This is a genomic window from Streptomyces sp. NPDC001920 (assembly GCF_053594495.1).
In genome coordinates this window covers 113,460-167,997 of record NZ_JBSFEP010000004.1, presented here as the reverse complement: position 1 = coordinate 167,997, position 54,538 = coordinate 113,460, and the positions used below count along the sequence as shown (strand labels likewise).

The following is a 54,538-nucleotide window of genomic DNA, read 5'->3' as shown; positions in this document are numbered from 1 at the left end:
ACGCGCGGGTTGAGCCGCAGGCTGTCCTCCGCCTGCCTGAGCGCCGCGTCCACCTCCACGATGTCGTGGTCGAGCCGGCGCGCCTCGTGCAGCCGGGCCGCGGCCTGCTCGAACGGCTGTCGCCCGGCGGCCTCCTCACCGATGCGCAGCATCAACTGCCGCAGCCGGCGGGCCAGGTCCCCCAGCGACTCGCCGGCCTCGTCCACCCACACCGGCGGTGCGAGGAGCAGGTTGAAGCCGAGCCCGACCACGGCGCCGATCAGCGTCTCCAGGATCCGCGCCCACGCCGTGTCCCCGACGGTGGTGACCCCGAGGACCAGCATCGCGCTGATCGCCACCTCGGGTACGTACTCGTTGACCCGCACGAGGTGCCCGACCCCCAGCGCGGCCACGATCAGCAGGGCCAGACTCCACCAGGTCAGGCCGACCAGAAGGCTGAAGGCGATGGCCACCAGCACGCCGGCCACCACGGAGTTCACCCGGCGGATGCCGTTGGTGAGCGTGGCGTAGAAGGTGACCTGGACGACCAGCAGCGCTGTCAGGGGCGCGGTCAGCGGTGCCGCCTCCGGACTGAGCCGCAGCGCGATGACGTAGGCGATCGTCGCCGCGGCCGCCGACCGCAGCGTCTGGACGACCACGGGATCCCGGCGCAGCTTCCCGAGCCACTCCCGGAACTCCGTCGCCTCACTCACGTCTTGCATCCTCGGGTCGTTCCCTTTCCTCTTCCACAGATCCCTCCGGCGCACCGGTTGCGGAACGCAACGGTCCGCAAGGCTCCCCAGGGTGATCACGGCGGCGGGAGTACGGCAAGGGGCCGGGCTGGTGATCATCGACACCCGCGCGGGGCAGACCGGCTCGGCGGATCCGGAACTGAGGAGAACCCCCCGCCTTCTCCGGTGGCTGCCCGCACTCGGGGACGGCGGGTCGCCCCATGGTCCCCGCGAGTCCGGCACGCAAGCCTTGGATCATGCATCGCCATCGGACCGGACTGTTACTGACCCTGTTCATCATCCTCGCCGCCCTGACGACCGGCATCCCGGCCGCGGCGACCCCGTCCTCCACCACCACGGTCGTCGCAGCGCTCGACCGCGCCGCCCATCCCCTGCGGACCGTCGAACCGGGCGGCGACAGCGCTGATCTGCGAGCTCTGGAACGGATGATCGGCGGTGCCCGGGTGGTCGGTCTGGGCGAGGCCACCCACGGCTCGCACGACTTCTTCGCCCTCAAGGACCGCGTCTTCCGCCACCTCGTCGAGGAGAGGGGTCTGCGCACCTTCGCGCTGGAGGCCCCCTGGAGCACCGGCCTGCGCCTCGACGACTACGTGCGGTACGGCAAGGGCGACCCGCGGCGCATCATGCGCGAGGAGTTCCAGCGCGACTACCTGTGGTGGAACAACTCCGACTATCTGCGGCTCGTCGAATGGATGCGCGCCTACAACCGGCACCACCCGCACGACCCCGTCCGCTTCATGGGCGACGACTTCGCCTGGGCCGGTCCCGAGCTGTACGACCAGGTGACGGACTACGTGGCACGCGCGCATCCCCGCCTCCTGGCCCGTTTCGCGGAGCTGTACCGGGGGCTGCGGCCCACCGTCGGGACAGGCGCCTACATCGAGCGGTACCTGAACACGCCGTTCGCCGAGCGCAAGCGGATGGCGGCCCGCACCGGTGAGGCACTGGACCTGCTGCGACGACAGGCTCCGGGCGCCGACCGGGAGGCGTACGACTGGGCGGTCCAGCACGCCACCGCCATCGACCAGACCGCCAGGGGCTACGCCTTCGACTTCGAGGACGCCCGGCAGCTCAGGGCCGCCATGCGGTACCGCGACTCGGTCATGGCCGACAACGTGGCCTGGTGGGAGCGGCACACGGGCACCAAGGTCCTGCTGTCGGCGCACAACGCGCATGTCGCCTATGTGCCGGACGACCCCGCCCACTACCCGAAGATGCAGGGCGCTTTCCTGCGTGACCGGCTCGGTGACGCGTACGTCAGCGTCGGTTTCACCTTCCACCGCGGCTCGTTCAACGCCACCGCACCCGACGGGAACGTACGGAGGTTCACCCTGGGGCCGGCGGGCGTCGGCAGCAACGAGGCGACGCTCGACCGCGTGTCCCCTCGGGACTACGTCGTCGATCTGCGGACCGTGCCGTCACCGGCCCGTGCCTGGCTGAGGGAGGCGAGGCCGACCCGCAGCATCGGCACGGCGTACCCGGAGCCGGAGCACGACACCGCCATCGCGCGCAGCCACGACGTCCTGATCCACCTGCACGGCGTGGCGGCGGCCAGGCTGCGGGATCGCTGACCGGTCAGGTGTACAGCTGGTCCAGGAAGGCCGCCAGATTGCCCGTGGCCCGGGCGATCTGCTCCTGCGGCGTCAGGCTCTCCTCGATCCGTGGGCCCGCTTCCGGGATCTTCTTGCCGCGCAGATAGAGCGAGCAGGCCAGGTCGGTGCACATGTACAGGCCGACCGAGTTGCCCTCACGGCCCGCGGGTCCCGCCTTGCGGGCCGTCATCAAGGAGACCCCGCCTCGCGGATGGGACGTCAGGCACAGCGAGCACATGCTGTGCCGAAGGAGGCTGCGCTGCGCGGTCGTGAAGCGCAGGGTGATTCCGACCGGCCGCCCGTCCCGTTCGGTGACCAGGTAGCTTCGATCGGGCGCCCCTGGATCACGCCAGCCCAGGAAGTCGAGATCGTCCCAAGGGCGTTCGGCGAGATCGCGGGGGAGGGACAGGCGCTTGGCCTCGCCTTTCGAGCAGTTGATGAAGGAGTTGCGGATGTCCTGCTCGGTGAGTGGCCTCATACGGAGCCTCCAGGTAGGTGATCCCACATGAACCTAGGGGCTCTAGGTTCTTGCCTAGGCTAGGCAGGCCGGATGAGGGGGAGCCACCGATTTTCGGTGGTGCTGCTCCGGCTTTCCCCGGCTCCTCTTTCGGAGATCGCGGGCGCCGGTGGCCACACGCCAGGGGCGAGCACATCCAGCGCGTAGGCCCGGGCGACCGGTTCCGTGCGGTGGGCCGCGCCCCACCGGGCCGACAGCCGCCGCGGGTGGTGGTTCACCCCGTCCACCGTAAGGCCGGCATCCCGGGCGACCTGGGTGGTCGTGGCGCCCTCGGTGACACGGCGTTCGCCTGCGTCCAGCCGTGCCGGGAGGCGTTCCGGATCGACGCCGGCACACCCGTCGTCATGGTCGCGGCGGGCACCGGCCTCGCCCCGTTCCGCGGCACCATCGCCGACCGCACCGCCGCCCTCGCGACCGGCACCGAACTCGCCCACGCCCTCTGCCACTTCGGCTGCGACGCCCCGGACGCCGACTTCCTGCACACCGACGAGCTGCACGCCGCGCAGGCCGCGGTGTACATGTGCGGCGACGGTTCCCGGATGGCGCAGGGCGTACGGGAGGCGTTCCGTACGCTGTACCGGGACCGCACGCCCGGCGCCCACGGCACGGCGGCCGAGCGATGGCTCGAACACACTGATCGCGGACGGCCGTTACGTCGAGGACGTCCACGCGGCCGGCTGACCGAGGGGGAGGGCGAGCGCACGATGGTGGACTCCTGGGAACGAGCCCGGCAGGTCCTGGCGCGGGCGGGCCTGCCGCCGGGAGACCTGGCTCGTCTGCGCCCGCTGTCGGGCGGCACGTACAACACGGTCGAGGAACTGCTCCTCACCGACGGCAGCCGGTACGTGCTGAAGGTGCCGCCCGCACCGACCGTCCCGGGGCTGAGCCATGAGAGGGAACTCCTCGTGTCGGAGGCGGAGTTCTACCGCCACGCGGCCAAGGCGGACGTCCCGGCGCCGCGCGTCGTCACCCTGGGCGCCCACCTGCTGATGACCGCCTGCCCGGGCGAGCTTTGGAACGGCTCCCTCACACCGGCCGAACAAGACTCGCTGCGCACCGAACTGGGCCGCCAGGTCGCCCGGCTCCACACCGTGCAGGGCCCCGCCTTCGGCTACCCCTCAGGTGCCCTCGGCCCGCTCGCCCCCGACTGGCGCACCGCGTTCACCGGCATGCTCGACGCCGTCCTGGACGACGCCCGCCGGTACGGGGCCCGGCTGCCGCTCCCCGCCGACGCCGTCGCCCGGACGCTGCGGGCCGCCCACGACGCCCTGGACGAGGTCACCGTCCCCCGTCTGGTCCACTTCGACCTGTGGCGGGGCAACATCCTGGTGGACCGGGCGTCGGGAGAGGCCCGGATCGGCGGGCTCATCGACGGGGAGCGCATGTTCTGGGGCGATCCGCTGGCCGACTTCGTCTCCCTGGCGCTGCTTGCGGACATCAGGGAGGACGAGGCGTTCCTGGCGGGCTACCGGGAGGCCGGCGGACGGGCCCACTTCGACGTTCCGGCCCGCCTTCGGCTCGCCCTCTACCGCGCCTACCTCTACCTGATCATGCTCACGGAGACGGTGCCCCGGGCAGCCGACGCCGAACAGCACCGGTGGGTCCAGGAGACGGTCGCCCCCGAGCTGGTGGCGGCGCTGGCCGAGATCGAGGACCTGGCCTCGTAGCGGAGGGTCGTGGCGGCGCGCGACGCGGACACGCCGCTCGCGAACGCCTCCGCGCCCGGCGCCGGGCCACCCCGAGAGCCCTCGCCGGACTGGCGCAGGTCACCGGCGGAGCAGGTACCGCACCGAGGTTTCGCCGTCGGCCGGGGCGGTACTCGCGGGGCCTTCGAACGACCTTGGACGAGGCGAGGGAGGAGCGCCATGGCCGACGACGGTCACGGGACACCGGAGCAGACCACCGAGCCGATACCGCGCGACATGCCGGACCAGCAGGCGGCACCGGGCGAGGACCCCTTGGACATACCCGTGGACATTCCTGTCGAGCGCACGGACGACAAGGAAGCGGACGACGTCCCCGACACGGACGAGGCGGGCACCGGCCGCCAGGGATCACAGCAGGCGGGCACCGCCCCTACCGAACATCCGCAGCCCGAGGAGCCGACCGGCTGAGGACGGACCGGGTCGGACGGCCCGGTCGAGTCGAGGAGCCCGCGGCGGCCGTCAGCCCACCTTGCGGCCCCGCAGCGGCTCCGTCGCCGCGCCCTCCCCGCGCTGCATCCCCTGCAGGAACTCCTCCAGCACCTCCGGCGCGGTCCGCTCCGGCCGCCAGCCCAGCTCCGTACGCGCGCGGGTGCAGTCCATCAGGGGCAGCCTGAGCACCGCGTCGAAAAGGTGCGGGGAAGCGGGCAGCAGGTGCAGCCCCCACGCGGCGGCGATCGCCGAGCGGGCCGCCGTACGCGGCAGCCGGATCCTGCGGGTGCCGAGCATCTCGCCCAGCAGGTCCGCGTCGACCGGCGGCTCGGCCGCGAGGTTGAACGCGCCCCGCACGTCGGACTTCACGGCGAGCTGGTACGCCCGGGCCGCGTCGTCGGTGTGCAGGGCCTGCACCCGCAGCCCCGGGACGTCGGGCAGGAACGGCAGCAGATCCGGGCGCGCGAGCGGCCCCGGCAGGAAGCGGCCGCCGAAGATGCGACGCTGCTCGCTCGCCGACTCCCGCTTGAACAGGAAGGCCGGCCGCATCCGCACCACACGCACCCGGGGGTGGGACCGGTCGAAGGCGTCCAGCGCCCGCTCCAGGTAGGCCTTCTCCCGGCAGTACGCGGCGTCCGGCCATCCGTGCGTGGGCCACGACTCGTCCACCGCGTGGTCCTTCGGGCCCGGCGAGTACGCGCCGACCGACGAGGCGTGCACCAGTGTCGGGACCTTCGCCGCGGCCGCCGCCTCGAACACGCGAATGCTGCCGAGCACGTTCGTCCGCCAGGTCGCCGCCGGATCGTGGGTCGGCTGGAAGGCCCAGGCCAGATGCACGACGGCCGAGGCGCCCTCGAAGAGGCCGGCCGGATCGGCCTGTTCGGACGCCAGGTCCACGGCGGCCCAGTCCGTCTTCGGCGGCGACCAGTCGGGGATCCGGCGGGCCAGCCCCAGGACGGAGCCGACCTCCGGATCCTCCGAGAGGAGCCGCACCACGCTCGTACCTACGTTGCCCGTGGCACCGGTGACCACGATCCTGCGGGCCGGTTCGCTGCTCACCTGCGGCTCCTTCCGAACGCGGTGGGGACGCGAGCCCGAGTACCCCCGCGGCCCGCTCACACGCTCCGGGCACACGTCAGGCGGCGAACGCGTCCACGCCCGTCAGCTCGGCCGACAGCGCCCACAGGCGGGCCGCCTGCGCCGGGTCGAGGGCCCAGTCCTTGACGCCGCGCATCGTGCCGTCCGCGGGCGCGGGCCCGGCGACCTCGCAGTCCTCCAGGTACAGGCCCCCCAGACCGGCCAGCAGGGGCGAGGTCGCCGCCCACACCTGGGTGGCCGCGCCCTGCTGCGGGGTCTTGAAACCGGCGGGGTTCAGCGGCGTGCCCTGCTCGTCGATCCAGCCACGCTCCACCATCTCCTCCCGGGCCAGGTGCCGCTGCAACGGCGTGAGGATGGCGCCGGGGTGCAGGGCGAAGGCACGCACGCCGAAGTCCCGGGCGAGCCGGTCCAGGTGCACGGCGAACAGGACGTTCGCGGTCTTGGCCTGCCCGTACGCAGCCCACTTGTCGTAGCCCCGGGTCCAGTGGACGTCGTCCCAGCGCATGCCGGTCAGGTGGTGGCCGCCGGAGGAGACGGACACCACGCGCGCACCGCCGGGTTCGAGAGCCGGCCACAGGCGGTTGACGAGGGCGAAGTGGCCGAGGTGGTTGATGGCGAAATGGGCCTCCCAGCCGGGCCCGACGCGGGTCTCGGGGCATGCCATCACCCCGGCGCTGTCGATGACGTGGTCCAGGGAGCGCCCGGAGGCGAGGAGGCGCTCCGCGAAACCGCGGACGCTCTCCAGGTCGGCGAGGTCCAGCTCGTCCACCTCGACGCCCGGCAGACCGTCCAGGGCCTTTCGCGCCTCGGCCGGACGACGTGCGGGGACGATGACACGGGCGCCGGCCCTGGTCAGTGCCCGGGTGGTCTCCAGGCCGATGCCCGAGTAGCCGCCGGTGACGAGGGAGAGCTTCCCGGTCAGGTCGATGCCCTGGAGGACGTCGTCCGCGGTGCTCGTCCCGTCGAAGCCGGAACCGATCCTGTGCTGCTGTTCGATGATCATGCCGGGAACGCTACGAATTGAAGTGCTCTCGAAGTCAAGGGGCGCCCGTCGCAAGGCCGCGGCAGAGGAAAGCCCCGACCGGACGGGGGATTCCGGTCGGGGCGGTCGAGGGTGGGCGCGGATGGCGGTCGCCTCTCGGCGAAAGGCTCCACAGGGCTTCAGCCGAACGATCGTCCCTGTGGGCGAAAGGTGAGGCCCGGGGACACTGTCCCATCCGCACCCACGTGTCGTTCAACGGGCAACGACCTTTGGGTGTTCCGGACTCCGGAGCGATTCGGGGTGATCCGCGTCACCCTCACCGGTCGGCCGGAACCTCGGCCAAAGGGCTGTCCGCCAGGGACGCGAGAAGGTCGGCCGGATCGTCGTAGACCGCCTGCGCGCCCGCGTCCACGAGGTCGGCCCGCGGGATGCCGCCGCACAGCAGGCCCACGCAGCGCACGCCGGCCAGGGTCCCGGCCCGCATGTCCCACACGGTGTCGCCGACGAAGACCGCGCGCTCGGCCGGCACCCCCGCCAGCTCCAGGGCGTGCTCGACGGGCTCCGGCGCGGGCTTGCCCTCCTGCACGTCGTCGGCGCTCGCGGTGGCGACGATCGCGTCGTCCGCGGAGATCGCCCGGCGCAGCGCGGTCAGCTCCGCCCCTCCGGCCGAGGTCGCCAGGACGACCCGCCAGCCCTCCTGGTCGAGGCGCCGCAGCAGGCGTCCGGCGTCCCGCAGCGGCGGCAGCCGGTCGAAGTACTGGCCGTACAGCGCCTTGTGGGCGTCGCTCAGCCCGGCGTCCTGGTCCTTGTCGCGGTCGTCGCCGAGGAGGTGGGCGATCAGATCGGTGGAGCCGAGGCCGACGGCCCGGTGGACGGCGTGCATGGGCACCTGGTGGCCCGCCTGCCGGAACGCCTCCCACCAGGTCGTCACGTGCAGGTGGTTGGTGTCGACGAGGGTGCCGTCGACGTCGAACACGGCCGCCCGTTCCATGTACCTGTCCTTTCCACGCCCGAGCATCCCCGCCCGAGCAGCCCTTCTCGCGTCGCATCCCGTGCCGCTGGACGTGCGGAACGAGTACCACGTCAGGCGCCCGCCACTCGGGACGGCGTCCGGCCCTCGCGCGTCCAGGCCAGCACCTCCTCCAGGGCCCAGGTGGTCACCACCCGCTCGGCCGGCACACCGCACTCCTGCGCGCGGGCGCAGCCGAGGATCTGCCAGTCCAACTGGCCGGGCGCGTGCGCGTCGGTGTCGACCGAGAACAGCACGCCCGCCTCCACGGCCCGGCGCAGCAGCCGGCGCGGCGGGTCGAGACGCTCCGGGCGGCTGTTGATCTCCACCGCCGTGCCCGACTCGGCACACGCGGCGAACACCTCGTCCGCATCGAACTCCGACTCGGGCCGCCCCCGCCCGGTCACCAGCCTGCCCGTGCAGTGCCCCAGGACGTCCGCGTGCGGATCCCGTACGGCCCGCACCATGCGCCGGGTCATGGAGCGGGCGTCCATGCGCAGCTTGGAGTGCACGGACACCACCACGACGTCCAGCCGCTCCAGCAGCTCCGGTTCCTGGTCCAGCGAGCCGTCCTCAAGGATGTCGCACTCGATGCCGGTGAGCAGCCGAAACGGCGCCCAGGTCTCGTTCAGCGCGGCCACCACGTCCAACTGCCGCCGAAGCCGCTCGGGGGACAGGCCGCGAGCCACGGTCAGCCGCGGCGAGTGGTCGGTGAGCGCCGCCCACTCGTGGCCGAGCTCCGCGGCGGTCCTGCCCATCTCCTCGATCGGGCTGCCGCCGTCCGACCAGTCGGAGTGCAGATGGCAGTCACCGCGCAGCAGCGCCCGCAACTCGGCGCCGTCCCGATGCTCGGGCGCCCCGGACTCCGCCTCCAGCTTCTCCAGGTACCCGGGCGTCCCCCCGGCCAGTGCCTCCCGGGCCACCTGGGCGGTCTTCGGGCCGACCCCCTTGAGTGACTCCAGCGACCCGGCCTCCGCCCGCTCACGCACCTCGTCCTCGGGCAGCTCGGCCAGCACCCGGGCCGCCGTGCGGAAGGCGCGGACGCGGTAGGTCGGCGCCAGGGACCGCTCCAGCAGGAAGGCGATCCGCTCCAGAGCCTGCACGGGGTCCATCGTCACCTCCTCCTCCAGAGTTCCCCAGGCGCACGGGGCCCGCACGACGGGCGACGCGCCCGGGCCGGGCTCGGGGCCGCTCGTGCTCCCGGGCCCGGCCCACCCTCCGGAACCGGGTCCACCGTGGCGGCGACGACCCGGACGTGGCGGTAGGCCGCCGTGTCAGGGGGGCCTGCGGCCGGGCCGACGCGATGGCGGCCCGCCCTCCGGCGCGGCGGTCGGCTCGGCGGCGGGCGGGCGGGCCGTTCGCCGGGTGCGGCCGGCCGTTTGCCCGGTACGGGCCCGGGTACTGCGATGGCTCATCGCCACCGGACCGTCCCCGAGGAGGCCCCGCCATGTCCGCACCCACCGCACCGCGCAGCAAGGTGGCCGTGATCACCGGCGCCGACTCCGGGATCGGCAAGGCCACCGCCGTCCGGCTGGCCCGGGCGGGCATGGACGTCGGCATCACCTGGCACAGTGACCTCAAGGGCGCCGAGGAGACCGCCGGGGAAGTCCGTGCCTGCGGGCAGCGCGCGGCCGTGGCCCGGATGGACCTCACTCAGCTGCCGGGCGCCGCCGACACCGTCGACGAGCTGTGCGACCGGCTCGGCCGGCTCGACGTCCTGGTCAACAACGCGGGGACGGGCACCATGACCCCCTTCATGGACCTGGAGCTGGACACCTTCCGCGAAGTCATCGACGTCGACCTGACCGGCCCCTTCCTGTGCGGGCAGCGGGCGGCGCGGCACATGGTCCGCCAGGGCGACGGCGGCCGGATAGTCAACGTCACGTCCGTCCACGAACACCAGCCGCGCGTCGGCGCCGGCCCCTACTGCGCGGCCAAGGGCGGCCTGGGGCTGCTCACCCAGGTCATGGCCCTGGAGCTGGCCGAACACGGCATCACCGTCAACGCGGTCGCCCCGGGCGAGATCGCCACGCCCATGACCGGGCAGGAGGACACCGACGTGCACACCGAGGTCCGCCCCGGCGTCCCGCTCGGCCGTCCCGGTGACGCCCGCGAGGTCGCCGCCGTGATCGCCTTCCTCGCCGGTCCCGACGCCTCCTACGTCACCGGTGCCTCCTGGAGCGTGGACGGCGGCATGCTGCGCATGGGGCCCCAGGCCGGCTCCCACCTCGGGGACGACGCGTGGCGCCGCCCCTGAGGCGGGCGGGACCGGGGCGCGCGGCCACGTCCTGGAGGAACCGTTGACGCGGGTTGCGCTCTACGCTCTATGCATGACCGAAATCGCGAGCCCGCACATGTCACAACCGCGGATCATGGTGCTCGGGGTTCAGCCGGGTACGCCTCCGTTCCGCATCATGGAGATCGACGGTGTGGTCGTCGGTATGGCGAAGACCGTCACCGACGTCCTGCAGACCGCCGCCGCCTTCGGCATCACGGTGCACGACCTGGACGATCCGGACGTGGTCCGCTGGGTCGGCGGAGACAAGTTCACCTGGCACCACCACTGACGACGGCCCGGGCCGGCCGACGGTCCACTTCGCTCGCCGCCGCCGGTGCTGGTCCGGATCCGCAGCCGGGTGCCGTCGGGCCGGGACGTCGCCGGTCACGAGAAGGCACGTGTCGGCCCGCGGGTCGACGCCGTCGAGGCGGCCCGAGACGTCCCTCTCCGGTCGGAACCGGCGGTGCACTCGTCCTCGCCGGGGCCCCTTCCGAGCGGCCTACAGTTCGGACGCCCCCCAAGCGGTGACGGTCACGTCGTCGCCCACGGCGACACGGCCGCCGCGCAGGACGGCGAACTTGGCGCCGAACGCCACACCCCCCTCGGCCGCCCGCCGGTAGCCGGCAAGGGTGCGCAAAGGCTCCGGACCCGCTCTGCTCCCGGAGTCCTGGTCGACCAGGGTGACCGCGCAGCGGATGGCGAGCTTCGCATAGCCCAGTTCCGCCTCGCCGACCTCGACGCGGTGGACGCGATCCTCCGTGTGCGGCTCGTCCCAGCCCTCGATCACGATGTTGGGGCGGAACCGGTCCAGGGGCAGGGGCCGCACCCCGCGTTCGGCGAGCCTGCGGTCGAGCAGGTCGAGGGTGGAGCGGGAAAGGACGTGCAGGGCGCAACTGTCGGCGTAGCCGGAGGTGCCCGGAGTCCTGCCGTCGGTCACCCGGTCGTGCTCCGGTGGCACCCGCACCAGACGGCTCGGCGTGCCCAGCACCTCAGTGAGCCATGCGGCCACCGCGTCACCCTGGTCGATCCCCGTATGGGCGGCGCCGAACAGGTCCACCGGCCGCCGGGGACCGGTGGTGTCCACCTCCAGGCGCAGTGACCCGCACCGTGGCGCGTGGAGGGTGAGCCGGGCCCCGTCGGCGCTGATGGTGGGGCGGATCAGCGCCAGCCGTGGATCGCGGCGCTGGGTGCGGAACCGGCCGTCCGGGTCGGTGACCATGAAGGTGCGGTCATGGGCGAGGCCGGCGGGGGTCAGCAGCGCCTCGGTGGCCGCCGTCCCGGCGCACCCTTTGACCGGGTAGTACGTCAACTCCGTGACACGTGGCATGAGTCGGGCCCCGGGTCAGCCGGTGCCCACGGCCGGGGTGCGGCCGTAGCGACCCGCGCGCGCAGGCGGTGCCGGCTGGCACCGTGGCGGACCGGCCCCGTCACCGCCCGCGGCGGCCGCGCGCCGGACCCCGTGGTCCTCATCGACGAGCGGACCGTCGAAGCGGTCGGCGACGGCGATCCAGGTCCGCTGATGCACAGTCAGTTCTCCTCGATGATGCGGTGAGTCACGTTCCGATGGTTGCCGGGCTCCGAGAAGAACCTACTGCGGGCGCGCGACGGGCCGAGCCGAGCACCTCCCCTTCGACCGCACCGCGGGCGCATCCGGCTCCCGGTCCCCGCACCCTCGGTCACCACGGAAGTGTTCGGTTCCTACGCTCCCACTCATGAACGCCGCACACCTGGGTGACATGCTCGCCGTCCTCGGCGCCGGCATCGCCGCGGGCGCCGTCAACGTCGTCGTCGGCTCGGGGACGCTGATCACGTTCCCCGTCCTGCTGGCGACCGGCCTGCCGCCCGTCACCGCCACCGTCTCCAACGCTCTCGGCCTGATCCCCGGCTCCATCAGCGGAGCCGTCGGATACCGGCACGAACTACGGGGCCTGCGCCGGCGCCTTCTGAAGTGGAGCGCCGGCGCCGTGCTCGGCGGCGTCACCGGTGCCGCGCTGCTGCTGGTGCTGCCCGCCTCGGCGTTCGAGAGGATCGTGCCGCTGCTGGTGGGGCTCGCCCTCGTCCTGGTCGTCCTCCAGCCGCTGATCAGCAGGAGGCTGCGTGCCCGCCGGGCGCGCGAGGGTAGACCCGCACGCCCCGACGGCGGCCTCATGCTGCTCGTCGGCCTGAGCCTGGCCAGCGTCTACGGCGGCTACTTCTCCGCCGCCCAGGGCATCATCTACGTCGCCCTGATGGGCATGCTCCTCGACGACGATCTGCAGAGCCTCACCGCCGTCAAGAACGTGCTCGTCGCCGTGGTCAACTCCGTGGCCGCGCTCTTCTTCCTCGTCGCCGCTGACTTCGACTGGACGGCCGTGGCCCTCCTCGCCGTCGGATCAGCGGTCGGCGGCCACCTCGGGGCCGGCATGGGCCGCCGTCTGCGCCCCGCGGCCCTGCGCGCCTTCATCGTGGTCGTCGGCACGGTGGCCGTCGTCCAGCTCACGCTGCGCTGAGGCCGTCCGGTGGACAGGGCCCTATGCGCGTCGCTCGCGGGAGTGCACGGCCCTGCTCAGCCGCCGGCCCAGCACCAGGTAGCCGATCAGGGCACCGGTGGTGTTGAGGATGACGTCGTCGATGTCGAAGGCGCGCCCCGTCACCAGGGCGCCCTGGGCGAACTCGACGAGAAGCATCACGGTCGCCGTCAGCAGAAGGACCCGCAGGACCCCTCGGGTCCGGGGGGCGACGACCGGCACCAGGATGCCGAACGGAACGCCCAGCAGCAGGTTCCCGCCGATCTGCCGGACCGCGTCGCGCAGTTCGGGCTGGTCCAGATAGGCCCGCAGGGAACGGCCGGGCCGCAGGTTGGTGTGGGTCAGTGCCTCGGAGGCGGGCGAGGGTTGCAGGGTGAGCTTCGCCAGGACGACGGCGAAGGCGACCATGAACGCGAAGGCGCAGACCATCGCCACGAGGCGGGCGAGGACACGCAGGGGACTGCGCGCCGGGCGAGGGGCGCCCTTCGGTTCGGGGGAGAGTTCGGACCGGGCGCGCCGTCCGAACCGGGTGAAGCCCCTCGATGCCGCCCGACCGGCCGTCGGCTTCGCGCCGCCGCCGGCCTCGGCGGCGCCCCGGGGCCTGGGAGTGCTGGGGTGCAACGCGGCACGCGAACGTGAGGTTCCCCGAGCCATGCGGTCCTCCAGTCTTCAACTGCCCTTGGTGGTAAGGCGATTACCCCGGCATCGCGTGGCGATGCGCCGGGCCCGCGGCCGGTCGCCGACTCGGCCGGTTCCCGACGCTGCCGGGGTACTGCGGGCGGTGCCCCGAGTGCCGCCGCCCTTGTCACCAGGGGCGGTGTTCGCCATCCACGCGGGGCCCGGCGCGCGCTGCGGCCGCACCGGGCGGAGCCGCGAGCACATCCAGTACCTGGAAGGGGTCAGTCCCCGTACCTCACCTTCACCTCCTTGAAGCCGAGGGAGTGCAGCAGGCCCTTGAGCATGGCGGTCGTGTTGGTCTCGGCGCGCGCGGTCAGCTCGCTCTGCTCGGCGGCCTCGCCGATGTGCTGGACCGCCAGCTTCTGCACGGCCTGTTCGCTGTTCGGGTTGTCCGAGAAGAGATCGCCGAGACGGTCGAGGAGACCGCGCTCCTTGGACACGGCGTAGGAGCGATCGGGGTCGAGGGACGGCTTGCCGAGGGCGGCGTGCGGCAGGCGGAGCGTGGCGGACGTACGGTCCTCGTCGACCGTGACGTCGTCCTCGCCGACCTTGCCCAGGTCGACGTAGGCGTCCACGGTGCCCGCGCCGACGTACAGGGTGCGGGTGCCGCGGATCGCGTCGGGCAGGAACTTGGCGTCCTTCTCCAGATCCACGACGATCTGGAAGTTGCCGGAGGCGGCGTCGTAGCGGCTCATGTCCTGGATGGACTGGAGCAGTGCGGGTCCGGAGCGGTCTTTGGTCTCGGTGCCGAACAGGTCCTTGAGGCCGGGGAGCACGCTGAACCGGATCCCGGCGAAGAGGACGACGAGCACCACCACGAGGGCGGTCACCGCCTTCGCCCAGCCGGGCATGCGCTGGTTGATGCGCTTCATGGGAGTCGTCATGTCGACGTTCCTCCTTCCCTGCTCTTCGGATACCCCCAAAGTCCTTGCGGGACCGGTCCGTTGGCAGATCGGTGTCCCGACCGGTTGCCGGGACGCCCCTGCCCCGAGGTCGGCCGCAACGTTTCTGCTGAGGTCAGTAGCATGAGTGCGCCACCCGAATGATCATGCGAGGAGCGGATCGTGCGAGAGATCGCCGTGTTCAGCGGTAGTGCCCACCCCGAACTGGCGGCGGAGGTCTGCACGCACCTGGGGGTGCCGCTCAGTCCCAGCCGGGTCAGCCGGTTCGCCAACGACTGCCTAGAGGTGCAGCTTCAGGCGAACTGCCGGGAACGGGACGTCTTCCTGATCCAGCCGCTGGTCCGGCCCGTCCAGGAGCACCTCGTCGAGCTGCTGATGATGTGCGACGCCGCGCGCGGGGCGTCGGCGCGCCGGATCACCGTCGTCATGCCGCACTACTCCTACGCCCGCTCCGACAAGAAGGACGCGCCCCGCATCTCCCTCGGCGGCCGGCTCGTGGCCGACCTGATGGTGGCGGCCGGTGCGAGCCGCGTCCTCGCGATGACGCTGCACTCGCCGCAGGTGCACGGCTTCTTCACGGTGCCGGTCGACCACCTGCACGCGCTGCGCGAACTCGCCGCGCACTTCCGGCAGTACGACCTCTCGCGTACGACCGTCGTCTCCCCGGACCTCGGCAACGCCAAGGAGGCGGCGGCGTTCGCGCGGATGATCGGCGCCCAGGTGGCCGCCGGTGCCAAGCAGCGGTTCGCGGACGACCGGGTCAGCATCAGTTCCGTCATCGGCGACGTGGCCGACCGGGACGTCATCGTGCTGGACGACGAGATCGCCAAGGGCAGCACCGTCCTGGAACTCCTGGACCGGCTGCGGGAGTTGGGGCCGAGGTCGATCCGGGTCGCCTGTACGCACGGCCTGTTCGCGTCCGGCGCCCTGAAGCGGATCGGCGAGCAGCCGGACGTACTGGAGATCGTGTGCACCAACACCGTGCCGGTCCCCGCGCAGGAGCGCACCGACAAGCTGCGGATCCTGTCCATCGCCCCGGCGCTCGCCGAGGCCGTGCGCCGTATCCACAACGGGGAGTCCGTCAGCGCCCTTTTCGACGCGCAGGAAGGGGTGTGAACGACCGGCTCGGGCGCCTCATGACGTGCCGGACGTCGCCTCCGACTGGTCCAGGGCCGCGTCCGGCGTCGGATGCGGGGGCAGCAGGCGGGCGAGGCCGGTGATCCTGAGGACGCGCAGGGTGAGCGGGTGGGTGCAGACCAGGAGCAGCCGCCCGCCGTGGTCCAGGACCCGGCTGCGGGCCCGGAACAGCAGGCGCAGCCCGGAGCAGTCGAAGAACTCCACGTTCCTGAGGTCGATCACGATCCGGGCGTCGGGGTCGGTGGTCACCCGGTCCAGGTAGGGGGTGATCTCCACCGCCGACGCGATGTCGATCTCGCCGTGCAACTCCAGCACCGTATGGCCCCGGTGCCGGTGGACGCGCAGATGCCGACTGAACGGCGCAGGACCTTGCTGCACGACGACATCGCCTCCAACCAGCTCACTTGGGCAGCTGCTCAAATCCAGTCCCCGCACTGCAAGTTACCCTCGATTGAGCGAATCTGAGCATGTTCGATTGACATATGTCTTCGAATTGCGGCAGAGGCTTCGCCGGATGTCCGGAACGTGGCTACGACAGTGCGTGCCATGCCCTGGAGAGCGCCTGGCGGAACTGCTCCGTCTGATGGACCGTGAGGTCCCGCACCATCCGCTCCTCCAGCTCCCGTACCGGCCCCTCGTGCCGGGCGAGTACGTCGCGGCCGGCGTCGGTCAGCAGGATCAGCAGCTCGCGGCGGTTGCGCGGATTGCGCTCCCGGCGGACGAGTCCGCGGTTGTCCAGGCTGCGCACCAGATCGGCGATCGACTGGGCCGTGACGAACGAGTCGCGGGCCAGTTGCGCGGCCGACAGTCCGTCGTGCCGCTGCAGGACGGTGAGCGCGGTGTACTGCAACGCCGTGATCCCGGACGGCTTGACCAGTTCGTCCAGGTGGGAGCGCACGACGAGCTCCACCTGTTTCACCATGTAGAGGAGCGACGGAGCTGCCTTGGTCACCTGTGCGTCCCGCATGGGTTCAGCGTAGAGCATTGACAGGAAACCTGTCCGTAATGAGACTGCCGAACAACAGGAATCCTGTTTGTTGAAATCTTGGCGACGGAGCTGAGGAGTGGCGATGACCACCTTCGAGATCGAACCCGGCCGGTTGTTCGTCGGGGGCCGGTGGCGCGAGGCCGCCGACGGGGCGCGCACCGAGGTGGTCGATCCGTCCCGGGGCGCTGTCCTCACCACCGTCGCCGACGCGGGCGCCGCCGACGTGGACGCGGCCGTGCGCGCGGCCCGGGACGCCTTCGACGACGGCGCCTGGTCCGGGCTCAGCGGCCGGGAGCGGGGCAGGGTGCTGCACCGGGTCGCGGCGCTGATCCGGGAGAACGCCGACACCGTCGCCGAACTGGAGAGCCGCGACGTCGGCAAGCCCATCACACTCGCCCACGCCGTCGACGTCACCAACGCCGCCAACGACTACGAGCACTTCGCCGCCCTCGCCCACGCCCTGGACGGCTCCGTCCGGGACACACCGATGAACGCCCTCGCCTACGTCCGGCGCCGGCCGCTCGGCGTGGTCGCGGCCATCACCCCGTACAACTTCCCGCTGATCCTGGCCGGTTCCAAGATCGCCCCGGCGCTCGCGGCCGGCAACACGGTGGTGCACAAGCCCGCCGAGGAGACCCCGCTCAGCGCTCTGTACATGGCCGAGCTCTTCAAACGGGCCGGTGTCCCCGACGGCGTCGTCAACGTCGTCACCGGCGGACCCGCGGCCGGTGAGGCGCTGCTGCGGCACTCCGGTGTCGACAAGGTCGCCTTCACCGGCTCGACCGCGGTCGGCCGCAGGGTCGCGGCCGTCGCCGGTGAGTTGCTCAAGCCCGTCACCATGGAACTCGGCGGCAACGCGGCCCACCTGGTCTTCGAGGACGCCGACCTGGAGAAGGCCGTCGGCGCGATCATCAAGGGGTTCGTCTTCAACACCGGACAGTTCTGCATGGGCGGACCGCGGCTGCTGGTGGCGCGGCAGGTCTACGGCACCCTGCTCGGCATCCTCGCCGACGCCGTGCCCGGCGTGCCGCTCGGCGACCCCCGCAAGCCCGAGACCGTCATCGGCCCGATGGCGGGGGAGCGGCATCTGCGCAAGGTCGAGGAGTACGTCGACATCGCCCGCAAGGAGGGCGGCCGCATCGTCTGCGGCGGTGAGCGGCTCGACCTGGACGGCGGCTACTACTACAAGCCCACCGTGATCGCCGACCTGCCCAACGACTCCCGCGTGGTCCAGGAGGAGATCTTCGGCCCGGTCCTCACCGTGCAGCCCTTCGACTCCGAGGACGAGGCCGTCGAGCTCGCCAACTCCACGCCGTACGGACTTGCTTCGGGCGTGCAGACCGGCAACCTGGCCCGCGCCCACCGCATCGCCGACCGGCTCGACGCCGGCATCGTCTGGGTCAACGACTGGGCGATGCTCGACCCCGCCGTCCCCTTCGGCGGTGTGAGGGACTCCGGCTTCGGGCGCGAGTACGGGCCCGAGGCGCTCGACGCCTACACCACCACCAAGTCCGTCGTCGTCTCGCTCGACTGAGCGCACCGCGAAGGAGATCCGCCCGATGTCCATCCCCACCCGTGCCGCCGTCGTCGAGTCCGGCGGAGCGAGCTTCACCCTGTCCGGCGTCGAACTCGACGAACCCGGACCCCACGAGGCCGTCGTCCGCATGGTCGCGGCCGGCCTGTGCCACACCGACCTCGGCGTGGCGAGCGGCGGACTGCCCTTCCCGCTGCCCGGCGTCCTCGGCCACGAGGGCGCGGGTGTCGTCGAGGCCGTAGGGACGGCCGTGACCGGCGTCGCGCCGGGCGACCACGTCGTGCTGTCCTTCACCTCCTGCGGCGACTGCCGCAACTGCCGGGCCGGTCACCCCGCATACTGCGCGACCTGGCTGCCGCTGAACCTCATCGGCGGCCGCCGGGCCGACGGCACCGCCACCATCAGCCGGGACGGCCAGGCCCTGGGCGGCCACTTCTTCGGGCAGTCCTCCTTCGCGGAGCGTGCGCTGGTGGACGAGCGCAGCCTGGTCAAGGTCGACCCGGAGGTGCCCCTCGCCTCCATCGCCCCGCTGGGCTGCGGGGTGCAGACCGGAGTGGGCGCCGTCTGGAACGTACTGAAGCCGGACACCGGAGCCACCATCGTCGTCCTCGGCGCCGGAGCCGTCGGCCTGTCCGCCGTCATGGCGGCCACGATGACACCCGCCACGACCGTCGTCGCCGTCGACCGGGTCGCTGAACGCCTCGCGCTGGCCAGGGAGTTGGGCGCCACCCACACCGTCGACGCCGGGGCGTTCGACCTCGGCGAGGCGCTCGCCGGGATCACCGGCGGACACGGAGCCGACGGCGTGGTGGAGACCACCGGCAACGTCGGCGTCCTGCGCCGGGGCGTCGACGCGCTCGCGGCTCGCGGCACCCTGGTCGTCGTCGGCGCCCCGCCCTTCGGTACCGAGGTCGGCCTCGACGTCAACGGGCTGCTCGGCGGCAAGCGGGTCGTCGGCCTCACCCTCGGTGACGCCGAGACACAGACCTTCGTCCCGGCCCTGGTCGCCCTGGTGAAGGAGGGGCGGCTCCCGCTGCACCGCCTGATCAGCACCTATCCGTTCGCGGACATCGACCAGGCGGTGCGGGACATGGGCGCGGGCAAGGCGATCAAGCCCGTGCTGACGTTCTGACCGAGGTCAGTCCATCACGAGGACCAGCTTCCCCGTCGTCCGGCCGGTGTCGCCGAGCGCATGCGCCTCGGCGGCATCGGGCAGCGGGAACGTCCCGGCGATCGTGGCGCGCAGCCTGCCCGCCTCGACCAGTTCCGCGATCGCGGTCATGCCGCTGTGCGAGGAGTCGACGAGCATCCGCAGCGACCGGACGCCGAGCCGCGCGGCTTCCTCGTGGAAGTCGTCCGAACCGACCGGCAGGATCGACACCACGAGCCCGCCCGGCCGCAGTACGCGCAGTGACCGCGTCGCGTTGTCGCCGCCGATCGTGTCCAGGACGACGTCGACGTCCTTCACGGCCTCGGTGAAGTCGGTCTCCCGGTAGTCGATCGCCTCGTCCGCACCGAGCCCGCGCAGGAACTCGTGCTTGCCCGCGCTGGCCGTACCGATCACATACGCGCCCTTCGCCTTGGCGATCTGCACGGCCACGTGCCCGACCCCGCCCGCGGACGCGTGGATCAGTACGCGCTGCCCCGGCCGTACGTCGGCGTACTCGACGAGGGCCTGCCACGCGGTCAGGGAGACCAGCGGCAGCGCGCCCGCCTGGATGTGGTCCACGGAGGCCGGCTTGTGCGCGAAGACGCGGGCCGGGGCGGTGACGTACTCGGCGTGCGAGCCGTGGCCGAACGGGTACGACAGCATGCCGAAGACCTCGTCTCCGGGCTTGAACCGGGCGACTCCGACGCCGACCGCCTCGACCACGCCGGAAACGTCCCAGCCGAGGACGAAGGGCGGCTCGCCCAGGAAACCGCCGGTCGCGCGGTGCTTCCAGTCCGTCGGGTTGACGCCCGCGGCGCGTACGCGGACCAGTACCTCGTTGGGGCGCGGCTCGGGCCGCTGGAGTTCCACTTCCTTCAGGACCTCGGGACCGCCCAGAGTGTCCTGGCTGATGGCTCGCATCGTCTTCACAGTGCTCATGGTGAAACAGCCTGCCCGGGTCCGCCGCCCCGGGAAATGGCACGATTGCCAACCTTCGATAGGATCGTGCCATGCGGATGAAGCGAAGCGGAGACCGGCGGGTGGAGCGGGTCGTCGTCCTGGCCCTGGACGGCGTCTACCCCTTCGAGCTGGGCATCCCCAGCCGGATCTTCGGCGCGGCCGACGGCCGGTACGAGGTGCTGACCTGCAGCGTCGACGGCCGGCCGGTGCGCAGCAACGCGGACTTCACCATCGGGGTCCAGCACGGCCCGGAGATACTCGCCACGGCCGACACCGTGGTGGTCGCCTCCATGGCCGTCCCCTGCATCCCGGCGGAGCTCCCCGTCGAGGTCGCCGACGCCCTCGCCCTGATCCGCCCGGACGCACGCATCGTGTCCATCTGCACCGCCGCCTTCGTGCTGGCCGCCGCCGGCCTCCTCGACGGCCGCAGGGCGACCACGCACTGGCAGGTGACCGAGCCCTTCCGCCGCCGCTTCCCCCACGTCGACCTGGATCCGGACGTCCTCTTCGTGCACGACGGCCGGATCCTCACCTCGGCCGGCGCCGCGTCCGGCGTCGACGTCTGCCTGCACATCGTCCGCACCGACCACGGCAGCGAACTCGCCAACGCGGTGGCCCGGCGCTGCGTCGTGCCGCCCTTCCGGGACGGCGGCCAGGCCCAGTACATCGAGCAGCCGGTCCCGGCCGACGGAGCCGCGAGCACCGCCGCCACCCGCAGCTGGGCGCTGGAGCGCCTGGCCGAACCGCTCACCCTGGCCGACCTCGCCGCCCACGCCCGGATGAGCATGCGCACCTTCGCGCGCCGCTTCAACGAGGAGGTCGGCCTCAGCCCCGGCCGCTGGCTGATCCAGCAGCGCGTGGCCCGCGCCCGCCATCTGCTGGAGTCCAGCGATCTGTCGGTCGACCGGATCGCAGGCCAGGTCGGCTTCGCCACCGGCGCCTCCCTGCGCCAGCACCTGCACGCCGCGATCGGGGTGTCACCGCAGACGTACCGCCGTACGTTCCGTACGACCGCGGCCCGATAGGGCCGCCGCGTACCGGCCACCGGGATCAGCAGCTCCGTCGGATCGGCGCACTGCGACCGGCAGCGGGCGCACCTCCTCGGACTCGGTGCCCACCGCGACCGCGGGCTGTACGCCCGCGACCCCGGCGGCGTCCTCGCCCCCGGCATGCTGCGCGTCGAGGCCTGCCCCCGGGTGAAGGACGGCGTGGGCTGCCAGTGAGAACGACGCCGTTTTCTCCAACTGTGCAGATCCGTAAAGGCATTTGTCGATGTATGCGCTCTTGGCTGAGAGTGACGGAACCCTCACTTCCGTCAAGGTGCGCGGTTGATCCTTTTGCGTTCAAACCCGATAAGCTCCCGTTCGGCGCTGCGAGTTGACTCGGTCGTGATCGGTCATCCCGCGGTGCGTACTCATGAGTGCGATCGCCTTGCACACCCCCCCTTGATCGATCGTTGCCTCGAAGGATGCAGATGGAACTCGCCACTCCGCCCCCGGCGGCGCGGCCCCCTGTCGCCTGGTACAGCTGGTGGCTGATGCCATTGGCTTTAGGAGGTGGGACGGTTGCCGCCACGTTCATGAGCTCGGAGCGAATAACCGCCGCCGTCGCCGGCGCAGCGGCGACCGCGGCAAGCACCGTGTGTGTACGTCTCCTGCTGCGCACCCGGATGCAGCTGCGCAAGGCCGAAGGCGACTTCCGCGCCTCGCAGGCCGAGCACTCGCAGCAGTGGCAGCACCACGTGGCGGGCCTGGAGCGGAAGTTCAGCGCCGACCGCGCCGCCCTGGAGGGCCGCCTGGCCGAGCAGTCCGGAGCCTATGAGGCCCAGTTCGCCGAGCAGGCCCGCGCGTACGAGGAGCGGCTGGCCGAGGAGAGCGCCTCCTACGAGGAGCGGATCACCGCCCAGGCCAAGTCCTACGAAGCGCAGCTCGCCGACCAGGCCGAGGTCTGGCAGGAGCAGCTGGCCCACCAGCTGGCCGCGGTCACCCGGCTCGCCGACGAGCAACTTCCCGACGCACTGCGCCAGTTGCGTGAGGGCGAGGCCATCGACGACATCCTGCCGACGGTCAACCAGTGCGCGAAGGTCGGCGTCGAACTCCAGACGAACCTGCGCAAGCTGCTGCGCACCTCGCTGATCGCCGTCGAGGAGGAGTTCGACCGCTCGACCGCCGCCGAGCAGGCCGTGATCAGCATCGGCAACCGCATCCACGTCCTGACCAGCAAGCTCCGTGGCCGACTGCACGAGATGCAGGGCGAGCACGGCCGGCTGCCGGCCGTCGCCCGGGGCCTGATGGAGCTCGACCAGGCGATCGGCCCCGCCGACTGTCTCGCCGCCAGCATCGGCGTGCTCGGCGGCTCGGACCGGCCCGGCCGGCAGTGGCAGGAGCCGCAGCGTCTGCTCAGCGTGGTCCGCGGCGGCATCGGCCGGATCAAGGACTTCCACCGGATCGACGTACGCCATCTGCCCGAACTCGGCGTCGACGGCGGCCTGGTGGACCACCTCACGCTGATCTTCGCGCACCTCCTGGACAACGCGGCCCGCTACTCGCCGCCCACCGAGCCGGTCACCGTCTCCGGCAAGGAGGTCCCGAACGGCGTCGGCATCGAGATCCAGGACTCGGGCAAGGGCCTGAGCGAGGAGAAGAAGCGCGAGGCCGAACACGCCCTCGCCGGCACCGCGCCCGGTGCGGGCCTGGGCGGTATCTCGGAGGACGCCAACATCGGCCTCCGCGTCGTCGGCGCCCTCGCCCGCCGCTACGGCATCCGCGTCACCTTCGCGGACTCGCCGTGGCTCGGCACCTCGGTCGTGGTCGTGGTCCCGCACAAGTACTTCAGCCCGCTGCCCGCGGCCGCCTCCGTCACCCCGGCGGCGACCGCCCCGACGGCACAGGCCGCCGCGGCCGCACCGGTCCGCGAGCAGGGAACCGCCGCGGCGGCCCCGGCCGACACCGCCGAAGCCGTGGACACCACGCCCGGCGGCCTGCCCCGGCGCCGCAGCAAGCGCCACGAGGCGGCCCGTCACGAGCCGGCCCAGCGTCCGGAGCGGACCGAGGAGACGACGTCCGTCGCCGCCGTCCCGCCCGACGCGTCCTTCGCGGGCCTGGCCGCCTTCGCCACCGCGGGCCGCGAGCCCGGTGCGGAAGGCGCGACGGCCGACGGCCGCGAGTCCACCGAGCAGCACCGCACCGAAGAGAGCGACTAGTCCCATGACGCAACAGGGAACCGATGTGAGCTGGGCGCTCCGCGATCTGGTGGAGAGCATCCAGGAGATCAACTTCGCCCTCGTGGCCTCCAGCGACGGCAAGGCCATCACCTCCTACGGCGCCGAAGACCCCGACGACGTGGACCGCTTCGCGGCGGTGGTGGCCGGACTGCAGGCGCTGGCGCAGCCGGTCGCCGAGCAGTTCCCCAAGTACGCGGGGCAGCTCAGGCTGGCGATGATCGAGGTCGACGGCGGCCACCTCTTCGTCGTGCGGGCCGGGGTGGAGACCTATCTCGGCGTCCTCGCCCGGGAGGGCCTCGACCAGGGCCTGCTCGGTCATCAGATGAGGGACCTGGCGCGCAGGATGGGCGAGTTGCTCGGCACCACTCCGCGCCTGGAGGAGCACTCTGGATGAGTGCTCCCCGCCGGCCCACGAACCCGTCCGGTCTTGAGCGCTACTACGTCCTCACCCGGGGACGCAGCGGACCGGGCGGTTCGGCGTCGACCCTCGACGTGGCGACCCTCATCGTCTCCCGCACCGCCCCCGCACCGGGGTTGCAGCACGAGCACGAGGAGATCCTCCGGCGCTGCCGTGATCCGCTGTCGGTGGCCGAACTCGGCGCCCACCTCGGATTGCCCTTCAACATTCTCGCGGTGCTGCTGACGGATCTGCTGGAGGCAGGCCACGTCGAAGCCCGTGACCCCATCCCGGCGCACGGTGCCGACCGCGGGCCCGACCTCGCGCTCCTTGAGGAGGTACTCAGTGGACTTCAAAGGCTTTGACCAGCCCGGTGGGCCGGGTGGCGGGGGCACCCGCTCGGTGAAGGTGATGATCGCCGGCGGCTTCGGCACCGGGAAGACCACCATGGTCCGCTCGGTCAGCGACATCAAGCCGCTCACCACCGAGGAGACCCTCACCCAGGCCAGCGCCGACGTCGACCACCTCATCGGCGTCGCCGACAAGACGGAGACCACCGTCAGCCTGGACTTCGGCAAGATCAGCCTCAACGACAGCCTCATGCTGTACCTGTTCGGCACGCCCGGCCAGGAGCGCTTCTGGTTCCTGTGGAACGGCCTGTTCAAGGGGGCGCTCGGCGCGATCGTCCTGGTGGACACCCGCCGGCTCGCCTCCAGTTTCCGGGCCATCGAGGAGATGGAGCGGCAGGACGTCCCGTTCGTCGTCGCCCTGAACGTCTTCCCCGACTCCCAGGACTACCCGGTCGAGGAGATCCGGGACGCCCTGGACATCTCCCCGCACACCCCGATCGTGGCCTGCGACGCCCGCGACCGGGCCTCCAGCCGCGACGTCCTCGTCGCCCTGATACGTCACCTGAAGGAACGCTCTGCCGTCGCACTGGAGTCCCGATGAACGCCCAGCCCTTAAACGATTCCGAGGCGCCCCGCGGTTGCCCCTTCGGCCATGACACCGAGCTCACCCGGCTGTACGGGCCGGAGGCGGCGACCGACCCGCGCGGCATCTACGAGCGGCTGCGCAAGGAGCACGGCTCCGTCGCGCCGGTGCTGCTGGAGGGCGACATCCGCGCCTGGCTGGTGCTGGGCTACCGGGACAGCCGGCGCGTGCTGGACAACCCCCTGCACTTCCCCCGGGACGCGCGGATCTGGCGGGACTGGCGGGAGGGCCGGGTCGCGGAGAACTCGCCGCTGGTTCCGATGCTCGCCTGGCGCCCCGACTGCGTGTCCCAGGACGGGGAGGCTCACCGCCGACTGCGCGGTGCCGTCAGCGACGGGCTGCAGTCCGCCGCCGGCCGCGGTGTGCGGCGTCACGCCACGCACTTCGCCAACAAGCAGATCGACGCGTTCGCTGACTCCGGCCGCGCCGATCTGGTGGCGGACTACGCCGACTATCTGCCGATGCTCGTGATCGCCCGCGTGCTGGGGCTCGCCGAGGCGGAGGGGCGTCGCCTGGTCGAGTCCTGCGCCCAGGTGATGAAGGGCGGCGAGGACGCCGTCATGCACGACGGGGTGATCAGGGAGATCTTCGGTGAACTCGCCGAGCGCAGGCGGTCCGAACCCGGCTCCGACCTGGCCACCGGACTGCTGGAGCATCACGCGGCGCTCGACCACGACGAGGTCGTGGCCCATCTGCGCGCGGTGCTGATCGCCGCACACGTCACGACCAACCTGCTGGCCCGGGTGCTGGAGCTGGTCCTGACCGACGCCTCCCGGCTCTCCGGGCTGATCAGCGGTCAGCTGAACATCTCGGCGGTGGTGGAGGAGGCCATGTGGAACTCTCCGCCGCTGGCCGTCCTGCCGGGGCGCTTCGCCGCCAGCGATGTCGAACTGGGCGGACACCGCATCGAGGAGGGCGACCTGCTCGTGCTCGGTCTCGCCCCGGGCAACGTCGACCCCGAGATCCGGCCCGACCCGAGCGTCTCGGTGCAGGGCAACCAGGCGCACCTGGCGTTCGGCGCGGGCCCGCACGAGTGCCCGGGGCAGAACATCGGGATGTCCATCATCGAGATCGCGGTGGACGTCCTGCTGCACCGTCTGCCGGGTCTGCGCCTGGCCGTGCCGCCGGAGGAGCTCACCTCGACCGCGTCCACCTGGATGTCCCTGCTGGACAGCCTGCCGGTCGAGTTCGACGTGTAGGCCCGCGGATGCCGCTGCCCGTCCGGGCAGCGGCATCCCCCGGAGGAGCGGGGCCGCGGCATCGGCCCGACGCCGGGGGAAGGACGTTCCCACCGGCGTCCACCGGATGTCCGGAACAGAACCGAGGCGTCAGCCGTCGAGCCAGTCGCCTGCGACGTCCGCGGGACGGTGTCCCATGGCGTTCCAGAGGAAATGCGGGTGGGCGCAGCCGAACATGTAGGCGAGCAGCGCGGTGTCCTCCCTCCCGGTCCGAGGCACGTTCAGGGCATGGAAGAACTCGGATCCGACCACGCCGGAGTCCTCTTGGATCTCCCGAGCGCGAGCCGTGGACGCTTCGGCGCCGGATGCCTCCACGGCGGCGATGTACGTGCGGCTCAGGATCTCCCATGTGCTGTCGGTGTCGCCGTGCCAGGGGCCGTGCAGTGCCTCGAAGGCACGGAGCTCGGCGTCGAACAGAGGCCATGCCTCGGGGGACCGGGCCCGGCAGCGTGCGGACAGCTCGGCGGTCCGGGCGCTCAGAGCCGGTGCGGTGGGCCGCGGGGCGATGGTGAGGGTGGCGCCGTGGGTGAGGATACCGGTGCAGGCGTTGGGCTGCAGGTCGCACAGCGGGCACTCCTGGGCCGGGGGGAGGCCCGCGGTGATGCCGTCGAACCACAGGCCGTGGCGGCCCGTGAGCCCCAACCAGGTGATGGTGCTGGGCATCAGCCAGGTGTTCCACATCCGGGTGTGCGCCTCGGGCATGCAGCCGTACTTGACGAGGGCGATGGCGCAGGCGGCGTAGAGCGTCTTGGTGTGGGTGGGCATGTCGGCGAGCCAGAAGTTGCTGATCTCGCCGGTGAGGGCGTCGGCCCGTACGTCGACCATGTCGTCGACGACGCGGCACAGCAGCAGGGAGGCGAGGTGTTCCTCCTGCCAGAGCTCGGTGTCGGGGGAGACGTGCCAGAACAGGCAGTCCATCATCTGCAGGAGTGAGTAGGTGCTCTGACTGAGCGGGTTCGTCTGGGGGAGTACGACGCTGCCCGCGTGGTGCTGTTGCAGCCAGTACTCGTCCGCGGATCGCTTGTGGGCCGCGTAGAGCCCGCAGACCAGGGCCCGTGCGGTGTTGGTGCTGAAACTCTCGGCCAGGCGGCCTTCTATGAGTTGGGTGAGGTGCGTGGTGTCTATGGTGTCGATCACGCGTTTGTATTCGTGGAAGAGCAGGATGTCGTCCTCGAAGCGGTGGCGGTAGCCGAGGTCTCGTTCGCAGTCGTTCAACTGCCGGGCCAGGACCCATCCACCGGTCAGGACGCTGTCGAGTTCCCGGTGGTACGGCCAGGTCTTGACGGTGAGGGGGCGACCGGCGCTCTGTCGCCAACCGTAGTCGGCCGGCGTGCGTGCGGGGGACGTGGGCAGCCGGCGGCACAGAGAGCAGGAGCAGCCGGCTGTCCGCTCCTCGTCGCGCGGCGGCGTGAGCGCCCGGCTCCTCCAGGCCCCTTCCAGCATCGCGCACGTCAGTCGGCAGACCTCGATGTCGGTGCTGACTTGAGGGAAGGCCGCTTCGATCACGCGCAGGCTGGCGTCGAGCCGCCTCAACCTGGCGTGGCCCTCCTCGTCGGGCGGGAGGAACGCGCGTGGCGCCGACCGGAGGGCTCCCTCCACACGCAGCGTGGTGCTGGAGCGGGGGGATCCGAGTGCCCCCAGCCGCTTCTGAGCGGCGTTCTCGCCATCTCGGTACTCATCCGTGCACCCGCTGATGTGTTTCGCGAAAAGGCGGGCCAGTGCGTTCCCCGCCTCCTCCGGCCGGAGCCCGGCGCCCGGCCGCGTCGGGGGCGAGCTCTCGGCGGACGTCCTCGGACCACCGCCTAGGACTCGAGATTTCACACCGGTCTCCCTTCAAGCTGTGGTCCTGGCAACGGAATCGAGCGGCCGTGGTCGTCGGCCGGTCGATGCCGGGAAAGGGGAGCGGGTCGCCCCAGTGCCGCTCGGAGGACGAACCGCGCTGTACCCGCTCGGTTCTCGAACGCGGCGAGCCGCTCGCCGACGGCAGACGCGTCCGCGACACCGCCGGCGGTCACCCCCGAACGGCCCGCCCTCGTCGAAGGGAGATCGAACCGGACGTCCTGCGGCATGCGTTTCCTCTCGGGAGACGGCAGCGCAGAGTCCCCCCGCCTCTGCGCGCGGGCGGTCACCGTGACCACCCGCGCGCTCGAACTGGATTTCGTCATACGAAAGTTGAAGCGACAAGCGGTACCAGGCTGCCCAGAGCGTAAATGATCTACGCGTAACCGGACCGTGATCTCCGTTACTGCTCAGCCACCGTGAGCTGCGTATACTCGCGCGCCCCCGACGTAAGTGATAGCTACACGGGTCTCCGCGATCGCCTCGACCGGCCCGTCGAACGGATCGCGGTCCAGGACCACGAGGTCCGCCAGCGCTCCGACCCGGACCTCGCCCGTGTCGTCGAGGTGGTTCACATGGGCCGCCCCGGACGTGTAGGCGCTCAACGCCTCGGCGAGTCCGATCCGTTCGCCGGGCAGGAACACCGGCGTGTCGCTCGCGCCCGGCGCCACCCGGTTGACCGCCACATGGATGCCGTGCAGCGGATCGGGGCTGCTCACCGGCCAGTCGCTGCCCGCCGCGAGCCGGGCGCCGGAGCGCAGCAGCGCGCCGAACGGGTACTGCCACGCGGCACGTTCGGGACCCAGGAAGGGGATGGTCAGCTCGTCCATCTGCGGTTCGTGCGCGGCCCACAGTGGCTGGATGTTCGCGACCGCCCCGAGCCGGGCGAAACGCGGCACGTCGACGGGATGGACGACCTGGAGATGCGCCAGGTGGGGCCGCGTGTCGCTCGGCCCGTTGGCGGCACGCGCCGCCTCGATCGCGTCCAGCGCGTCGCGTACCGCCCGGTCGCCCAGCGCGTGGAAGTGGCACTGGAAGCCGAGCGCATCCAACGCGGTGACGTACGTGGGAAGTTGCTCGGCGTCGATGAAGGCCGTGCCCCGGTTGGCCGTGGCACACCCGCACCTGTCGAGGTAGGGGTCCAGCAGCGCCGCGGTGCCGGTCTCGGCGATGCCGTCCAGCATCAGCTTGACGCTGCCCGCGCGGAACCGGCCATGGCTCAACGCCTGACGCCGCTCGACCAGTTCGGGTATCTGCTCGGCTCCGCGCTCGCGGTCCCACCACAGCGCGCCGACGACACGCGCGGTGAGCGAGCCGTCCCGTGCGGCCGCCAGATACGCCTCCGAGGGGTCGTCCATACCGAGGAACGACCCGACCAGCGCGTCCTGCCAGGCGGTGATCCCGAGCGCGTGCAGATGCCGCTGGGCGTGCAGCAGGGCCGCCACCCGGTCGGCCGGAGTGGCGGCCGGGGTGAGCCGTCCCACCAGCTGCATCGCCCCCTCCTGCAAGGTGCCGCTCGGCTCACCGGAGGCGTCCCGGTCGATCCGCCCGTCAGCCGGGTCGGGCGTGTGGCGCGTGATGCCGGCGAGTGCGAGGGCACGGCTGTTGACCCAGGCGCCGTGATGGTCGCGGTTGGGCAGATACACCGGCCGGTCGGGCACCACCGCGTCCAGCAGATCCCTCGTCGGCGTACCGCCCTCGAAGGCATCCATCGACCAGCCGCCACCGGTGATCCACTCCCGCTCGGGGTGCGCGTCGGCGTACGCGCGCACCGCGGCGACGGTTTCGCCGGCCGTCTTCGCCTCCGTCAGATCGCACTGGGTGAGCTCCAGTCCGGCCGGCACCGGATGCACATGCGCGTCCTGGAAGCCGGGCAGCAGCAGCCGCCCGGCGAGATCCACCACCTCGGTCCGTGGCCCGGCGAGATCGTGCACCTCCTCGCGCCCCACGGCCGTGATGCGGTCGCCGGTGACGGCCACGGCGGTCGCGGTGCGGCCCTCGGGGGTGAGGACGGGACCGCCGGTGAAGAGCAGATCTGCGTGCATGTTCCGTTTCCTGGTCGGGGTCATCGGGAGGTGGCGAGGAGCTGCGGCGCGTCGGCGTCGGTGCCCTTGCCGGTGCGGAAGTACGGCGACCTGCGCACCCACCTGGCCCACGCGGCGGCCACGAAGCCCGACACGATCATCGCCAGGGGGGTGGCCAGCAGGAACCAGCCGTTGTCGGCGCTGACCTCGAAGTGGTCGGCGGAGGTGTAGAAGGACCAGCCGAGGTAGCCGCCGAGGCCGAGGAGGGCCGCCGCGCTGAGCACCGGCAGCACCACCGCCCGTACGCCCTGCCGCCAGTCCTCACGCAGGAGCGAACGGAAGCGCACGGCGGCCGCGAGGGCGGTGAGCGCGTACGACAGGGCCACCACGATGCCGACGGCGCTCACCGTCGCCATGATCATGTCGGCGAGCCGCGGGATGACCAGCGCGAGTGCCGCGACCGTCGCCGCCAGCGCGCCGATGAGCACCGTGCCGGCGGCCGGAGTCCCGTACCGGGGGCTGACCTTGGACCACACCGGCCCGAGCGTACGGTCCCGGCTCATCGCGAACATCGCCCGTGCCGTCGGGATCACCCCGGCCTGCAGCGAGGCCACCGCCGAGAACATCAGGGCGATCAGGGGGAGCGCAGCCCACGGCTGGGACGCCAGCCGCTCGCCGAAGAAGGCCAGGCCCTCGGCGCCGTGACCGACCAGCTCCTCCTCGGACAGCACCCGTTGGAAGGCGACCGAACCGAGCAGGAAGAGGGCCAGCATGGTGAACAGGGTGGTGAGGCCGGCCCGGGAGGCGTCGCGCGGGTCACGCACCTCCTCGTTGACGCTGAACGCCGACTCGAACCCCCAGTAGCAGAACACCGACAGCAGCAGCCCCTGCGCCAGCGCCGTGGCCGACGGGATGGCGAACGGGTCGAACCAGCTAAGGCTGAAGTCGTGCGGGCCGGTGACGATGCCGTATCCGCAAAAGCCCAGCAGGACGACGTACTCGAAGACCAGCAGTCCCGCCTGGAGCCGCGCGGCGGTGCGGATGCCGGTCACGGCGGTCAGCGTGACGGCGATCAGGACCAGGACACCGACCGCCGTGGTCTGCGCGGTCGAACCCGCATCCAGGGCGAGGCCGCCCAGCCGGCGCACTCCGGCGTCGCCCGCCAGCTGGATCAGCGCCGATCCGGTGACCGCAGTGGTGTAGGCGAGGAACGCCACCACGGCCACGATGTTCACCCAGCCGACCATGAAGCCCAGCCACGGGGTGAGTGAACGGCCCACCCACACATAGCCGTTGCCCGCGTTCGGCTCGACGCGGTTGAGCCGCGCGTAGGCGCCCGCGATGCCGAGGACCGGCAGGAACGCCAGCAGCATGATCGCCGGCAGATGCAGGCCGACCACACCGGCCGTGACGCCGAGCCCGATACCGATGCTGGTGGTCGCGGCCGTGCTGGAAGCGGCGATGGCGACGCCGTCCAGGACACCGAGGGACCTGCGCAGCGCGGGCTGCGCGGGTGGGTCGACTCTGTCGTGCTTGCCGGGCATGGCGGTCTCCGCTCGCACCGGGGGCCTGGGCGGCCCCGATGAGCGGACATGAAACTGCCGGGGGGCTTAACAGGTCAACGGTGTTGTCATAAGGTGCGGGCACCGCCGACAGGGAGGCAGTCCATGACCGAGCGCGTCGTCCCGCCCGGCGCCCGCCGTCGCAGGCGCCCCACCAAGCAGGGCGTCGTCCTGTCCGAGGAGCTGATCGTCGAGACGGCCCTCAGGCTCATCGAGGAGCACGGTGCCGACGCCCTCTCGGTGCGCCGCCTCGGCCGCGCCCTCGGCGCCGACCCCAGCTCCCTGTACCGGTACTTCCGGCACACCGACGACCTGATGCTCGCCATCGCCGACGAACTCATCGGCCGTACCCTGCGCACCTGGCGCCCCTCCGGCGACTGGCAGGCCGATCTGCGCGACCTCGGCCTGCGCATGCACGCCGGTGCCCTCGCCCACCCCCGTGCGGCGGTGCTCAGCTCGTGCCGGGTGACCGGGCGGGCGTACGAGATCCAGGCCGTCGAGACCATCCTCGGCGTGCTGCGCGGTGCCGGGTTCCCCGACGGCGAGGCGGTGCGGATCTACCACGCGTTCGTCGACCAGGCCCTCGCGCACGGCGCCCTCGACTCGGCGAGCGCGGCGATGCCCGAGGCCGCGCGGACAGCGGAGACGGCCGTCTGGCGGGCGACGTACGCCCGGCTGCCGGCCGGCACCCACCCGCACATCGCCGCCACCGCCCGGCACCTCGTGGCGGAGATGCGGCACAGCTCCTACCCGGCTGTCCTGGACCTGCTGCTGCGAGCCGCGGCGGCCCGGCTCACCGAACTCCGTTCCGGGCCCGTCAACCCGCCGGCCACTATGGACACCCCGTCAGATCCGTCTCACAAGGAGGCCGTTCACCGATGACCCCGCCGCCCCCGCGCACTGCCGAGCAGCGCAAGCAGGACACCCTGCACCGTCTGGAGCACGACGAGGACGTGTGGGTCGCCACGGCCGACGCCGGAGGGGGAGTGCCGTACCTCGTCCCGCTCTCCTTCCGCTGGGACGGCTCGACGCTGCTGCTGGCCACGCCCGCGGCCGGCCCGACCGGCCGGAACCTGGCAGCGACCGGCAGAACCCGCCTGGGTATCGGGCCGACCAGGGACGTCGTCATGATCGAGGGCACGGTCGACACGATCCCCCTGGCGGAGCTGGACCCGGAGGAGGGTGACCTCTTCGCGGCGAAGACCGGCTTCGACCCACGTCGGCTGACCACGCGCTACCTGTACTTCCGGGTCCGGCCGCTTCGGGTGCAGGCCTGGCGGGAGGCCGACGAACTGGACGGGCGGGAACTGATGAGGAACGGGCGGTGGCTGGTGGCGGACTGAAACGGCCTGGCCGGGACACCCGGAGGGAACAGGGCGCGGGGCAGGACCGTGCCGCGCCCAGGACACTCCGGAGGAGCCATGCCATTGGTGAAAGCGGGCTTCGTGGTGCTCGACTGTGCCGAGCCCGAGAAGCTCGCCGTGTTCTACACGGAACTGCTGGAAGGCGAGCAGACCGACGCGAGCGCCAACCTCGTCGAGATCAGGGGTGCGGACGGAACCCGGATGGCGTTCCGCCGCGACATGAACGCCACTCCGCCGAGCTGGCCGCGCCCCGAGAACTCCCTCCAGGCCCATCTGGACTTCGTGGTGGACGACCTGGACGAGGCCGAGCGCAGGATCGTCGGGCTCGGCGGCCGTCCGCTGGAGGCGAAGGAGGCGCCGGGCCCGTACGAGGAACGCGGGTACGCCGACCCGGCCGGCCACTCCTTCACCCTGCGCCGCATCGCGGCCACGGCACCGAAGCAGGGCTGAGGCCCGTCCGGCCGGTCCGGCGAGGAGCGCTCCTCAGTCCCGTCCGCCCTTCTCGCTGACCGGCCACACCCCCGTCGAGCGTTCGATGGCCTTCGCACCCGTGCGGTCCGCGAGGCTGCGGGCCATCGCGAAGAGGGCCCCCTGGACCGCGGCCGCCAGCAGGATCTCCCCCCAGCCGCGGTCGCGGTCCAGGGCGTCGGGGGCGTCCTCCTCGTGCCGGATCGCCATCCACGTCTTGCGGAAGGCGAGCCCCGCCAGCGCCCCGCTCGCCCAGCCCAGTGCGAACCCCACGGGCTTGTAGGCGAGCGGGAGTGTCATCTTCTTCTTGGCCATGTGTGTCTGTGCCTCCTTCATGCTCAGGGCCGTCCCTGTTCCGGGACCCGCTCGGACCCGGGAACCGGCCCGGGTGGCGTGCCGTCACCGAACGGCCTGCCACCCAGCTCCTCACGACGATGCGGTGTCAGCCAGCCCGACAGATCCGGCCCGAGGGGCACGATGCCGGTCGGGTTGATGCCGCTGTGCACCTGGTAGTAGTGCCGTTTGATGTGGTCGAAGTCGACGGTGTCACCGAATCCGGGCGTCTGGTAGAGATCGCGCGCGTACGCCCACAGGACCTGGTTCTCCGTCAGCTTCCAGCGATTGCACTTGAAGTGACCGTGATAGACGGCGTCGAAACGCACCAGTGTGGTGAACAGCCGGATGTCCGCCTCCGTGATCGTCTCACCGACCAGGTATCGCCGGCCGGCCAGCCGCTCGGACAGGAGTTCCAGCCGCCGGAAGAGCCGTGTGCACGCCCCCTCGTACTCCTCCTGGCCGGTGGCGAAGCCCGCCCGGTACACACCGTTGTTGACGTCCTCGTAGACGTCGGCCGTCACGGCGTCGATCTCGTCGCGCAGCGCCGGCGGGTAGAGATCGGGCGCCCCCTCGCGGTGCAGGGCCGTCCACTCGGTGGCGAGGTCGAGCGTGATCCGCTGGTAGTCGTTGGTCACCAGCCGCCCGCTCGGCACGTCCACGATCGCGGGCACGCTGACGCCGCCCGGATAGTCGCTTTCACGCTTGTCGTAGGCCTCGCTGAGGAAGCGGATGCCGAGGACCGGGTCGCGTCCACCCGGGTCGAGGGAGAACCGCCAGCTGCGGTCGTCCTGGATCGGGTCGGCGATCGCCATCGGCAGGGCGTCCTCCAGCCCGAGCAGCCGACGCGAGATCACCGCCCGGCTCGCCCACGGGCAGGCACGGCTGACCACCAGCCGGTAGCGGCCCGCCTCCACGGGCCAGCCGTCCCGGCCGTCCGCGGTGATCCGGTCGGTGAAGTGGGCCTTCGACCGCTGGAACGATGTCCGCCCGTACGCGGTGTTGCCCCCGCCGCTCATGATCGGACTCCTCTCTGACGTACGCCCTCTGCCGTAGCCGGGTTCCCCGTCTTTCCGGGCCCCCGCTGTACCGACGGGTCCCCCGATTTACGCCGACGGCACGGGTGTGAGCCCGATCGGCCGGGGCAATCAGCGTGGAATGACCGACACGCCCAAGGAACCGAAGACGGATCGCAGGACCCGAGTGACCGTGCTGGTGGCCCTCGTGGCCAACCTCGTCATCGCGATCGCCAAGACCATCGGCGGCCTCCTCGCCCACTCGCCCGCCCTGCTGTCCGAGGCGGCCCACTCCGTGGCGGACAGCCTGAACGAGGTCTTCCTCCTGGCCGCGCTGCGCCGCAGCCGACGCCCCGCCGACAGCCGCCACCCCTTCGGCTACGGCAAGGAACGCTTCTTCTGGTCGTTGCTCGCGGCCGTCGGCATCTTCGTGATGGGCGGCTGCTTCTCCTTCTACCAGGGCGTGGAGGCCCTGCACGGGGGAGCGGAGGAGTCGTTCGGCGGCTATGTGGCGGGCATGATCGTCCTCGGTGTCGCCCTGGTGGCCGAGGGAGTGTCACTGCTGCGCGCCCTGCACCAGGTGCGCCGGCAGGGCGGCTTGGGCGACGGACTGCGCGACCCGGCCCTGCGCACGGTGGTCGCCGAGGACGGCACGGCGGTGCTGGGCGTGACCCTGGCCCTCGCCGGCATGGCGCTGCACATGGTCACCGGGCAGGTCGTGTGGGAGGCGTCCGCCTCCCTCGCGATCGGCGCGCTGCTGGTGTACGTCGCCTACCGGCTCGGGCGTGACGCCCGTGACCAGCTGATCGGGCAGGCCGCCGACCCGGAGGCCGCCGCCCGGATCCGTGCCCTGCTCCAGGCACAGCCCGAGATCGACAGCGTGGAGGCGCTCTTCACGATGCAGACCGGCCTGGAGACGGCTCTGGTGGCCGCCCGCGTCGACCTGGTGCCCGGCCTCGACAGCGAACAGGTCGAGGAGGTCGCCGTGCGGATCAAGCGGTCCATAGCCCGTACCGTCGCCGAGGCGGACCAGATCTTCCTCGACGTGACCGAACGCTCCGCCTGCGAGGCACAAGGAAGCCCCGCCGCGACGGGGGAGCGCGGCGGGGCCTGACGCACGTGTGCCCGACGAACGCGGGTTCATGCGCCCTGAGGGAAAAAATTCCGGGAAACCGGTGCAGCACGTGTTGCCGGGCCGCTCAGTCCTGGTCGAGCGGCTCCAGCACGAAGACCGGGATCACCCGGTCGGTCTTCTTCTGGTAGTCGGCGTACGCCGGGTACGCCGCGACGGCACGCTCCCACCACCGCGCCTTCTCCGCACCGGTGACCTCGCGGGCCCTCATGTCCCGCTTCACCGGCCCGTCCTGCAGTTCCACGAGCGGTTCGGCCTTGACGTTGTGGTACCAGACCGGGTGCTCGGGTGCCCCGCCGAGCGAGGCCACCGCGGCGTAGCGGCCCTCGTGCTCGACGCGCATCAGCGGCGTCTTGCGGATCTTGCCGCTCCTGGCCCCCCGGGTGGTGAGCAGGACGACCGGCATTCCCTGCATGGTCGTCCCCCTGGTGCCGCCGGAGCTCTCGTACAGCTCCACCTGGTCGCGCACCCACTTGGTCGGGCTGGGCGCGTACTCGCCGTCGAGAGGCATGTCGTCGGTCCCGTCGTCGTGATCTGTCGGCTGACGTCGATCCTCAACACCGGGGCGCGTGGGATTCATCCTGCGGGCCCCCGGACGCAGGTGCGGCTACCCGAGCATCCGCACGGCCAGCGCAAGGATCACGCCGCTCGACACCAGCGCCGTCAGCAGCCGCCCCCGATGCCCCGTCAGTACCCGCCCCAGCAAGGCCCCGCCGCCGGCGAGCAGCAGTTGCCAGCTCGCCGACGCGGCGAACGCCGCCAGCACGAACACGCCCTGTTCCAGCGGCGACACCGGGTCCGTCGCCCGGGTGCCGAGGACGAGCGCCGTGAAGTAGACGACGGTGGTCGGGTTGAGCACGGTGATGCCGAGCAGCGCCAGGTAGGCCCGCGCCGGGCTCGGGGGAGGGGGTGCCGAGCGCGGGGCGGCGAGCCGGTGGTCGCGGTAGTGGCGTACGGCGACGACGGCGCCCCTCACCGCGAGTACGGCAAGGACCAGGGCGGACGCCCAGCGCAGCGGCATCAGGACCGGGCGCAGCGCGGGGGCGAGGGCCGAGCCTCCCAGGGCGGCCACGAGGGCGTAGAGCCCGTCCGCCGTCGCGACGCCGAGCGCGGCGCAGATCCCGGTCCGCAGGGAGGTGCGGGCGGTGAGGGAGACGAGGTAGGTCGCGACCGCGCCGACCGGGACGGCGATGCCGTACCCGGCGAGCAGGCCCGCGACGAGTGCGGCGGTCACGACGTGCGGAGCGTGGGCCTCCGGGGGACGCCGGGCTGCTGCTGGTACCGCGCCGGCAGGGGGGCGGCGGTCAGCGGCAGGAAGGCGATGGTCGTAGGCATGGCCGGATTCTGCGGGGAGCGGCTGCCCTGCGACAAGCGGTTTTCCCGGAGCGTCCGTTGCGCCGTCCAGGTGAGCGGATGCCGGTGCGACGATCTTCGGCCAGATTGCCGGTGCGCTCGATCTGGCCGAACTTGTCGTGGCCCTCTAGGTGCCTCGGGCATCTAATGAAGATCGGCACGACCACCCTTCGTCTGCGAGGTCTTCCGTGACAGACACGACGGATATGACGGTCATGGCAGAGGGGGCGGGCGGGACGGAATCGCACCCCGTCGCCTTCCCCGCGAGCCGTAGCTGCCCCTACCACCCGCCCACCGCCTACGCCCCCCTGCGCGACGCGCGCCCGCTCACCCGCGTGAAGCTCTACGACGGCCGCCTCGTCTGGATGGTCACCGGTCACGCCCTCGCCCGCACCCTGCTGGCCGACCAGCGGCTGTCCTCGGACCCCCGGCGCCCCGACTTCCCGTCGCCCGTCGCGCGCTTCGCGGAGGTCCGCCGCCGCAGGACCGCGCTGCTGGGCGTCGACGACCCCGAACACCGCGTCCAGCGGCGGATGATGATCCCCAGCTTCAGTCTCAAGCGAGCGGCCGCACTGCGCCCGCGGATCCAGCAGGTCGTGGACGAACGGCTCGACGCGATGATCGCCCAGGGGCCTCCGGCCGAACTGGTGAGCGCCTTCGCCCTGCCGGTGCCCTCGATGGTGATCTGCGCCCTGCTCGGCGTCCCCTACACGGACCACGAGTTCTTCGAGGATCAGTCCCGCCGGCTGCTGCGCGGCCCGACGGCCGCCGACTCCCTGGACGCGCGCGAGCGCATGGAGGCGTACTTCGAGGAGCTGATCGACCGCAAGCAGCGGCAGCGGGAGCCCGGCGACGGTGTCCTCGACGAACTCGTGCACCAGCAGCTGCGGGACGGCGAGCTGGACCGCGAGGAGCTCATCGCGATCGCGATCATCCTGCTGGTCGCCGGCCACGAGACGACCGCCAACATGATCTCCCTCGGCACCTTCACCCTCCTGCAGCACCCCGACCGGATGGCCGAGTTGCGCGCCGACCCGGGGCTGATGCCCGCCGCCGTGGAGGAGCTGATGCGCCTGCTGTCGATCGCCGACGGTCTGCTGAGGGTCGCCATGGAGGACATCGAGGCGGCCGGCGAGACCATCCGGGCCGGCGACGGCGTGATCTTCTCCACCTCGGTGGTCAACCGCGACGAGGCCGTCTACCCGGACCCCGACGCCCTGGACTGGCACCGGCCGGCCCGTCACCACCTCGGCTTCGGGTTCGGCATCCACCAGTGCCTCGGTCAGAACCTGGCCCGGGCCGAGATGGAGATAGCCCTGCGCTCCCTCCTCGACCGGCTGCCGACCCTGCGCCTGGCCGTCCCTGCGGAGGAAATCCCCTTCAAACCCGGCGACACGATCCAGGGGATGCTGGAACTCCCCGTGGCCTGGTAAGAGGCTCCGGTCATGCACAACGAAACGCATGAATCAGACGGAACGCGCGAAACGCGCGACCTGCACATCGACATCGACCACGACCTCTGTGTGGGCGCCGGCCAGTGCGCCCTCGCCGCCCCGGCCGTCTTCACACAGGACGACGACGGCTTCAGCACCCTGCTGCCCGGCATGGAGGACGGCGGCGGTGACCCGATGGTCCGGGAGGCCGCCCGGGCATGCCCGGTCAGCGCCATCACCGTGTCGGAAACGGGGAGTTGACGCCGGGCCCAGCGCCAGGCGGCCACGGCCGTGGCGGGCCCGCACCCCGAGGTCGGGCCCGCCTCAGCGCGCCGCCACCAAAGACCTCGCCGCCTCCCGGGCCTCGGCGGCCGGTCGCGTACCGCCGGTGATGCCCGCCGTGACCATGGCGCCCTCGGCCAGCAGGTACAGCGGCCCGGCGAGGGCCTCGGGCAGCCCCGCCGCGGCCACCAAGGAGGCGAGGTAGTCGCGGAACGCCCGCTTGTGCGCCCGGACCTGGTCCGCCACCCGCTCGGACCGCGCCCCCAGCTCGCCGTACGAGTTGATCCAGGCGCACCCGCGGAAGCCCTCCTGCCCGAACCACTCCTCCAGCCAGTCGTACACGGCCAGGATCCGCCGCTCGGGGTCCGCGTGCCGCTCCACATGGGCGGCGAGGAGCTCGCGCCAGCGCACGTCACGTCGCTCCAGGTACGCCTCGACGAGCTGTTCCTTCGCCGGGAAGAGCTGGTAGAGCCGCTTGAGCGAGACCCCGGACGCGCCCCGGATGTCATCCATGCCGACGGACTGGATGCCCCGCCCGTAGAACAGTCTCTCCGCGGCGTCCAGTGCGTGCTCCCGGGCGGTTGCGCTGTCCATGAACGACCCACTCCTTGACCAGAGAACGTGCGTTCTCCTACGGTAGCAGCCAGATGGAGAACGAACGTTCTCCACATGCGGCGCCCGGTGCGCCCCGGCCTTGGAGGACGTATGACCGCCCGCCCGCCCCTGCCGCCGTTCACCCGTGAGAGCGCCGCACAGAAGGTGCAGGCCGCCGAGGACGCCTGGAACACCCGGGACCCGCACAGGGTGGCGCTCGCCTACTCGGAGGACTCGGTGTGGCGCAACCGCGACACCTTCCTCACCGGTCGCGCCGAGATCGTCGCCTTCCTCACCGCGAAGTGGGCGCGGGAGCGGGAGTACGCGCTGCGCAAGGACCTGTGGGCCTTCGACGGCAACCGCATCGCGGTCCGCTTCCAGTACGAGTGCCAGGACACCGACGGCCGGTGGTGGCGCTCGTACGGCAACGAGTTGTGGGAGTTCGACGGCCACGGCCTCATGACCCGACGCGAGGCGAGCATCAACGACGTGCCGATCGAGGAGGGGCAGCGCCGCATCCACGGTCCACGGCCCGAGAACGAGCGCGGGTCGGTCTTCCCGGTGCGCCAGGCCGTGTCCGCATAGTCCGCAAAAGCCGCACAGCCCCGCGCGGACGGCGGGACTGTGCGGACACGACCTGGCCCCCAGGCGCGTTGAGTAGGGTTCCCGAGTGACCCCACAGGCCCCGAAACCCTTCCTCTACGTCGTCGTCTGCGCCGCCGGCATCGCCGCGGACGTCGGCACGCTGATCACCGCCGCGCAGCAGCGGGACTGGGAGGTCGGCGTCATCGCGACGCCGGTCGCGACGAACGGCTTCCTCGACACCGCCGCCGTCGAGGCCCTGACCGGCCGTCCGGTGCGGTCCGCATGGCGTACGCCCGCCGACCCGCGTCCCTTCCCCCCGCCCGACGCCGTCGTCGTGGCACCGGCCACCTTCAACACCGTCAACAAGTGGGCCGCCGGTATCGCCGACACGCTGGCTCTGGGGACCCTGAGCGAGGCGTACGGCCTCGGCGTCCCCATCGCGGCCCTGCCCTGCGTCGCCGACGCCCTGGCCGCCCATCCGGCGTACCAGGAGAGCCTGATACGGCTCAGGGGGATGGGAGTGCGCTTCGGGGAGCCGTACACCGGCGAGGCCGGGGAGGGCGGCGAGCGCCCGGACTTCGGGTGGGAGCGGGCGCTGGACCTGCTGGGGTGACACGGGCGACCCGGGGCCCCTCGCCCCGGGGCGCGGCGGGCCGCGGTCAGCCGATGACTCGGCCCAGTTCGATCCGGCCGATGCTCGGCGCCCAGGCGCTCGCGTTGCCGAACGTCACCTTGTCGGCGCCCTCGGCCGGGTCGACCGGGATGCCGACCTTTCGTAGTGGGCTGAAGACGCCGCGTACGCTCCCCGTGATGGCCAACCCGAAGACAGGAGCAGCAACGATGCAGTACGTGAAGCTCGGTTCGACGGGCCTGGACGTGTCGCGGATCTGTCTGGGCTGCATGACCTACGGGCTGCCCGACCGCGGCGTGCACGAGTGGACCCTCGACGAGGCGGCGTCGAGGCCGCTGATCAGGCAGGCGCTGGACGCCGGCATCAACTTCTTCGACACCGCCAACGTCTACTCCGACGGCACCAGCGAGGAGATCGTCGGCAGGGCGCTGCGCGACTTCGCCCGCCGGGACGAGATCGTGCTGGCGACGAAGGTGAACGGCCGGATGCGTCCCGGACCCAACGGTGCCGGACTCTCCCGCAAGGCGATCATGGCGGAGATCGACCACAGCCTCGCCCGCCTCGGCACCGACTACGTCGATCTCTACCAGATCCACCGCTTCGACCCGCACACGCCGGTGGAGGAGACGATGGAGGCACTCCACGACCTGGTCAAGGCGGGCAAGGTCCGCTACCTCGGGGCGAGTTCGATGTACGCGTGGCAGTTCTCCAAGATGCAGTACACGGCCGAGCGGCACGGCTGGACCAGGTTCGTCTCGATGCAGAACCACTACAACCTCCTCTACCGCGAGGAGGAGCGCGAGATGCTGCCGCTCTGCGCGGATCAGGGCGTCGGCGTGCTCCCCTGGAGCCCGCTGGCCCGCGGACGGCTCACCCGGGACTGGGGTACGGTCACCGGGCGCAGCGCGGTCGACGACTTCGGCAGCCGTCTGTACGTCGACGGTGACCGCACCGTCGTCGAGGCCGTCGCCCGCGTGGCGGACGAACGGGGTGTCCCACGCGCCCGGATCGCCCTCGCCTGGCTCCTGCACCAGGACACGGTGGCGGCCCCGATCGTCGGCGCCGCCCGGCCGCACCACATCGAGGACGCGGTGGCGGCGGTCGAACTCGCGCTCAGCGAGAAGGAGTTGGAGGAGCTCCAACAGCCCTACGTGCCGCATCCGGTCATCGGTCACTGACCGTCCGGCATGCTCAGTGCGGACCGTGCGGTGCGAATTCCGTGCCGCACGGGCCCGCGCCCTCGCTCTCGGGCAGCGCGACGGGGTCGCCGTTCATCGTCCGGGTGCGGTAGTAGCGGCCGATGCGCTCGGCGGACCGGCCCACGTAGTGGCCGATGAAGGAACGGCGGAAGCGGTCGGCCGAACGGTTCGGCTGGGAGCCGTGCACCAGGCTGCCGTTGAAGAACAGCACGTCACCCGGGGCCATGTCGACGGGCACGGCCGTCAGGCCGGGCGGCGGCGGCACGTACTCCCGCGCGAAGGACACCTCCGCGTCCGCCGTCCGAGGGCAGAACAGGTCCATGGCATGGGTACCGGGGACGACTTCCAGACCGCCGTTGTCCCGGTCGATCACATCACAGGCGATCCACGCGGCCACACAGGTGCCCGGCTCGACCCGGAGATAGAAGTTGTCCTGGTGCAGTGCCTGCCCGCGGGACCCCGGCGGCTTGAAGTAGAACATGCTCTGCGCGGCCAGCACCTCCTCCCCGAGCAACGCCTCCAGCACGGCACGCAGTCGGGGGTCGAGCAGCACCCGCAGCGACAGTTCGTCGATCTCGTGCGGGTGCATCACTCTCGGGTACACGCACAGCGGGTCGTCGTCCGACGGGTCGGGCTCGAAGTGCCCGGGCACCGGCCCGGCCGCGTGCAGCGCGGCGAACCGTGCGCACAGCCGGTCGATCTCGTGGGGCCGGAACAGCCCGCGCGTGACCGTGAAGCCGTCCTCGTGGAACTGACGGAGCCCGGCCTCGGTCAGGATGGGGGCGCCGGCGGCGCCGATGTCCATGGCTGTCATGCGTCCACTCCTCGGTCAGGTGGCCTCGCCCGCCACGCTAGGCCGATCCGGATCCCGGGAGGATGACCGTGAGCGCTGACGGATTGCCCGGGACTGCCGCGCCCGGCGTCCCCGCCCCGCCGCCGGGCCTCGTGGTGGTCGGGCGGTACGACCAGCCGCTCGGGTACCGGGTCGACCGTCCGCGCGGCGCGGACAGCTGGCTGTTCACCTGGACGACCGCAGGCCGCGGCCGGCTGCGGCACGGGGACGCCGAGACGGGAGCCGGCTCGGGGGACCTGGTGGTGCTCGCGCCGGACGTCCCGCACGGCTACGGCGTCGAACCGGGCGCCGACCACTGGGAGTTCTGGTGGGTGCACTGCCAGGCCCGGCCCTCCTGGCGGTCCTGGCTGCGCCCGTACGGCACCGGCGCCGGGCTGTACGTCGTGTCCGCGACGCCGGACGCGGTGCACGGACGTGTCGAGACGGCGTTCCGCCGGATGCTCGCCGACGCCCGCTGGACGGGGTCGCAGGCGCCGCCGCCCGTCCCGGCGCCGGGTGCCGAGGCCGTCGCCGTGGCCCACGGCGCCGCGGCCCGCGAACTCGCCCTGTGCGCCCTGGAGGAGATCGTCCTGCTCACGGCGGGTGCCGCGCGCACGACGCCGCACGGCCCCGGCGCGGACTCCCGGATCCGCCGGGCCCAGGCGCTGATCGACGCCGACCCGGCCGCAGCGCACACGGTGCGCTCCCTCGCCGCGCACGTCGCGCTCTCGCCCTCCCGGTTCGCCCATCTCTTCACGCAGCAGCTCGGTCAGTCACCGATGCGCGCGTTGCGCGAGGCGCGTCTGCGCCATGCCGCCCGGCTGCTGGAGAGCACCGACCTGTCCGTGGAACGCGTGGCCGCGGCCTCCGGGTTCGCGAGCCCGTTCCACTTCAACCGGGTGTTCCGCGAGCGGTACGGGACACCGCCCGGCGCGTACCGGTTCACGGTTCAATGGTTGGAGGATGACTTGTGAAGGTGCGGTGAAGGCGTGCGTGGCCCGATGACCAGGAGAAAAAGCGGCAGTGCGGTGTCCCAATGGTTTGCACTCGTGTTCATGGCGAATGAGGGAAAGCCATTTTCGATTGCCCGCGGGGATTGGCGGCAATGGGCGGGCGCCCGCTATTGACCATTCGTCAAACAGTGACGGTCGTGCGGGCAATGCACAATAATCCGGAGTCCCTTGTTCCCTGCCCCTGACCTGTGCAAAGGTGTGCTTCGCTCCCGCACTTCCCGCGCTTCGCCAGGCGCGCCCGGAGCATACTCATTGGTATGGACCTTCAATGCCGCATGCCCTCCGGAGGAATGCCACCGTGCACGACGCTGGCCTGTCGAATTCCCCTCGCGACGCCCGTCACCTCGAAGTGACGGACGCTCAACTGAGCACCGAGCTCAAGCGGTGGACAGGGGCGACACCAGCGCTTCACCCCGTCGGTGAACTCCTCGACCGGCACTGGGAAGCGGGCGTCGCCTATGCGCGGTTGTGCACCGTGGACGCCCGGTCCGCGGGGATGCTCACCACCGCGGCGTTCACCCGGCTTTTCGGCGAGACTCTGCGGCACACCGGACCGAGTGCCGCGTGGCGTCCCCAACTGCTCGTCACCGTGGGCCGTATCGCGACCGAGTGGGACACCGACCACAGACAGGAAATGCTCCACCCCGAACTGCGGTCCGACGCGAACCATCCGGAGCGCGCCGCAGCCCGTCTGCTGCCGCCGATGAACCGCCGGCTGCTGTCCGAGGCCTTCGTACGGCTTCCCCAGTCGGCCCGCTGTCTGCTGTGGCACACCGAGGTGGAGTCGGAGCCGACGGCCGTACCGGCCGCACTCCTCGGCCTGGACGAGGAGTCCGCCCGTGTCGACCTGGGCCGGGCCCGAGACCGGCTGCGCGAGGAGTGCCTCCAGGTCCACCGGGAGCTCGCCCCCGAGCAGGAGTGCCGGCGGTACCTGCGGATGCTGGACGTGACCTACCGGCGCGGCGGCATCGACGTCGACCCCGACCTGCGCGAGCACCTGAACCGATGCGGGCACTGCAGCGAGACCGCCGAGCAACTGCACGTCTTCAACACCGGGCTCGGTCCCGCCCTGGCCGAGGCGGTGCTCGGCTGGGGCGCGGGCGCCTACGTGGAGGCGAGAGCGAGCCGGCTCGACGAGCCGACGGAGCCCGCGCCGGAGCCGGCCGCGGCGATAGCGGGCGAGTCCTTCTTCTGCGACGGAGCCAACGGCGCGCCCGAGGCGAAGACCCCCGGCCCTCCCGAAGCCGCCCCCGGCCGCCCCGTGGCAGGTGCCCCGTGGGGCGAGGCCCTCGCGGGAGAACGCCCCGGCTCCGTGGCCGCGCCCCTCCCCTCTCCGGGCGAGCCCGTGGGAGCGACGGGCGACCCCGCCGCCGGGATGCCCGGCAGGTCCGGTGCGCTTCGTGCCGGCGCCGGGGCCTTTGCACCCACGCCGATGGGCCCCCGGCGGGCTCGTAAGGCCGGCCGGCGCCCCGCCCCGCGCACCGGCGCCGCGACCCCGTCCCCCTCCGGCGAGCCCCGCCCCGGCGACGCCGCGCCCCGCTCCGGCGCCCGCGCCTACTCGGGCCGCGCGGCCCTGAAGGCCGCCCGCCGTGCGGCCCGGCGCCGCAACCTCACGGCCGCGGTCGCGACCGTCAGCGCCCTTGTCGTCCTCCCGCTCGTCGTCTGGTCGTCCCTCGACTCGGGCGACGACTCCGCCCCGGCCGCGCAGGACCGCCCTTCCGACGCGCCCGACTCCGGCGGCACCACCACCGGCAACCCGTCCTGGGCCGGAGCCGCCGAGGCCGCCAAGGGCGATCTGCGCGGCCGGCTGCACAACATCGGGTCCGGGATGTGCGTCGGCGTCGTCGGCGGCAAGGTCGTCGAGGGAGCGGAGACCGCACTGGCCGCCTGCTCCTCGGCCCCCGGTCAGCAGTGGGCGTACGAGACCGACGGCCTGCTGCGCAGCGCCGCGAACCCCGATCTGTGCCTCGACTCCCACCTCGGCTACTCGGTCCGCCTGGCCCCCTGCACGGGCGCCTCGGAGTCGGTGGCCGACGACGTCCGCTACGACTTCACGCTCCAGGGCATGCTGGTGCCGCGCTTCGACCAGGACCTGGCCCTCACTCCCGCCGCCACCGACGGCTCGGGCGCTCTGGTCCTCAAGGCCCGCGACGACGACGGTGACGCCCAGCACTGGGTCATCGACACGTCGAGGACGAAGCTCCAGATGGAGGCGGTCACCTGGGCCTCGGAGGCGGAGGCCGAGAGGGCGACCGCCACGCCGCCCTCCACCCCGAAGCCCGCCCGGTAGCCGAGCCCGACCCCGACACCGTCGGCCGCGCCGCCGGACCCGCAGCCGACGTCCACGAGCCCGTCGCCCTCACCCCGCCTCACGCGGCGCGTCCGGGGCCGGCGCGACGGTCATGGGTGTGCCGGGCCCGGGGAGGATCCGTACGGCCGGGCGGCGTCACACCTCGCCGAGCAGGCCGATCTCCGCCCAGATCGTCTTGCCCTCCGTCGTGTGCCGGCTGCCCCAGCGCTGGGTCAGCTGAGCGACCAGCAGCAGTCCACGGCCGCCCTCGTCGAAGACCTTGGCGCGGCGCAGATGCGGAGCGGTGTGGCTGGTGTCCGACACCTCGCAGATCAGTGTGGCCGTGTCGTGGATCAGCCGGAGCCGGATGGGGTGGGTGCCGTACCGGATGGCGTTGGTCACCAGCTCACTGACCACGAGCTCCGCGGTGAAGGACGCCTCGCTCAGGCTCCAGGTGCCGAGTTGCTCCAGGACCTGCTTGCGGATGGGTGCGACGAGCGCCGGGTCCGCCGGGATGTCCCAGGTCGCCACCCGGGCGGCGGGCAGCCCCTGGGTGCGGGCCAGCAGCAGCGCCACGTCGTCGGCGGCGCCGCCCGACGGGAGCAGGGCGTGCAGCACGTGGTCGCAGGTCTCGTCCAGGGAGTCGGCGGCGGCCGACAGCGCGTCGCACAGGAGCGCGTGGCTGGCGTCGACGTCGCGCTCGCGGCTCTCGATCAGGCCGTCGGTGTAGAAGGAGAGCACCGTGCCCTCGCGCATCTCGATCTCGGCGGACTCGAACGGCAGCCCGCCCAGGCCGAGCGGCGGACCGGCCGGCAACTCGATCTCCCGCGCCCGGCCACCGGGCGGCACCATGACCGGCGAGGGGTGGCCCGCCCGGGCCATCGTGCAGCGCCGGGAGACCGGGTCGTACACCGCGTACAGACAGGTGGCGCCGACCTCGCCGGGGCTGCCGCCGTTGCCCGTCTCCTCGGACAGCCGTACGACGAGGTCGTCGAGGTGGGTGAGCAGTTCGTCGGGGGCGAGGTCGATGTCGGCCAGGGTGCGTACCGCGGTGCGCAGCCGGCCCATGGTGGCCGAGGCCTGGACGCCGTGGCCGACGACGTCCCCGACCACCATCGCGACCCGCAGCCCGGACAGCGGGATCACGTCGAACCAGTCGCCGCCCACCCCGGACCGCGCCGCCGGCAGATACCGGGAGGCCGCTTCGACGGCGGCGGTGCGCGGCAGGGATCGGGGCAGCAGGCTGCGCTGCAGGGCCAGGGCGGTCTCGCGCTCTCGGGAGTAGCGGCGGGCGTTGTCGATGCAGACGGCCGCGCGGGCCGTGATCTCCTCGGCCAGCAGGACGTCGTCGGGTGTGAACGGCTCGGGGTTCTTGAACCGGGTGAGCACGGCGACCCCGAGGGTGGTGCCACGGGCCTGGATCGGCACCGACATGGTGGTGTGGATGCCGTACTCCTTGATCCGCTCGGCGCGGGCCGGATCCCAGGCCAGCCAGTCCTCCAGGTCCCCGGTCGACGTCGAGGCCACGATGGTGTGGCCCGCGAGCAGGGCGTCTGCCTGGGGCGAGAGGGCGGGATACACATCGAGCTGCCCCGGCCGGGCCACCGCTTCCGGGCTGCCCGCGTTGACGGAGCGGTCGGCGGTCCGGCGCAGGGCGACCGGCGCGGTGAGTCGCTCGGAGGGCAGTTCGCCGCCGTCTTCCTGCGGGTCCAGAAGGTCGACGCTGACGAAGTCGGCGAGCGCGGGCACACAGATGTCCGCCAGCTCCTGGGCCGTGCGGGTGACGTCGAGGGTGGTGCCGATGCTCACGCTCGCCTCGTTCACCAGTTGCAGCCGTTCCTGGGCCACGTACTGCTCGGTGAAGTCGTGGGCGGCGACGGCCACCCCGCGCACCCGCCCCTTGCCGTCGACGACCGGCGCGAGGCGGGCCAGCCAGGCGTGCGTCCGGTCGCCGCCGACCGGGACGTACGTCCGTACGTCGGTGCCGCGTCCGGTCGTGAGGACGCGCAGAAGCTGTCGTTCGACGTCGTGGGCCTGCGGACGGCCGCTCAGTTCGGGCGCTCGCAGCCCGCGGATGTTCTCCTCGGCCAGCATGAGGATCTCCGACATGACGGAGTTGATCCTGCGCAGCCGGAGCCGGTCGTCGTAGATCGCGATGGCGCAGGGCGAGTCGAGCAGTCCGACGTCGTCCAGCGGATCGTCGGGCAGGCGCCGACCGTCCTGCTCGACCGGCGTGACCACGAGCCAGCGGTGCGGGCCGTCGTCCCGCGCATGCACCCGGTGCGCGAGCAGCCATACGGGCAGTGTGCCGCCGTCACGGCGACGCAGGGTGAGGACGCCGTCCCAGCGGTCGCCCTCCGGAGCGGGACGTCTGCCCTTGTCCTCGTCGGCCAGCAGGTCGTCGGCGGGCCGCCCCAGCACCTCGGCGGCGCGGTGGCCCAGCAGCCGCTCGGCGCCGGCGTTCCATTCCACGAGGGTGCCGTCGGCGTCGATGACCGCCCGGGCCGTCGCGGCCTCGTCGAACGGATAATCCGGGCTCATCTCGCCACTCCATCGCGCACACTCACCGTGAACAAGCGTGTCACCGCGGCCCCAGCCTAGTGCGTCGGCGACCCGCCCGTATCGGAATGACGGTCACACGACCGCCCTCGCGGACTCGTGGATGCCGGTGAGGTTCGCCGGCCTCCACATGGACCTCCGGCCACCGCGACGGCAAGGAGGCCGGTGGAGTCTGCCGGGCGGTCCGGGCGCAACCAGTCCCGTCCGGACCGTTGACGGCGTGTCATGTTGCCGACAAGCATTACCCCGTCCGCTTCTGGGAGCGCTCCCACCGCGAGCGTCACCCGCACCTCACCCGAGGAGCCCAGACGTGAAACGACGTAGAAGAACCCTGTTGTCCCTGACGGCCTTACTGGCGGCGGGACTCACCGCACTCCCTGTCGCCCCCGCGGGAGCGGAAGAGGTCGAGCAGCTCAAGAACGGCACTTTCGACACCACCACCGAGCCGTGGTGGGCGACCAGCAACGTCACCGCGGGCCTGTCCGAAGGGCGGCTGTGCGCCGATGTCCCCGGTGGCACCGCCAACCGCTGGGACGCCGCCGTCGGGCAGAACGACATCACGCTGGTGAAGGGGGAGTCGTACCGCTTCTCCTTCACCGCGAACGGTTCGCCCGAGGGTCATGTGGTGCGGGCGGTCGTCGGCCTGGCCGCCGCGCCGTACGACACCTACTTCGAGGTGACGCCGGAGCTGAGCGTCTCCGGGAACGCGTACTCCTACACCTTCACCTCGCCCGTGGACACCCCGCAGGGCCAGGTCGCCTTCCAGCTCGGCGGCAGTGCGGACGCCTGGCGCTTCTGCATGGACGACGCCTCGCTGCTGGGCGGCGTCCCGCCCGAGGTGTACGAGCCCGACACCGGACCGCGGGTACGGGTGAACCAGGTCGCCTATCTGCCCGCCGGGCCGAAGAACGCCACGCTCGTCACCGACGCCACCCGCAGGCTGCCCTGGCAGCTGAAGAACGCGTCCGGGGCCGTGGTGGCCCAGGGCTGGACCGTGCCGCGCGGCACCGACGCCTCCTCCGCGCAGAACGTCCACTCCATCGACTTCGGCCCGTACCGCAGGCCGGGCAAGGACTTCACGCTGGTCGCCGACGGGGAGGCGAGCCGCCCCTTCGACATCGGTACGGCCGCCTACGAGCGGCTGCGCCTCGACGCCGCGAAGTACTACTACACCCAGCGCAGCGGCATCGCGATCCGCGACGACCTGCGCCCGGGCTACGCCCGTCCCGCCGGACACGTCGACGTGGCCCCCAACCGGGGCGACGGCGCAGTGCCCTGGCAGCCGGGGGTGTGCGACTACCGGCTCGACGTCACCGGCGGCTGGTACGACGCCGGCGACCACGGCAAGTACGTCGTCAACGGCGGCATCTCCGTGTGGGAGCTGCTGAGCACCTACGAACGCGAACTGCTCGCCCGCACCGGGGAACCGCAGAAGCTGCGCGACGGCACGCTCGCCATCCCGGAGAGCGGCAACAACGTGCCCGACATCCTGGACGAGGTCCGCTGGGAGCTGGAGTTCCTGCTGAAGATGCAGGTGCCCGCCGGGCAGCCGCTGGCCGGCATGGCGCACCACAAGATCCACGACGAGCAGTGGACGGGTCTGCCCCTGATGCCGCACGACGACCCGCAGAAGCGCGAACTGCACCCGCCGTCCACCGCCGCGACCCTGAACCTGGCGGCGACGGCCGCGCAGGCGGCGCGCCTGTACAAGCCGTACGACAAGGAGTTCGCGGCGAAGACTCTGGCCGCCGCCCGCACGGCCTGGTCGGCGGCGCTCGCGCACCCCGACCGGTACGCCTCCGAGAGCGACGGCATCGGCGGCGGTACCTACGCCGACGACAACGTCACCGACGAGTTCTACTGGGCCGCGGCGGAGCTGTATCTCAGCACCGGCGAGAAGGAGTTCGCGGACCACGTCCTGAACTCCCCGGTGCACACGGCCGACATCTTCGTTCCCGTCGGCTACGACTGGGCGAGGACGGCGGCAGCGGCGCGGCTGGACCTGGCGACCGTGCCGAGCAAGCTGCCCGGCCGGGACAAGGTGCGCCAGTCCGTGGTCAAGGGGGCGGACCGCTACCTGGCCACGCTGAGGTCCCATCCGTACGGCATGCCGTACGCGCCCGAGGGCAACCTCTACGACTGGGGTTCCAACCACCAGATCCTGCACAACGCCGTCGTCATCGCCACGGCGTACGACATCACCGGTGCCTCCAAGTACCGGGACGGCGCGGTGCAGAGCATGGACTACATCCTCGGGCGCAACGCGCTGAACATGTCGTACGTGACCGGCTACGGCGAGGTCGCCGCCCGCAACCAGCACGCCCGCTGGTACGCCCACCAGCTCGACCCCAGCCAGCCGAACCCGCCGGTCGGCACGCTGGCCGGCGGGCCGAACTCCGGTATCCAGGACCCCTACGCACAGAGCAAACTCAAGGGCTGCGTCGGGCAGTTCTGCTACATCGACGACATCCAGTCCTGGTCGACGAACGAGCACACGATCAACTGGAACTCGGCGCTGACCCGGATGGCGTCGTTCGTGGCGGACCAGGCGTAGGCGGAAATCCGCTGGCAGGGGTTCCATGACCGTGGCGATACTGCGGGCATGAGCAGAATCGCGGAGGTCATCGTGCTGGCCCTGGGAAACTCCCACGAGGTCATGGAGCCCCTCCTCGAGCACGACGACGAGCGCACCTGGGCCGGCAGGTTCGTGCCCATCCCGAGCTCCCTGGGCGGGGGCACCATGTACGGCTGGGCGTCGGAGTTCGTCCGGGTGGGTTCCCGGACGGGACTGCTGAAGCACCTGGAGTCGCTGCCCTGGGACCGCCCGGAGAGCGTCCAGGTGCTGATCCACGACGAGGAGGACGACTGCTTCGGGCTGTGGATGATCCACGACGGGGCGCTGGTGGAGATCCCGCTTCCCGGCACCGAGCGGTTCCACGGCCCGGCGCCCGAGACCTTCGAGTTCGCGCCGAGCCCGGGATGGCTGGTGCGCACGGACCAGGGCGAAGGGCAATGGCGTCCCGAGCAGACCCCCGAACATCTGCGTGACCCCCGCCCGGCCTGGTAGACCACCCGCCCATCCGGCTCCGGTACCGGCGTACATCACACTTGACCTGCAGGTATTTACGGGTAAGTACCCGAGCGGTACCGTGAGGGCATGCCAGCTCTCAACGTGGAGTTCAGCGACCGCGAGCTTGAGGACCTGCGGCAGATCGCCAAGGAGCGCGGTACGTCGATGAAGGCGCTCGTGCGGGAGGCGGCCGCGGCCGACATAGCGCGGCACCGGGCGCTGCAGGAGGGCGCCGAGGCGTTCCGCCGGTTCTTCTCGACGCACGCCGAGGAGTTCGCGGCCGCCTTCCCCGACGACGAACCGCCGGCAAAGGGCGAGGGGCGGGCCGCCTGACCGATGGCTGCTGTCATCCATATCGACGTGCCCTGGCTGCTCCAGCGTCACGAAGAGGTCCTGCCGGACCAGCCCACGATCAACGACTTCTCGGCGTTGGTCGCCGCCGTCGCCCGCCATCGCGTGGATCCGCCCCGTCTGGGCGTCGACTCCGACCCGGCCTGGCGGGCCGCCGCACTGCTGCACACCCTGGCCCTGCTCAAGCCGCTGCCTTCGGCCAACGCCCGCTTCGCCTGCGCGTCCGCGGTCGCCTACATGTTCGTCAGCGGTGTCGGCATCGACCCGCCCTACGGCGCCCTCGTCGATCTCGCCCGCGACCTGATCGCCGGCAGCACCGATGTGTACGGCGCGGCGGACCGGCTGCGTTCCTGGCAGATCTGAGTCCCGCCGGGAATGCCTGAAGGTGCGCGCGGGCAGCGAGTTCACCACCGTATCTGACTTTCCTTCAACGGTGCGGATGTTGCCCGAGTGCCTTGTTGGTCATGAGCTGGCTGTGCCAGGGTGAAGTACCCGTGGGGGGTGGAAAAGGCCTGGCTCATTCGTGCCGAGGGGAACCGGGGCGGAAGGGCGTCGGTGAATTCACGCTCCCCTCGCTCGCGTCGAAAAGGTACGCATCAGACCACTCGTCCTTTTCGACGGCCAGACCTTCTGTGTCACAAGCGCGGGAAGGAATCCGTTCAGTGCCCACCCCCCACCCCCCTCGTCCCCCTTACCCCCCGTCCGGAGGCGTTCCCGAGGAATCCGACGAAGGTCTCGCCGCCCGGCTGCGGGGCAGTCCGGACCAAGAGGCCACTTCGGCCGTCGCGCTGCTGATGGCGCGGCACTGGCAGTCGGGCCACGCATACGCGGTGATCTGTCTCGCCTCCTCGGGCGAGGTCGCCGACATGGTCACGGCCGCCGCCTTTCACCAGGTCCTGGACCGCCTGGCGCTGGGCGAACCGGCCGCCGCGCTGCGCCCGCGGCTGCTCGTCGCGGTCCGCGACACGGTGCGGCGGTGGGCGGCCGAGGAGCGGACCGCGGCCGTGCTGCCGGAGCTGGCGAAACCCGCGGGCGGTCGCGGTATGCGTTCGGCGAAGTTCATGACGCCCGAAAATCGCAAGCTCGCCGATCGGTCGTTCCAGGCGCTCCCAGGACTTGCCCGTTGCCTGCTCTGGCATACCGAGGTGGAGGCCGAACCGCTGAGCATACCCGCCGGTTTGTCGGGTATGGACACCGTTACCGCCGCGGCCGCTCTCGAACAAGCGCGTGATAAATTCCGTGAAGGCTGTGTACATGCCCATCGGGAACTCGCGCCGACGAAGGATTGCCGGTTCTACAACCGCCTCCTCGATGTCCCCATGCGCCGGGGCGGTGCCCTGCTCCCCGATGTCCAGCAGCATCTGGCGAACTGCCGTTACTGCCGTGACGCCGCCGAACAACTGAGCCATTTCGAGGGCGGGTTGGGTGTGCTCATCGCCGAGGCGGTGCTGGGCTGGGGCGCGCGCCGCTATCTGGACACCCGGCCGGGCCGTACCGACGGCGACGTGCCCGGACCGCGACGCACCCGCTCCGCCCGGCACGGCGCACGCCGCCGCCGGCTGCTCGCGCGGATCCCCGCACACGTCCGCTCGGTGCCCGGTGGACCGCGCTCGCCACGCACGCTCCTCACGGGAGTGGGCCTCGCCTCTGCCGGGCTGATCGCGGTCATGCTCGCCGCGGGTCTGCTCTCCGACGACGACGGCGTCGATCCGGCCGCCTCCGCGACCGGCGGCGGCAACGCGTCCCAGGTCCCGCCCGCGGCGTCCGCCTCTGCGCCGGGTACGGCACAACTGCCCACCGCACCGCTGCGGACCAGGCTGCGCAACGCCGACGCCCAGCTGTGCCTCGGTATCGAGGGCGAGCCGAAGGAGGGCGCCGGCACCGAACTGGCCGCCTGCTCGGACGACGCCGGCCAGCAGTGGACCTACGAGAAGGACGGGCTGCTGCGCAGCGTGGCCGATCGCGACCTGTGCCTGGACTCGCACGTGGACGCGGGCGTGGTCATCCTCGGCACCTGCGCCGACGACGACTCCCCGCGCGCCGACGACGTGCGCTACGACCTCACCGTGCAGGGCGAGTTGCTGCCGCGCTGGGACGAGCAACTCGCCCTCACCTCCACCACCGGGGACACGGGCGCCGACATCGTCGTCAAGGTCCGCGACGGCTCCGAGGGGCAGCGCTGGCTGACCGATCCCGTGACATCGGCGCATCCAGGTTCGCTGTCGAGCGCGGAGACCGGGGCGCCGGGGGCACGAGCGGTGCGGGCGGGGGAGGAGCCCGCTTAGGGGGTGCTTCGGCAGTCCCGCGCAGCACCCACGGCCGCCCGGTGCCGCGTCCCGTCGGTGCACGGGGCGTGCAGGAGGACGGATGCGGCGGTGCGCAGCGGTTCGCCGAGCGGCTCAGGGCGGGCGGCGCCGGACTCGGCCTCCGCCTCGGGTGACGGCCGGCGGCGACCGGCGTGGACGACGGCCCGGCCGAACGCTGCCGTGCGGCGGTCGACATGTGTCCGCTCGGGGAGGAGCGCGGCCAGGCCGGCGCCGTCGATGCCGCCGCCTACGA

At 71.9% G+C, this 54,538-nt stretch carries 56 protein-coding genes and 1 pseudogene (2 of these 57 only partly in view); 32 read left to right on the top strand and 25 right to left on the bottom strand.

The window, feature by feature from the left end; translation table 11 throughout:
• On the bottom strand, positions 1–701 hold the 5' portion of the coding sequence (locus ACWCPI_RS08310) for an FUSC family protein (RefSeq protein WP_451037341.1). 556 nt of this gene lie to the left of the window's left edge; only the first 701 of its 1,257 coding nucleotides appear in the window; it begins with the start codon at positions 699–701; the stop codon falls past the left edge of the window.
• Positions 702–967: 266 nt separating this feature from the next.
• Between ACWCPI_RS08310 and ACWCPI_RS08305 the strand changes: the two genes are divergently transcribed.
• Positions 968–2,302, top strand: a complete 1,335-nt coding sequence (locus ACWCPI_RS08305) for an erythromycin esterase family protein (protein ID WP_451037340.1) — start codon at positions 968–970, stop codon at positions 2,300–2,302.
• Between the two features lie 4 nt (positions 2,303–2,306).
• Here the strand turns inward: ACWCPI_RS08305 and ACWCPI_RS08300 are convergent, their stop codons facing one another.
• Positions 2,307–2,801: an FBP domain-containing protein gene (locus ACWCPI_RS08300; protein WP_451037339.1), complete on the bottom strand. Its 495-nt coding sequence runs from the start codon at positions 2,799–2,801 to the stop codon at positions 2,307–2,309.
• A gap of 311 nt (positions 2,802–3,112) precedes the next feature.
• Between ACWCPI_RS08300 and ACWCPI_RS08295 the strand changes: the two are divergent.
• From ACWCPI_RS08295 to ACWCPI_RS08285, 3 genes and pseudogenes are all read left to right on the top strand, one after another.
• Positions 3,113–3,521: pseudogene (locus ACWCPI_RS08295) on the top strand (reductase); the annotation flags it as partial.
• A gap of 23 nt (positions 3,522–3,544) precedes the next feature.
• Positions 3,545–4,507 carry a phosphotransferase family protein gene (locus tag ACWCPI_RS08290; protein ID WP_451037338.1) on the top strand — a complete coding sequence of 321 codons (963 nt, stop codon included), beginning with the start codon at positions 3,545–3,547 and terminating at the stop codon, positions 4,505–4,507.
• 198 nt (positions 4,508–4,705) lie between these two features.
• Positions 4,706–4,954: a hypothetical protein gene (locus tag ACWCPI_RS08285; protein WP_451037337.1), complete on the top strand. Its 249-nt coding sequence runs from the start codon at positions 4,706–4,708 to the stop codon at positions 4,952–4,954.
• Positions 4,955–5,005: 51 nt separating this feature from the next.
• Here the strand turns inward: ACWCPI_RS08285 and ACWCPI_RS08280 are convergent, their stop codons facing one another.
• From ACWCPI_RS08280 to ACWCPI_RS08265, 4 genes are all read right to left on the bottom strand, one after another.
• The gene (locus tag ACWCPI_RS08280; RefSeq protein WP_451037336.1) at positions 5,006–6,034 is read right to left on the bottom strand and encodes an SDR family oxidoreductase; all 1,029 of its coding nucleotides are present in this window, start codon (positions 6,032–6,034) and stop codon (positions 5,006–5,008) included.
• A gap of 76 nt (positions 6,035–6,110) precedes the next feature.
• On the bottom strand, positions 6,111–7,076 hold the full coding sequence (locus ACWCPI_RS08275) for an SDR family NAD(P)-dependent oxidoreductase (protein WP_451037335.1): 966 nt from the start codon (positions 7,074–7,076) through the stop codon (positions 6,111–6,113).
• Positions 7,077–7,371: 295 nt separating this feature from the next.
• A complete protein-coding gene (locus ACWCPI_RS08270; protein ID WP_451037334.1) occupies positions 7,372–8,046 on the bottom strand; it encodes an HAD family hydrolase in 675 nt (224 codons plus the stop codon).
• Between the two features lie 92 nt (positions 8,047–8,138).
• Positions 8,139–9,176: a PHP domain-containing protein gene (locus tag ACWCPI_RS08265; RefSeq protein ID WP_451037333.1), complete on the bottom strand. Its 1,038-nt coding sequence runs from the start codon at positions 9,174–9,176 to the stop codon at positions 8,139–8,141.
• A 335-nt stretch (positions 9,177–9,511) separates the two neighbouring features.
• Between ACWCPI_RS08265 and ACWCPI_RS08260 the strand changes: the two genes are divergently transcribed.
• Both ACWCPI_RS08260 and ACWCPI_RS08255 read left to right on the top strand, forming a co-directional pair.
• Entirely contained in the window at positions 9,512–10,321 is an 810-nt protein-coding gene (locus ACWCPI_RS08260) for an SDR family oxidoreductase (RefSeq protein WP_451037332.1), read from the top strand.
• Between the two features lie 73 nt (positions 10,322–10,394).
• Positions 10,395–10,631, top strand: coding sequence for a hypothetical protein (locus ACWCPI_RS08255; RefSeq protein WP_451037331.1), 237 nt, complete (start codon positions 10,395–10,397; stop codon positions 10,629–10,631).
• A 210-nt stretch (positions 10,632–10,841) separates the two neighbouring features.
• Here ACWCPI_RS08255 and ACWCPI_RS08250 read toward each other — a convergent pair whose 3' ends face one another.
• Together ACWCPI_RS08250 and ACWCPI_RS08245 are read right to left on the bottom strand one after the other, a co-directional pair.
• Complete coding sequence (locus ACWCPI_RS08250) at positions 10,842–11,669, bottom strand: MOSC domain-containing protein (protein WP_451037330.1); 828 nt, start codon at positions 11,667–11,669, stop codon at positions 10,842–10,844.
• A gap of 15 nt (positions 11,670–11,684) precedes the next feature.
• On the bottom strand, positions 11,685–11,867 hold the full coding sequence (locus tag ACWCPI_RS08245; RefSeq protein WP_451037329.1) for a hypothetical protein: 183 nt from the start codon (positions 11,865–11,867) through the stop codon (positions 11,685–11,687).
• Positions 11,868–12,054: 187 nt separating this feature from the next.
• Between ACWCPI_RS08245 and ACWCPI_RS08240 the strand changes: the two genes are divergently transcribed.
• The gene (locus tag ACWCPI_RS08240; RefSeq protein WP_451037328.1) at positions 12,055–12,831 is read left to right on the top strand and encodes a sulfite exporter TauE/SafE family protein; all 777 of its coding nucleotides are present in this window, start codon (positions 12,055–12,057) and stop codon (positions 12,829–12,831) included.
• A gap of 21 nt (positions 12,832–12,852) precedes the next feature.
• Here the strand turns inward: ACWCPI_RS08240 and ACWCPI_RS08235 are convergent, their stop codons facing one another.
• On the bottom strand, positions 12,853–13,503 hold the full coding sequence (locus ACWCPI_RS08235) for a VanZ family protein (protein WP_451037327.1): 651 nt from the start codon (positions 13,501–13,503) through the stop codon (positions 12,853–12,855).
• A 245-nt stretch (positions 13,504–13,748) separates the two neighbouring features.
• Positions 13,749–14,411 (bottom strand): DUF4230 domain-containing protein, encoded by a 663-nt coding sequence (locus ACWCPI_RS08230; protein WP_451037326.1) that lies wholly within the window; start codon positions 14,409–14,411, stop codon positions 13,749–13,751.
• Positions 14,412–14,591: 180 nt separating this feature from the next.
• Between ACWCPI_RS08230 and ACWCPI_RS08225 the strand changes: the two genes are divergently transcribed.
• Positions 14,592–15,545, top strand: coding sequence for a ribose-phosphate diphosphokinase (locus tag ACWCPI_RS08225; protein WP_451037325.1), 954 nt, complete (start codon positions 14,592–14,594; stop codon positions 15,543–15,545).
• Positions 15,546–15,563: 18 nt separating this feature from the next.
• Here the strand turns inward: ACWCPI_RS08225 and ACWCPI_RS08220 are convergent, their stop codons facing one another.
• Positions 15,564–15,944 carry an anti-sigma factor antagonist gene (locus tag ACWCPI_RS08220; RefSeq protein WP_388805296.1) on the bottom strand — a complete coding sequence of 127 codons (381 nt, stop codon included), beginning with the start codon at positions 15,942–15,944 and terminating at the stop codon, positions 15,564–15,566.
• Between the two features lie 151 nt (positions 15,945–16,095).
• Positions 16,096–16,533 carry a MarR family winged helix-turn-helix transcriptional regulator gene (locus tag ACWCPI_RS08215; protein WP_451037324.1) on the bottom strand — a complete coding sequence of 146 codons (438 nt, stop codon included), beginning with the start codon at positions 16,531–16,533 and terminating at the stop codon, positions 16,096–16,098.
• Between the two features lie 103 nt (positions 16,534–16,636).
• Here ACWCPI_RS08215 and ACWCPI_RS08210 point away from each other — a divergent pair, with 103 nt between their 5' ends.
• Positions 16,637–18,088 (top strand): aldehyde dehydrogenase family protein, encoded by a 1,452-nt coding sequence (locus ACWCPI_RS08210; protein WP_451037323.1) that lies wholly within the window; start codon positions 16,637–16,639, stop codon positions 18,086–18,088.
• Positions 18,089–18,113: 25 nt separating this feature from the next.
• Complete coding sequence (locus ACWCPI_RS08205) at positions 18,114–19,220, top strand: NAD(P)-dependent alcohol dehydrogenase (RefSeq protein WP_451037322.1); 1,107 nt, start codon at positions 18,114–18,116, stop codon at positions 19,218–19,220.
• A gap of 6 nt (positions 19,221–19,226) precedes the next feature.
• Here ACWCPI_RS08205 and ACWCPI_RS08200 read toward each other — a convergent pair whose 3' ends face one another.
• Positions 19,227–20,177, bottom strand: a complete 951-nt coding sequence (locus ACWCPI_RS08200; RefSeq protein WP_451037321.1) for an NADP-dependent oxidoreductase — start codon at positions 20,175–20,177, stop codon at positions 19,227–19,229.
• 71 nt (positions 20,178–20,248) lie between these two features.
• On the opposite strand from ACWCPI_RS08200, the gene ACWCPI_RS08195 reads away from it, so the two are divergent.
• The 6 genes from ACWCPI_RS08195 (at position 20,249) to ACWCPI_RS08170 (ending at position 26,010) form a co-directional block, all read left to right on the top strand.
• Positions 20,249–21,223, top strand: a complete 975-nt coding sequence (locus tag ACWCPI_RS08195; protein ID WP_451037320.1) for a GlxA family transcriptional regulator — start codon at positions 20,249–20,251, stop codon at positions 21,221–21,223.
• Between the two features lie 449 nt (positions 21,224–21,672).
• Positions 21,673–23,400, top strand: a complete 1,728-nt coding sequence (locus ACWCPI_RS08190) for an ATP-binding protein (protein ID WP_451037575.1) — start codon at positions 21,673–21,675, stop codon at positions 23,398–23,400.
• A gap of 4 nt (positions 23,401–23,404) precedes the next feature.
• On the top strand, positions 23,405–23,815 hold the full coding sequence (locus ACWCPI_RS08185; RefSeq protein WP_031485587.1) for a roadblock/LC7 domain-containing protein: 411 nt from the start codon (positions 23,405–23,407) through the stop codon (positions 23,813–23,815).
• A complete protein-coding gene (locus ACWCPI_RS08180) occupies positions 23,812–24,183 on the top strand; it encodes a DUF742 domain-containing protein (RefSeq protein WP_388805274.1) in 372 nt (123 codons plus the stop codon). The genes ACWCPI_RS08185 and ACWCPI_RS08180 overlap by 4 nt, the downstream gene beginning before the upstream one ends.
• Positions 24,164–24,769 (top strand): GTP-binding protein, encoded by a 606-nt coding sequence (locus ACWCPI_RS08175; protein ID WP_451037319.1) that lies wholly within the window; start codon positions 24,164–24,166, stop codon positions 24,767–24,769. The genes ACWCPI_RS08180 and ACWCPI_RS08175 overlap by 20 nt, the downstream gene beginning before the upstream one ends.
• Positions 24,766–26,010: a cytochrome P450 gene (locus tag ACWCPI_RS08170; protein ID WP_451037318.1), complete on the top strand. Its 1,245-nt coding sequence runs from the start codon at positions 24,766–24,768 to the stop codon at positions 26,008–26,010. Before ACWCPI_RS08175 ends, ACWCPI_RS08170 begins: the two co-directional genes overlap by 4 nt.
• Before the next feature lie 129 nt (positions 26,011–26,139).
• On the opposite strand, the gene ACWCPI_RS08165 is transcribed toward ACWCPI_RS08170, so the two are convergent.
• The 3 genes from ACWCPI_RS08165 to ACWCPI_RS08155 form a co-directional block, all read right to left on the bottom strand.
• Positions 26,140–27,648, bottom strand: a complete 1,509-nt coding sequence (locus tag ACWCPI_RS08165; protein WP_451037317.1) for a hypothetical protein — start codon at positions 27,646–27,648, stop codon at positions 26,140–26,142.
• Between the two features lie 650 nt (positions 27,649–28,298).
• Positions 28,299–29,933, bottom strand: a complete 1,635-nt coding sequence (locus ACWCPI_RS08160; protein ID WP_451037316.1) for an amidohydrolase — start codon at positions 29,931–29,933, stop codon at positions 28,299–28,301.
• 20 nt (positions 29,934–29,953) lie between these two features.
• A complete protein-coding gene (locus tag ACWCPI_RS08155) occupies positions 29,954–31,456 on the bottom strand; it encodes an APC family permease (RefSeq protein WP_451037315.1) in 1,503 nt (500 codons plus the stop codon).
• A 123-nt stretch (positions 31,457–31,579) separates the two neighbouring features.
• Between ACWCPI_RS08155 and ACWCPI_RS08150 the strand changes: the two genes are divergently transcribed.
• The 3 genes from ACWCPI_RS08150 to ACWCPI_RS08140 all read left to right on the top strand — a co-directional run bounded on the left by ACWCPI_RS08150 (position 31,580) and on the right by ACWCPI_RS08140 (position 33,288).
• Positions 31,580–32,356 (top strand): TetR/AcrR family transcriptional regulator, encoded by a 777-nt coding sequence (locus tag ACWCPI_RS08150; RefSeq protein WP_451037314.1) that lies wholly within the window; start codon positions 31,580–31,582, stop codon positions 32,354–32,356.
• The gene (locus ACWCPI_RS08145) at positions 32,353–32,817 is read left to right on the top strand and encodes a pyridoxamine 5'-phosphate oxidase family protein (protein WP_451037313.1); all 465 of its coding nucleotides are present in this window, start codon (positions 32,353–32,355) and stop codon (positions 32,815–32,817) included. Before ACWCPI_RS08150 ends, ACWCPI_RS08145 begins: the two co-directional genes overlap by 4 nt.
• 78 nt (positions 32,818–32,895) lie before the next feature.
• On the top strand, positions 32,896–33,288 hold the full coding sequence (locus tag ACWCPI_RS08140) for a VOC family protein (RefSeq protein ID WP_451037312.1): 393 nt from the start codon (positions 32,896–32,898) through the stop codon (positions 33,286–33,288).
• Positions 33,289–33,321: 33 nt separating this feature from the next.
• Here the strand turns inward: ACWCPI_RS08140 and ACWCPI_RS08135 are convergent, their stop codons facing one another.
• Together ACWCPI_RS08135 and ACWCPI_RS08130 are read right to left on the bottom strand one after the other, a co-directional pair.
• Complete coding sequence (locus ACWCPI_RS08135) at positions 33,322–33,621, bottom strand: DUF4235 domain-containing protein (protein ID WP_388805248.1); 300 nt, start codon at positions 33,619–33,621, stop codon at positions 33,322–33,324.
• 23 nt (positions 33,622–33,644) lie between these two features.
• The gene (locus tag ACWCPI_RS08130; RefSeq protein ID WP_451037311.1) at positions 33,645–34,658 is read right to left on the bottom strand and encodes a glutathione S-transferase family protein; all 1,014 of its coding nucleotides are present in this window, start codon (positions 34,656–34,658) and stop codon (positions 33,645–33,647) included.
• 139 nt (positions 34,659–34,797) lie between these two features.
• Here ACWCPI_RS08130 and ACWCPI_RS08125 point away from each other — a divergent pair, with 139 nt between their 5' ends.
• A complete protein-coding gene (locus ACWCPI_RS08125; RefSeq protein ID WP_451037310.1) occupies positions 34,798–35,769 on the top strand; it encodes a cation diffusion facilitator family transporter in 972 nt (323 codons plus the stop codon).
• An 85-nt stretch (positions 35,770–35,854) separates the two neighbouring features.
• Here the strand turns inward: ACWCPI_RS08125 and ACWCPI_RS08120 are convergent, their stop codons facing one another.
• Positions 35,855–36,298 carry a nitroreductase family deazaflavin-dependent oxidoreductase gene (locus ACWCPI_RS08120; protein WP_451037309.1) on the bottom strand — a complete coding sequence of 148 codons (444 nt, stop codon included), beginning with the start codon at positions 36,296–36,298 and terminating at the stop codon, positions 35,855–35,857.
• A gap of 96 nt (positions 36,299–36,394) precedes the next feature.
• Positions 36,395–37,021: a LysE family transporter gene (locus tag ACWCPI_RS08115; RefSeq protein ID WP_451037308.1), complete on the bottom strand. Its 627-nt coding sequence runs from the start codon at positions 37,019–37,021 to the stop codon at positions 36,395–36,397.
• 325 nt (positions 37,022–37,346) lie between these two features.
• Here ACWCPI_RS08115 and ACWCPI_RS08110 point away from each other — a divergent pair, with 325 nt between their 5' ends.
• The gene (locus tag ACWCPI_RS08110) at positions 37,347–38,573 is read left to right on the top strand and encodes a cytochrome P450 (protein ID WP_451037307.1); all 1,227 of its coding nucleotides are present in this window, start codon (positions 37,347–37,349) and stop codon (positions 38,571–38,573) included.
• Between the two features lie 12 nt (positions 38,574–38,585).
• On the top strand, positions 38,586–38,834 hold the full coding sequence (locus ACWCPI_RS08105; protein WP_451037306.1) for a ferredoxin: 249 nt from the start codon (positions 38,586–38,588) through the stop codon (positions 38,832–38,834).
• A gap of 63 nt (positions 38,835–38,897) precedes the next feature.
• Here the strand turns inward: ACWCPI_RS08105 and ACWCPI_RS08100 are convergent, their stop codons facing one another.
• Complete coding sequence (locus tag ACWCPI_RS08100) at positions 38,898–39,449, bottom strand: TetR/AcrR family transcriptional regulator (RefSeq protein ID WP_451037305.1); 552 nt, start codon at positions 39,447–39,449, stop codon at positions 38,898–38,900.
• A gap of 111 nt (positions 39,450–39,560) precedes the next feature.
• Here ACWCPI_RS08100 and ACWCPI_RS08095 point away from each other — a divergent pair, with 111 nt between their 5' ends.
• Positions 39,561–40,034 carry a nuclear transport factor 2 family protein gene (locus ACWCPI_RS08095; protein ID WP_451037304.1) on the top strand — a complete coding sequence of 158 codons (474 nt, stop codon included), beginning with the start codon at positions 39,561–39,563 and terminating at the stop codon, positions 40,032–40,034.
• Positions 40,035–40,119: 85 nt separating this feature from the next.
• Positions 40,120–40,647, top strand: a complete 528-nt coding sequence (locus tag ACWCPI_RS08090; RefSeq protein WP_451037303.1) for a flavoprotein — start codon at positions 40,120–40,122, stop codon at positions 40,645–40,647.
• 46 nt (positions 40,648–40,693) lie between these two features.
• On the opposite strand, the gene ACWCPI_RS08085 is transcribed toward ACWCPI_RS08090, so the two are convergent.
• Positions 40,694–40,852 carry a hypothetical protein gene (locus ACWCPI_RS08085; RefSeq protein ID WP_451037302.1) on the bottom strand — a complete coding sequence of 53 codons (159 nt, stop codon included), beginning with the start codon at positions 40,850–40,852 and terminating at the stop codon, positions 40,694–40,696.
• Positions 40,853–40,874: 22 nt separating this feature from the next.
• Between ACWCPI_RS08085 and ACWCPI_RS08080 the strand changes: the two genes are divergently transcribed.
• On the top strand, positions 40,875–41,843 hold the full coding sequence (locus ACWCPI_RS08080) for an aldo/keto reductase (RefSeq protein WP_451037301.1): 969 nt from the start codon (positions 40,875–40,877) through the stop codon (positions 41,841–41,843).
• Positions 41,844–41,856: 13 nt separating this feature from the next.
• Here the strand turns inward: ACWCPI_RS08080 and ACWCPI_RS08075 are convergent, their stop codons facing one another.
• Positions 41,857–42,678 carry a phytanoyl-CoA dioxygenase family protein gene (locus ACWCPI_RS08075; protein ID WP_451037300.1) on the bottom strand — a complete coding sequence of 274 codons (822 nt, stop codon included), beginning with the start codon at positions 42,676–42,678 and terminating at the stop codon, positions 41,857–41,859.
• 62 nt (positions 42,679–42,740) lie between these two features.
• Here ACWCPI_RS08075 and ACWCPI_RS08070 point away from each other — a divergent pair, with 62 nt between their 5' ends.
• Positions 42,741–43,670 carry a helix-turn-helix domain-containing protein gene (locus ACWCPI_RS08070; protein ID WP_451037299.1) on the top strand — a complete coding sequence of 310 codons (930 nt, stop codon included), beginning with the start codon at positions 42,741–42,743 and terminating at the stop codon, positions 43,668–43,670.
• 337 nt (positions 43,671–44,007) lie between these two features.
• Complete coding sequence (locus ACWCPI_RS08065) at positions 44,008–45,999, top strand: ricin-type beta-trefoil lectin domain protein (protein WP_451037298.1); 1,992 nt, start codon at positions 44,008–44,010, stop codon at positions 45,997–45,999.
• Positions 46,000–46,155: 156 nt separating this feature from the next.
• On the opposite strand, the gene ACWCPI_RS08060 is transcribed toward ACWCPI_RS08065, so the two are convergent.
• A complete protein-coding gene (locus ACWCPI_RS08060; protein WP_451037297.1) occupies positions 46,156–48,540 on the bottom strand; it encodes a SpoIIE family protein phosphatase in 2,385 nt (794 codons plus the stop codon).
• Between the two features lie 328 nt (positions 48,541–48,868).
• On the opposite strand from ACWCPI_RS08060, the gene ACWCPI_RS08055 reads away from it, so the two are divergent.
• From ACWCPI_RS08055 to ACWCPI_RS08035, 5 genes are all read left to right on the top strand, one after another.
• Positions 48,869–51,112, top strand: coding sequence for a glycoside hydrolase family 9 protein (locus ACWCPI_RS08055; protein WP_451037296.1), 2,244 nt, complete (start codon positions 48,869–48,871; stop codon positions 51,110–51,112).
• 48 nt (positions 51,113–51,160) lie between these two features.
• Entirely contained in the window at positions 51,161–51,625 is a 465-nt protein-coding gene (locus ACWCPI_RS08050) for a hypothetical protein (protein ID WP_451037295.1), read from the top strand.
• Between the two features lie 90 nt (positions 51,626–51,715).
• Positions 51,716–51,961, top strand: a complete 246-nt coding sequence (locus ACWCPI_RS08045) for a hypothetical protein (RefSeq protein ID WP_388805195.1) — start codon at positions 51,716–51,718, stop codon at positions 51,959–51,961.
• A gap of 3 nt (positions 51,962–51,964) precedes the next feature.
• Entirely contained in the window at positions 51,965–52,342 is a 378-nt protein-coding gene (locus tag ACWCPI_RS08040; protein ID WP_388805192.1) for a toxin Doc, read from the top strand.
• 299 nt (positions 52,343–52,641) lie between these two features.
• A complete protein-coding gene (locus ACWCPI_RS08035; protein ID WP_451037294.1) occupies positions 52,642–54,264 on the top strand; it encodes an RICIN domain-containing protein in 1,623 nt (540 codons plus the stop codon).
• Here ACWCPI_RS08035 and ACWCPI_RS08030 read toward each other — a convergent pair.
• A protein-coding gene (locus ACWCPI_RS08030; RefSeq protein WP_451037293.1) for a hypothetical protein crosses the window boundary here: on the bottom strand, positions 54,261–54,538 show its 3' portion. It continues 40 nt past the right edge of the window; only the last 278 of its 318 coding nucleotides appear in the window; the start codon falls outside the window, past its right edge; it ends in the stop codon at positions 54,261–54,263. The two genes, ACWCPI_RS08035 and ACWCPI_RS08030, sit on opposite strands and share 4 nt — an antisense overlap.

What these genes read in the sequence shown, in the direction of transcription:
- ACWCPI_RS08155 (WP_451037315.1), bottom strand. Translation starts at nt 31,456, where the DNA reads ATGCCCGGCAAGCACGACAGAGTCGACCCACCCGCGCAGCCCGCGCTG.
- ACWCPI_RS08290 (WP_451037338.1), top strand. Translation starts at nt 3,545, where the DNA reads ATGGTGGACTCCTGGGAACGAGCCCGGCAGGTCCTGGCGCGGGCGGGC.
- ACWCPI_RS08300 (WP_451037339.1), bottom strand. Translation starts at nt 2,801, where the DNA reads ATGAGGCCACTCACCGAGCAGGACATCCGCAACTCCTTCATCAACTGC.
- ACWCPI_RS08060 (WP_451037297.1), bottom strand. Translation starts at nt 48,540, where the DNA reads ATGAGCCCGGATTATCCGTTCGACGAGGCCGCGACGGCCCGGGCGGTC.
- ACWCPI_RS08135 (WP_388805248.1), bottom strand. Translation starts at nt 33,621, where the DNA reads ATGGCCAAGAAGAAGATGACACTCCCGCTCGCCTACAAGCCCGTGGGG.
- ACWCPI_RS08110 (WP_451037307.1), top strand. Translation starts at nt 37,347, where the DNA reads ATGACGGTCATGGCAGAGGGGGCGGGCGGGACGGAATCGCACCCCGTC.
- ACWCPI_RS08045 (WP_388805195.1), top strand. Translation starts at nt 51,716, where the DNA reads ATGCCAGCTCTCAACGTGGAGTTCAGCGACCGCGAGCTTGAGGACCTG.
- ACWCPI_RS08210 (WP_451037323.1), top strand. Translation starts at nt 16,637, where the DNA reads ATGACCACCTTCGAGATCGAACCCGGCCGGTTGTTCGTCGGGGGCCGG.
- ACWCPI_RS08105 (WP_451037306.1), top strand. Translation starts at nt 38,586, where the DNA reads ATGCACAACGAAACGCATGAATCAGACGGAACGCGCGAAACGCGCGAC.
- ACWCPI_RS08170 (WP_451037318.1), top strand. Translation starts at nt 24,766, where the DNA reads ATGAACGCCCAGCCCTTAAACGATTCCGAGGCGCCCCGCGGTTGCCCC.
- ACWCPI_RS08190 (WP_451037575.1), top strand. Translation starts at nt 21,673, where the DNA reads ATGGAACTCGCCACTCCGCCCCCGGCGGCGCGGCCCCCTGTCGCCTGG.
- ACWCPI_RS08160 (WP_451037316.1), bottom strand. Translation starts at nt 29,933, where the DNA reads ATGCACGCAGATCTGCTCTTCACCGGCGGTCCCGTCCTCACCCCCGAG.
- ACWCPI_RS08130 (WP_451037311.1), bottom strand. Translation starts at nt 34,658, where the DNA reads ATGAGCGGCGGGGGCAACACCGCGTACGGGCGGACATCGTTCCAGCGG.
- ACWCPI_RS08185 (WP_031485587.1), top strand. Translation starts at nt 23,405, where the DNA reads ATGACGCAACAGGGAACCGATGTGAGCTGGGCGCTCCGCGATCTGGTG.
- ACWCPI_RS08270 (WP_451037334.1), bottom strand. Translation starts at nt 8,046, where the DNA reads ATGGAACGGGCGGCCGTGTTCGACGTCGACGGCACCCTCGTCGACACC.
- ACWCPI_RS08140 (WP_451037312.1), top strand. Translation starts at nt 32,896, where the DNA reads ATGCCATTGGTGAAAGCGGGCTTCGTGGTGCTCGACTGTGCCGAGCCC.
- ACWCPI_RS08265 (WP_451037333.1), bottom strand. Translation starts at nt 9,176, where the DNA reads ATGGACCCCGTGCAGGCTCTGGAGCGGATCGCCTTCCTGCTGGAGCGG.
- ACWCPI_RS08260 (WP_451037332.1), top strand. Translation starts at nt 9,512, where the DNA reads ATGTCCGCACCCACCGCACCGCGCAGCAAGGTGGCCGTGATCACCGGC.
- ACWCPI_RS08095 (WP_451037304.1), top strand. Translation starts at nt 39,561, where the DNA reads ATGACCGCCCGCCCGCCCCTGCCGCCGTTCACCCGTGAGAGCGCCGCA.
- ACWCPI_RS08255 (WP_451037331.1), top strand. Translation starts at nt 10,395, where the DNA reads ATGACCGAAATCGCGAGCCCGCACATGTCACAACCGCGGATCATGGTG.
- ACWCPI_RS08205 (WP_451037322.1), top strand. Translation starts at nt 18,114, where the DNA reads ATGTCCATCCCCACCCGTGCCGCCGTCGTCGAGTCCGGCGGAGCGAGC.
- ACWCPI_RS08080 (WP_451037301.1), top strand. Translation starts at nt 40,875, where the DNA reads ATGCAGTACGTGAAGCTCGGTTCGACGGGCCTGGACGTGTCGCGGATC.
- ACWCPI_RS08125 (WP_451037310.1), top strand. Translation starts at nt 34,798, where the DNA reads ATGACCGACACGCCCAAGGAACCGAAGACGGATCGCAGGACCCGAGTG.
- ACWCPI_RS08100 (WP_451037305.1), bottom strand. Translation starts at nt 39,449, where the DNA reads ATGGACAGCGCAACCGCCCGGGAGCACGCACTGGACGCCGCGGAGAGA.
- ACWCPI_RS08195 (WP_451037320.1), top strand. Translation starts at nt 20,249, where the DNA reads ATGCGGATGAAGCGAAGCGGAGACCGGCGGGTGGAGCGGGTCGTCGTC.
- ACWCPI_RS08070 (WP_451037299.1), top strand. Translation starts at nt 42,741, where the DNA reads ATGACCGTGAGCGCTGACGGATTGCCCGGGACTGCCGCGCCCGGCGTC.
- ACWCPI_RS08235 (WP_451037327.1), bottom strand. Translation starts at nt 13,503, where the DNA reads ATGGCTCGGGGAACCTCACGTTCGCGTGCCGCGTTGCACCCCAGCACT.
- ACWCPI_RS08150 (WP_451037314.1), top strand. Translation starts at nt 31,580, where the DNA reads ATGACCGAGCGCGTCGTCCCGCCCGGCGCCCGCCGTCGCAGGCGCCCC.
- ACWCPI_RS08305 (WP_451037340.1), top strand. Translation starts at nt 968, where the DNA reads ATGCATCGCCATCGGACCGGACTGTTACTGACCCTGTTCATCATCCTC.
- ACWCPI_RS08200 (WP_451037321.1), bottom strand. Translation starts at nt 20,177, where the DNA reads ATGAGCACTGTGAAGACGATGCGAGCCATCAGCCAGGACACTCTGGGC.
- ACWCPI_RS08275 (WP_451037335.1), bottom strand. Translation starts at nt 7,076, where the DNA reads ATGATCATCGAACAGCAGCACAGGATCGGTTCCGGCTTCGACGGGACG.
- ACWCPI_RS08075 (WP_451037300.1), bottom strand. Translation starts at nt 42,678, where the DNA reads ATGACAGCCATGGACATCGGCGCCGCCGGCGCCCCCATCCTGACCGAG.
- ACWCPI_RS08285 (WP_451037337.1), top strand. Translation starts at nt 4,706, where the DNA reads ATGGCCGACGACGGTCACGGGACACCGGAGCAGACCACCGAGCCGATA.
- ACWCPI_RS08120 (WP_451037309.1), bottom strand. Translation starts at nt 36,298, where the DNA reads ATGCCTCTCGACGGCGAGTACGCGCCCAGCCCGACCAAGTGGGTGCGC.
- ACWCPI_RS08050 (WP_451037295.1), top strand. Translation starts at nt 51,161, where the DNA reads ATGAGCAGAATCGCGGAGGTCATCGTGCTGGCCCTGGGAAACTCCCAC.
- ACWCPI_RS08040 (WP_388805192.1), top strand. Translation starts at nt 51,965, where the DNA reads ATGGCTGCTGTCATCCATATCGACGTGCCCTGGCTGCTCCAGCGTCAC.
- ACWCPI_RS08230 (WP_451037326.1), bottom strand. Translation starts at nt 14,411, where the DNA reads ATGACGACTCCCATGAAGCGCATCAACCAGCGCATGCCCGGCTGGGCG.
- ACWCPI_RS08240 (WP_451037328.1), top strand. Translation starts at nt 12,055, where the DNA reads ATGAACGCCGCACACCTGGGTGACATGCTCGCCGTCCTCGGCGCCGGC.
- ACWCPI_RS08215 (WP_451037324.1), bottom strand. Translation starts at nt 16,533, where the DNA reads ATGCGGGACGCACAGGTGACCAAGGCAGCTCCGTCGCTCCTCTACATG.
- ACWCPI_RS08180 (WP_388805274.1), top strand. Translation starts at nt 23,812, where the DNA reads ATGAGTGCTCCCCGCCGGCCCACGAACCCGTCCGGTCTTGAGCGCTAC.
- ACWCPI_RS08145 (WP_451037313.1), top strand. Translation starts at nt 32,353, where the DNA reads ATGACCCCGCCGCCCCCGCGCACTGCCGAGCAGCGCAAGCAGGACACC.
- ACWCPI_RS08250 (WP_451037330.1), bottom strand. Translation starts at nt 11,669, where the DNA reads ATGCCACGTGTCACGGAGTTGACGTACTACCCGGTCAAAGGGTGCGCC.